This is a genomic window from Kribbella sp. NPDC003557 (assembly GCF_040610805.1).
In the GTDB taxonomy this organism is placed as follows: Bacteria; Actinomycetota; Actinomycetes; order Propionibacteriales; family Kribbellaceae; genus Kribbella.
In genome coordinates, this window is the sequence record NZ_JBEXMY010000012.1 from 165419 (window position 1) to 210843 (window position 45425).

Annotated in this window: 43 protein-coding genes, 1 tRNA gene and 1 pseudogene (1 of these 45 cut by a window edge); 16 read left to right on the forward strand and 29 right to left on the reverse strand. The window is 68.2% G+C overall.

All coding sequences use genetic code 11. The annotated features are described in order from the left end of the window. A protein-coding gene (locus ABZW60_RS38050) for a hypothetical protein (RefSeq protein WP_355485383.1) crosses the window boundary here: on the reverse strand, positions 1-1975 show its 5' portion. The gene continues 155 nt to the left of window position 1, outside the view; 1975 of the gene's 2130 nt are visible here — the first part of the coding sequence; the start codon lies at positions 1973-1975; the stop codon falls past the left edge of the window. A 171-nt stretch (positions 1976-2146) separates the two neighbouring features. On the opposite strand from ABZW60_RS38050, the gene ABZW60_RS38055 reads away from it, so the two are divergent. Next, positions 2147-2857, forward strand: coding sequence for a helix-turn-helix domain-containing protein (locus ABZW60_RS38055; protein WP_355485385.1), 711 nt, complete (start codon positions 2147-2149; stop codon positions 2855-2857). Continuing rightward, complete coding sequence (locus ABZW60_RS38060; protein WP_355485387.1) at positions 2763-3527, forward strand: type II CAAX endopeptidase family protein; 765 nt, start codon at positions 2763-2765, stop codon at positions 3525-3527. Before ABZW60_RS38055 ends, ABZW60_RS38060 begins: the two co-directional genes overlap by 95 nt. On the opposite strand, the gene ABZW60_RS38065 is transcribed toward ABZW60_RS38060, so the two are convergent. Beyond that, positions 3462-4256 carry an SDR family oxidoreductase gene (locus tag ABZW60_RS38065; RefSeq protein WP_355485389.1) on the reverse strand — a complete coding sequence of 265 codons (795 nt, stop codon included), beginning with the start codon at positions 4254-4256 and terminating at the stop codon, positions 3462-3464. The two genes, ABZW60_RS38060 and ABZW60_RS38065, sit on opposite strands and share 66 nt — an antisense overlap. Positions 4257-4356: 100 nt before the next feature. Here ABZW60_RS38065 and ABZW60_RS38070 point away from each other — a divergent pair, with 100 nt between their 5' ends. The 4 genes from ABZW60_RS38070 to ABZW60_RS38085 all read left to right on the forward strand — a co-directional run bounded on the left by ABZW60_RS38070 (position 4357) and on the right by ABZW60_RS38085 (position 8019). Next, complete coding sequence (locus ABZW60_RS38070) at positions 4357-5130, forward strand: hypothetical protein (protein ID WP_355485391.1); 774 nt, start codon at positions 4357-4359, stop codon at positions 5128-5130. Next, the gene (locus tag ABZW60_RS38075; RefSeq protein WP_355485393.1) at positions 5127-5963 is read left to right on the forward strand and encodes a DUF4097 family beta strand repeat-containing protein; all 837 of its coding nucleotides are present in this window, start codon (positions 5127-5129) and stop codon (positions 5961-5963) included. The genes ABZW60_RS38070 and ABZW60_RS38075 overlap by 4 nt, the downstream gene beginning before the upstream one ends. Before the next feature lie 106 nt (positions 5964-6069). After that, a complete protein-coding gene (locus ABZW60_RS38080; protein ID WP_355485395.1) occupies positions 6070-6315 on the forward strand; it encodes a hypothetical protein in 246 nt (81 codons plus the stop codon). 198 nt (positions 6316-6513) lie between these two features. Further along, entirely contained in the window at positions 6514-8019 is a 1506-nt protein-coding gene (locus tag ABZW60_RS38085; protein ID WP_355485397.1) for a hypothetical protein, read from the forward strand. Between the two features lie 48 nt (positions 8020-8067). Here ABZW60_RS38085 and dcd read toward each other — a convergent pair whose 3' ends face one another. After that, a complete protein-coding gene (dcd, locus tag ABZW60_RS38090) occupies positions 8068-8643 on the reverse strand; it encodes a dCTP deaminase (RefSeq protein WP_355485399.1) in 576 nt (191 codons plus the stop codon). A gap of 148 nt (positions 8644-8791) precedes the next feature. Then, complete coding sequence (locus ABZW60_RS38095; protein ID WP_355485401.1) at positions 8792-9232, reverse strand: MarR family transcriptional regulator; 441 nt, start codon at positions 9230-9232, stop codon at positions 8792-8794. A gap of 393 nt (positions 9233-9625) precedes the next feature. Here ABZW60_RS38095 and ABZW60_RS38100 point away from each other — a divergent pair. Next, a tRNA-Gly gene (locus ABZW60_RS38100) sits at positions 9626-9699 on the forward strand. Positions 9700-9778: 79 nt separating this feature from the next. Here ABZW60_RS38100 and ABZW60_RS38105 read toward each other — a convergent pair. The 14 genes and pseudogenes from ABZW60_RS38105 to ABZW60_RS38170 all read right to left on the reverse strand — a co-directional run bounded on the left by ABZW60_RS38105 (position 9779) and on the right by ABZW60_RS38170 (position 19518). Continuing rightward, a complete protein-coding gene (locus ABZW60_RS38105; protein WP_355485403.1) occupies positions 9779-10945 on the reverse strand; it encodes a tyrosine-type recombinase/integrase in 1167 nt (388 codons plus the stop codon). Continuing rightward, positions 10945-11169 carry a helix-turn-helix domain-containing protein gene (locus ABZW60_RS38110; RefSeq protein ID WP_355485405.1) on the reverse strand — a complete coding sequence of 75 codons (225 nt, stop codon included), beginning with the start codon at positions 11167-11169 and terminating at the stop codon, positions 10945-10947. The genes ABZW60_RS38105 and ABZW60_RS38110 overlap by 1 nt, the downstream gene beginning before the upstream one ends. 38 nt (positions 11170-11207) lie before the next feature. Next, positions 11208-12455, reverse strand: coding sequence for a DUF3631 domain-containing protein (locus ABZW60_RS38115; RefSeq protein WP_355485407.1), 1248 nt, complete (start codon positions 12453-12455; stop codon positions 11208-11210). Positions 12456-12559: 104 nt separating this feature from the next. Then, a complete protein-coding gene (locus ABZW60_RS38120; protein WP_355485408.1) occupies positions 12560-13483 on the reverse strand; it encodes a bifunctional DNA primase/polymerase in 924 nt (307 codons plus the stop codon). Then, positions 13480-13725 (reverse strand): hypothetical protein, encoded by a 246-nt coding sequence (locus tag ABZW60_RS38125; protein WP_355485410.1) that lies wholly within the window; start codon positions 13723-13725, stop codon positions 13480-13482. The genes ABZW60_RS38120 and ABZW60_RS38125 overlap by 4 nt, the downstream gene beginning before the upstream one ends. Positions 13726-13750: 25 nt before the next feature. Continuing rightward, a complete protein-coding gene (locus ABZW60_RS38130) occupies positions 13751-14173 on the reverse strand; it encodes an RRQRL motif-containing zinc-binding protein (RefSeq protein WP_355485412.1) in 423 nt (140 codons plus the stop codon). Further along, positions 14170-14478, reverse strand: coding sequence for a DNA cytosine methyltransferase (locus ABZW60_RS38135; protein ID WP_355485466.1), 309 nt, complete (start codon positions 14476-14478; stop codon positions 14170-14172). The genes ABZW60_RS38130 and ABZW60_RS38135 overlap by 4 nt, the downstream gene beginning before the upstream one ends. 195 nt (positions 14479-14673) lie before the next feature. Beyond that, a pseudogene (gene dcm / locus ABZW60_RS38140) lies at positions 14674-15279 on the reverse strand (DNA (cytosine-5-)-methyltransferase); the annotation flags it as partial. Continuing rightward, entirely contained in the window at positions 15171-15530 is a 360-nt protein-coding gene (locus tag ABZW60_RS38145) for a hypothetical protein (protein ID WP_355485414.1), read from the reverse strand. The gene ABZW60_RS38145 and the pseudogene dcm, both read right to left, overlap by 109 nt. 174 nt (positions 15531-15704) lie before the next feature. After that, entirely contained in the window at positions 15705-15950 is a 246-nt protein-coding gene (locus ABZW60_RS38150) for a hypothetical protein (protein ID WP_355485416.1), read from the reverse strand. Continuing rightward, on the reverse strand, positions 15947-18163 hold the full coding sequence (locus ABZW60_RS38155; RefSeq protein WP_355485418.1) for a cell division protein FtsK: 2217 nt from the start codon (positions 18161-18163) through the stop codon (positions 15947-15949). The genes ABZW60_RS38150 and ABZW60_RS38155 overlap by 4 nt, the downstream gene beginning before the upstream one ends. Before the next feature lies 1 nt (position 18164). Beyond that, entirely contained in the window at positions 18165-19052 is an 888-nt protein-coding gene (locus tag ABZW60_RS38160; protein ID WP_355485419.1) for an ABC transporter permease, read from the reverse strand. Then, positions 19049-19273, reverse strand: a complete 225-nt coding sequence (locus ABZW60_RS38165; RefSeq protein ID WP_355485421.1) for a hypothetical protein — start codon at positions 19271-19273, stop codon at positions 19049-19051. Before ABZW60_RS38165 ends, ABZW60_RS38160 begins: the two co-directional genes overlap by 4 nt. Next, on the reverse strand, positions 19270-19518 hold the full coding sequence (locus tag ABZW60_RS38170) for a DUF6284 family protein (protein ID WP_355485423.1): 249 nt from the start codon (positions 19516-19518) through the stop codon (positions 19270-19272). Before ABZW60_RS38170 ends, ABZW60_RS38165 begins: the two co-directional genes overlap by 4 nt. A 552-nt stretch (positions 19519-20070) precedes the next feature. Here ABZW60_RS38170 and ABZW60_RS38175 point away from each other — a divergent pair. From ABZW60_RS38175 to ABZW60_RS38190, 4 genes are all read left to right on the forward strand, one after another. Then, complete coding sequence (locus ABZW60_RS38175; RefSeq protein ID WP_355485425.1) at positions 20071-20952, forward strand: DUF5919 domain-containing protein; 882 nt, start codon at positions 20071-20073, stop codon at positions 20950-20952. Beyond that, positions 20949-21761 carry an inositol monophosphatase family protein gene (locus ABZW60_RS38180; RefSeq protein ID WP_355485427.1) on the forward strand — a complete coding sequence of 271 codons (813 nt, stop codon included), beginning with the start codon at positions 20949-20951 and terminating at the stop codon, positions 21759-21761. The genes ABZW60_RS38175 and ABZW60_RS38180 overlap by 4 nt, the downstream gene beginning before the upstream one ends. Positions 21762-21797: 36 nt before the next feature. Further along, a complete protein-coding gene (locus tag ABZW60_RS38185; RefSeq protein WP_355485428.1) occupies positions 21798-22898 on the forward strand; it encodes a hypothetical protein in 1101 nt (366 codons plus the stop codon). Between the two features lie 263 nt (positions 22899-23161). Next, positions 23162-23704, forward strand: coding sequence for a hypothetical protein (locus tag ABZW60_RS38190; protein ID WP_355485430.1), 543 nt, complete (start codon positions 23162-23164; stop codon positions 23702-23704). Between the two features lie 12 nt (positions 23705-23716). Here ABZW60_RS38190 and ABZW60_RS38195 read toward each other — a convergent pair whose 3' ends face one another. The 4 genes from ABZW60_RS38195 to ABZW60_RS38210 form a co-directional block, all read right to left on the reverse strand. Next, entirely contained in the window at positions 23717-24568 is an 852-nt protein-coding gene (locus ABZW60_RS38195) for a hypothetical protein (protein WP_355485432.1), read from the reverse strand. Next, positions 24565-26136, reverse strand: coding sequence for an alkaline phosphatase D family protein (locus ABZW60_RS38200; RefSeq protein ID WP_355485434.1), 1572 nt, complete (start codon positions 26134-26136; stop codon positions 24565-24567). The genes ABZW60_RS38195 and ABZW60_RS38200 overlap by 4 nt, the downstream gene beginning before the upstream one ends. 97 nt (positions 26137-26233) lie before the next feature. Next, entirely contained in the window at positions 26234-27043 is an 810-nt protein-coding gene (locus tag ABZW60_RS38205; protein WP_355485436.1) for a hypothetical protein, read from the reverse strand. An 87-nt stretch (positions 27044-27130) separates the two neighbouring features. After that, positions 27131-29284, reverse strand: a complete 2154-nt coding sequence (locus tag ABZW60_RS38210) for a (Fe-S)-binding protein (RefSeq protein ID WP_355485438.1) — start codon at positions 29282-29284, stop codon at positions 27131-27133. A 189-nt stretch (positions 29285-29473) separates the two neighbouring features. On the opposite strand from ABZW60_RS38210, the gene ABZW60_RS38215 reads away from it, so the two are divergent. Then, positions 29474-30001 (forward strand): hypothetical protein, encoded by a 528-nt coding sequence (locus ABZW60_RS38215; RefSeq protein ID WP_355485440.1) that lies wholly within the window; start codon positions 29474-29476, stop codon positions 29999-30001. A gap of 3 nt (positions 30002-30004) precedes the next feature. Here ABZW60_RS38215 and ABZW60_RS38220 read toward each other — a convergent pair whose 3' ends face one another. Further along, the gene (locus ABZW60_RS38220; protein WP_355485442.1) at positions 30005-31456 is read right to left on the reverse strand and encodes a GAF domain-containing protein; all 1452 of its coding nucleotides are present in this window, start codon (positions 31454-31456) and stop codon (positions 30005-30007) included. Between the two features lie 81 nt (positions 31457-31537). On the opposite strand from ABZW60_RS38220, the gene adh reads away from it, so the two are divergent. Then, positions 31538-33061 carry an aldehyde dehydrogenase gene (adh, locus tag ABZW60_RS38225; RefSeq protein WP_355485443.1) on the forward strand — a complete coding sequence of 508 codons (1524 nt, stop codon included), beginning with the start codon at positions 31538-31540 and terminating at the stop codon, positions 33059-33061. Continuing rightward, entirely contained in the window at positions 33062-33439 is a 378-nt protein-coding gene (locus ABZW60_RS38230; RefSeq protein ID WP_355485445.1) for a DUF779 domain-containing protein, read from the forward strand. It abuts the gene before it with no gap. A gap of 46 nt (positions 33440-33485) precedes the next feature. On the opposite strand, the gene ABZW60_RS38235 is transcribed toward ABZW60_RS38230, so the two are convergent. The 6 genes from ABZW60_RS38235 to ABZW60_RS38260 are packed head-to-tail and all read right to left on the reverse strand — an operon-like array spanning position 33486 to position 40036. Beyond that, on the reverse strand, positions 33486-33968 hold the full coding sequence (locus ABZW60_RS38235) for a hypothetical protein (protein WP_355485447.1): 483 nt from the start codon (positions 33966-33968) through the stop codon (positions 33486-33488). 16 nt (positions 33969-33984) lie between these two features. Beyond that, positions 33985-36456: a GH116 family glycosyl-hydrolase gene (locus ABZW60_RS38240; protein WP_355485449.1), complete on the reverse strand. Its 2472-nt coding sequence runs from the start codon at positions 36454-36456 to the stop codon at positions 33985-33987. After that, positions 36440-37069, reverse strand: coding sequence for a hypothetical protein (locus ABZW60_RS38245; protein WP_355485451.1), 630 nt, complete (start codon positions 37067-37069; stop codon positions 36440-36442). The genes ABZW60_RS38240 and ABZW60_RS38245 overlap by 17 nt, the downstream gene beginning before the upstream one ends. Then, a complete protein-coding gene (locus ABZW60_RS38250) occupies positions 37066-37878 on the reverse strand; it encodes a carbohydrate ABC transporter permease (protein ID WP_355485453.1) in 813 nt (270 codons plus the stop codon). Before ABZW60_RS38250 ends, ABZW60_RS38245 begins: the two co-directional genes overlap by 4 nt. After that, the gene (locus ABZW60_RS38255; RefSeq protein WP_355485455.1) at positions 37875-38681 is read right to left on the reverse strand and encodes a sugar ABC transporter permease; all 807 of its coding nucleotides are present in this window, start codon (positions 38679-38681) and stop codon (positions 37875-37877) included. The genes ABZW60_RS38250 and ABZW60_RS38255 overlap by 4 nt, the downstream gene beginning before the upstream one ends. A 56-nt stretch (positions 38682-38737) precedes the next feature. Next, positions 38738-40036: an extracellular solute-binding protein gene (locus tag ABZW60_RS38260; protein ID WP_355485457.1), complete on the reverse strand. Its 1299-nt coding sequence runs from the start codon at positions 40034-40036 to the stop codon at positions 38738-38740. A 322-nt stretch (positions 40037-40358) separates the two neighbouring features. Here ABZW60_RS38260 and ABZW60_RS38265 point away from each other — a divergent pair, with 322 nt between their 5' ends. Both ABZW60_RS38265 and ABZW60_RS38270 read left to right on the forward strand, forming a co-directional pair. Further along, on the forward strand, positions 40359-41555 hold the full coding sequence (locus tag ABZW60_RS38265) for a hypothetical protein (protein WP_355485459.1): 1197 nt from the start codon (positions 40359-40361) through the stop codon (positions 41553-41555). A 274-nt stretch (positions 41556-41829) separates the two neighbouring features. Next, positions 41830-44682 (forward strand): M36 family metallopeptidase, encoded by a 2853-nt coding sequence (locus tag ABZW60_RS38270; RefSeq protein WP_355485460.1) that lies wholly within the window; start codon positions 41830-41832, stop codon positions 44680-44682. Positions 44683-45425 lie beyond the last annotated feature (743 nt).

The window sequence follows — 45425 nt, forward strand, 5'->3', positions numbered from 1 at the left end:
CGCCGCTGGTCCAGTACGCGTTCGAGCCCGGCTCGACGCGCTGCAGGTACTGCTCGGTCAGCGACAGGAACACCAGCGCGTCGCCCTCCGCCGTGATGAAGGTCAGCGGCTTGCTCGCGGCGGCGAACGTGTCGGTGACGCTCGCGATGTACGGCTCGGCGGTGTCGGCGGCCTTCGACTTCGCGCGCAGGTCGAGCAGCTGAGTCAGGGCAGGCGACGGCGTGAACAGCTTCGACTGCGGCGCGTTCTTGCCGCCGCTGAGGTACGCCGCAAGGTCCTTCGCGACCGTCTCGGGCTGGCCCTGCAGCTTCTCGAGGTCAGCGGCTCCCGGGGTGCGCATGCCGTCGACGGACGGCAGGTCGACAGCCTTCGGCGGGTAGACCGAGTGCGTCAGCAGCCACGGGCTGCCGGCGCTCTCGCGCTGCCAGACGCCGAGCTGACGGTTGCCGGGCGCGTCCGAGACGCCGGAGCTGACCACGAACCGCATCGGGTACGACGTGAACTGTGGCGCGCCGATCTCCGGGTCGGTGTAGCTGAACGGCTTCGACACATCCTTGCCCGCGGCGTCGAGCTTCCGGCCGATCAGGAAACCGGCCTGGGTCTGCGCGAGCGTCGGGTTGCCCTCGATCGTCGCCGACAGCTTGGCGTCGCGGGTCCGGTTCGCCTGGTTGTTGAGCTGGTTGTACCGCTGGACCACGGCCTGCGCGTCGGCGAGCGTGACGGCCGGGCGGGAGTCCGCCGCGGTCAGCGTGTTCTTCGGCGGGACCAGACCGCAGCTCGTAGCCGTGAGCAACAGCGCCCCGCTCGCGAGCAACGCCGCCGTCCGCCGGACCGCCTCGTCACTCTTCTCGAACTCGGGCGAAACCTCCAGCGGGACAGTCTCAGGCGCGACGTCAGCCCGCGCCTCATCAGCCGGCCGGGCAGCGTCGTCGTACGCCGGCTGTGCGGGCTCGTCGTACCGTTGTGCGGCACCGGCCCCGATCAACACCGGCGCCTTCGCCCGCGCCACCGCCGCCGCCGACATAAACACCGGCGCCACCGGCACAGCCGGCCGAACCTCCGGACCCCGAACGGGTCGTGCGGCCGCGGGTCGGACCGGCTCCTGGGTCGGTCGTAGCTCGGCCGGTGCCGCGACAGCCGGTCGCGCCTCGGGTGCTGCTGTCTCCGGCGTCGCTTCTGCTGCAGTCTCGATGGCTGCCTTGACTGCTGCGGGCTCGGCTGGGGTTGTGGGTGCGAAAGGGCTCACCCGGTCGGGGGCGAAGGGGGAGACGCGGTAGGCGGGTGCGGTCTCCCGCGCGACGGGGGCTGTTGCCGCCAGCGCCGGGATCTGGGCGTTCTTGATGACCGGGATCTCGGTCGTGTCGGCGATGTCCGCCCGGCGGCGGCGCAGCATCAGTGTCAGGCCGAGCGCGAGCACCAGCACGCCCGCGCCGAGCATCAGCAGGCAGATCCCGAACAGCCGGTGGACCTCGATCCCGAACGTGACCTGCCCGCCGACCGCCGGCGTACCGTCCGCGTTCATCACGACGACGTCGTACAGCCCGTCCTGGATCGGCCAGCTGACCGACTGCGACCCGGCCGCGGACTGCGCGACCCACCAGTCGAGCTCGCCGGGCGGCGTCAGCTTCCCGGACGCACCGCGCACCTCCTCCGCACCGAACGTGCCCGGCGGGTCGAAGCGCACCAGTTGCGTGTGCGCGGCCCCGGAGAGGTAGTCGCGGACGTCCAGATCCCGCCCGACACCGACGAACAGCGGCTTGTCGCCCGACGCGCTCACGTGCAGCGTCGGACCGTGCCGGTCGAGGAGCGCCGGGGCGGTGACGACCGCGAGACCCCGGCTGGCGAGTGCACGGCCGGGTGTCGAGATCGTGTTGTCCGGGCCGACCAGCCAGAACGCCGCGAATGCTCCGGCGACGGCGGCCACCAGGCCTGACAGTGACAGCAGTAGACCCAGGGTGATGCGGGCGATGCGCATGAATGAGGCTCCCGTTGGTACGACGAGCCCGGCCACGGACGGATGGGCCGGACGGCGGGATCGCGGGTCCGGACCCCTCGTCCTGCGCCGAAAAGCGGTATCCGGAAGCTCACCCGTTGTCACTGACTAACTGATCCAACAAGGATCTGTTACGATCTCGTGTATTAGTGAATGACGGTTCACAAACTCGGAGGCGGTGACATGGCCCGGCCGCGGCTGGTGAGTGACGACGCGATCCTGGACGCCACCCGCCAGGTCCTGGCCGAGCTCGGGCCGGTGAAACTGACCCTCGCGGCCGTCGGCGCGCGCGTCGGTCTGGCGCCGCCGACGCTGATGCAGCGGTTCGGCTCCAAACGCGGCCTGCTGCTCGCATCCGCCGCCCGGTCCCCGCTGATGGTGAAGCTCGCGGCAGATGAGGCCGCCGCCCGGAACGCGTCACCACTCGCGACACTGCGGGACTTCGCGCTCTCCGCGGTCGCGCACATCAAGCACCGCGAAGAGCTCGGCAACGGTCTCGGCTTCGTCCAGCTCGACGTCGCGGACCCGGAGTTCCGGCAGCACGCGCTGGCGCACTCCGCCGCGATCGTCGACAGCTGCGACACGTTCTACCGGGCCGCGGTGGAGGCCGGTGAGCTCCGCGCCGACACCGACGTACCCGCACTGGCTCGACACACGCTGGTCTGTTTCAACGGCGCGCTCCAGGTCTGGGCGGTGAACGGCTGGGGCTCGCTGACCGAGTTCCTGACCGAGCAGCTCGACCTGATGATCGGCCCCTATCTCAGGAGTGATGGTGTTTCTGCGCGTTCTGGTCTTCTACCTGGTCACGATGGTCTTCAGCGGAATCCTGAACGCGCTGCAGACGGCGGCCGGGCCGAGTCCTGAGCTGATCCAGCTGGTCCAGTTCGCGCCGGCGCTCGGCGTCGGCGTGATGTTCCTGCTGTTCCGCCGTACCACCCGGGTCGCCGCGCGATTCACGCCGGCGCCCGTCGCGGCCGGGCGGAGCGCGCTCGTGGTCGGCATCGTGATCGCGGCGATGCTTGTGTCCGTCCTGGTGCACGTGGTCGCGGGGCGGGCGTGGCGGGCGGACAGCCTGCCGTTCCCGTTCTGGGTGCTGGTGCTCACGATGATCGTCGGCGCGGCCGGTGAGGAGCTGGGGTGGCGGGCGTACCTGCAGCCCTACCTGCAGACCCGGTTCTCGGTCCTGCGTTCCTCGCTCGTCGTCGGCGTGCTGTGGGGCTTCTGGCACATCGGCGGGTTCGCGCACGGCCTCGTGTACATGGGCCTGTTCGTCGTGATGGCGACCGCGCTGTCGGTGGTGATCGGTGCGGTACTGCGGGATGCGCGCCGTACCAATCTCGTCGTCGCCACCGCGGCCCACGCCGCCGTCAACCTGTCGCTGATCCTGTTGTTCAGCGAGGAGGACGGCGACGTGTTCCCGATGGCGGTGCTGGCCGCGGTGTGGACGGTCGCCGCGGTGGTCGTCAGCTCAGTGCAGGTACGACGCGCCGTTGAAGTCGAGGACCGCGCCGCTCGCCCAGTTCGCGTCGGCTGAGGCGAGCCAGTAGATCGCGTTCCCGACCTCGTCGGCGGTCGCGACCCGGTTGAACGGGCTCTGCGCTCGGATCGCGTCCCCGCCGGGACCCGCGAGAAACGTCTCGGTCATGTCGGTCGCGATGAACCCGGGCGCGAGTGACGTCACGATGATGTCGTACGGCGCCAGCGATGCCGCCAACGACTGCCCGAGTGAGTGCAGCCCGGCCTTCGAGGCGCCGTACGCCGGGACGTCGGGCTCGCCGCGGTACGCACCCCGGGAGCCGACGTTGACGATCGCGCCCCGCCGTACGCCGTCGGCGGGGTCTTTGTCGAGCATCTGCCGCGCCACGCACCAGGTCACATGCGCGGCGCCCTCGAGGTTGACGGCGAGGGTCCGCCGCCACGTCGCCACCCACTCGTCGTACGACGTCTCGGCCAGCGGGTGACCGACCCGCCGGGAGCCCGCGACCGGCTCGTCGACGAACATCGCGGCGTTGTTCACCAGGACGTCGACGCGACCGAGCGCGGCGGCCGATTCCGCTACCAGGGCAGGGATCGCGGCCGCGTCGCCGAGGTCCGCGGCGATCACCGTGTGACCCTCGCCGGGCAGCCCGGCGCGAAGCTCCTCGGCGCGGTCGACCGCGCCCCGGCAGTGCAGCACGACCCGGTCGCCGGCCGCCGCGAACGCCCGCGCGGCGGCCGCGCCGACACCCCTGGACGCACCGGTGATCAGTACTCCTCTGGACACGTTTCCTCCTGTCGGTGACTGCACCACATTCTGCCCTTGCCGCCACGGTGACATCAGCAGGGGTTGACAGTGACGTCACCATGACGTCATGCTTGCTGTCATGGAACTTGACCACTACCTCGAGTCGGTCCGGCGGAGCGTCGAGAACGCCACCGCCCTGGCCGACGAGCAAACCCGCTCCGTGGCCCAACGCCTCGGGGCCACGCTGGATGACGCGGGCCGCCTGGCCCTCATCTCAGCCCTGTCCGACGCCGCCGGGGAGATCAGCCGTGAGCTGTCCCCGGGCTCGGTCGAGCTCCGGATGGCCGGCGGCCGCCCGGAGTTCGTGGTCACGCCGGCGCCCAGCCAGCTGACCGGTCCGGACGAGACCGACGAAGACATCGACGACGAGGCGGACGTCGCGGACGGCGAGCAGTTCGTCCTCGACGCCGACGAGCCGACCGCGCGGATCACGCTGCGGCTGCCGATGTCGATCAAGAACAAGGTGGACGAGGCCGCGGCGGCCGAGGGGATCTCCTCGAACGCGTGGCTGATGCGCACCGTGATGACCGAGCTGCACGAGCGTCGTCGCGGCCCGCGCCCGCCGCGGCCGCCGCGCCCGCCGCGTGGACCGGTGTTCGGCCCGGAGGGCCCGCTGGGTCCGAACGGACCGCTCGGCCCCGACGGCGTCTTCGGCCCGAACGGTGTCTTCGGTCCGAACGGCCCGTTCGGCGAGGAAGGCGTCTTCGGCCCGGACCGCGGCCGTTGGGAGCGCGACCGGCGCCGTGACGACCGGGACCGCCGCCGGGAGGACAAGGACCGGCGACGCGAGGACAAGGAACGCCGCCGTGGCGGACACGGGCCGGGCCAGCGACTGACGGGATGGGCGGAATGAACGGCTTCAGCCAGCAACTCACCGACGACGAGAACGACCGGATCGAGCGGATCCGGATCGAGATCGGCTCCGGCCTGGTGGAGATCTCCGGCAACGCCGACACCAAGGGCACCGCGGTGACGGTGGATGTCGACAGCGGGCCGGAGGAGGACGTGACGGTCGAGGTCGTCGACGGCGAGCTGATCGTCGAAGGCCCGCGCAACGTCCGGCGCGGTCCCGAGATCCAGGTCCGGATCGTCACCTCGGCGGTGCTGGACGCCCGGGTCAAGACCGGCTCCGGCGACATCACCGCGGACGCGCCGCTCGGCTCGGCGCGGCTCGCGACCGGCTCCGGCGACGTCCGGATCACCCGGGTCGAGAAGGAGCTCGGCGTCAACACCGGCAGCGGTGACGTCAAGATCGGGACCGCCGTCGGCGCCGTCCGCGCCGGCACCGGCTCCGGCTCGATCGACATCGAGGAGGCCGGCGACGCGCTCGGCCTGAGCACCGGCTCGGGTGACGTCACGATCGGCGACGCCGCCGGTCCCACCTCCGTCAAGGTCGGCTCGGGGGACATCACCATCGAGCGGATCCGCGACCACTCGGTCGCCACCTCCGGTTCCGGCGACGTCAAGGTCGAGATCGCCGACGGACCGAGCGTCCAGGCCGAGACGGCCCGCGGCGACGTCCAGATCGGCGTCCCGGACGGCCTGCCGACGTACCTGGACCTGAAGACCGTCACCGGGCGGATCCGGTGCGACCTCGAGCCCGGCCAGAAGCCGGCCGAGGGGGAGCGCGCCCTGATGCTGCGCGCCCGCACGGTCTCCGGCGACATCACCGTCGTCAAGGTCTGACCCACCACCACACCGCACGAGGTCCCGCCACTGGGGGCGGGACCTGGGCGAAGCATTGCCGAAAACCACCACACAGCACGGGGACCGAGCGAAGGGGAGCACGATCATGTTGAGCGAACAGCAGGAAGTCGCCCGCTACCGCGTCGAGGACCAGATCCGGAAGATCGAAGCGCGGGCGCTGCGGTCCAACGGCCGGCCGCGGGTCAGGACCCGCACGCGGTTCGCGGGCCTGCTGCACAAGGTGGCCGACCGGCTGGAGCCGGCCTCCCGCCGCCTGACCGAGCCGGCCACCCGGCCGCTGACCGAGCCGCAGCCCCGCCACCGCGGGACCGGGCTCTCGATCGTCCGATGAACGGGGTGCCGCTGAGCGGCGCGGCCGCCGCCATCTGCGCCGTCCTCGAACGGCTCGGCCTCGTCAGCGCCGGATCGCCGGTCCGCCGGTAGCGCTTGCAGGTTGGTGCAATGCCTGTGGATAACTGCCCGGGCGGACCCGTGAACACTGCTAGCGTTCAGTCGATCATTCTCGGTCGACCTGGGAGAGATACCAACGATGTTGCGTCCGATGGTGGCGACCACAGCTGTCACCGCTGCCCTGATCCTGCTGGCCGGCTGCGGCGGCGACGACAAGAAGTCCGACGCGGGCTCGGAGAACAGCGGCGGTACCACCTCTTCGCCGACGCCGTCCGCCCCGGCCGCCCCGACCTTCGACCCGCCCAAGGCCTTCACCGCCGCCGCGGCGTATCCGGTGCCCGACTACGACGGCCGGGGGATGTACGACGAGCCCAAGCGCGGCATGGTCGGGCAGGTGGCCCTGGTCGTGAACTACCGGGGGATCACCGGCCGCGACGTCGTCGACCCCAGCAAGGCCTGGGAGATCAAGTCGGCCGCCGCAGAGACCACGAAGGTCAGCGACGCGAGCGATCCGATGGTGGCCAAGGTCGACGGCAAGGACGTCGCGGTGGTCGCCTACGCCGAGTCCGACAAGGGCAACGGCACCCAGAAGCCCTCGGGCCTGGTCGTCGTTCACTGGATCGACGTGACGACCGGCCAGAAGATCGCCGAGGTGTCCGCGAAGGTGAGCACCCTGCAGGGCACCGGTGACCTCGCGAGCGGCACTCCGAGCCTCACCACCGCGGCCGTCGACCCGGAGACCGGCCAGGTCGCCGTCGGCGTGGTCACCGCCGGAAACGCCGGCAGCGACCAGACGGTGTTCGCGGATCCCGCGACGCAGAAGTCCACGGTCGTGCCGGGCCTCAGCCCGGCCGCCGTCCACGCCGGTGTTTTCGCGGGCACGCCGAGCAAGTCGAGCGAGAAGGGCGACGGCTCGGTCAGCCTCGTCGACGGCGCGAGCGGCAAGGTGACGAAGCAGGTCCCGCTGAAGCAGGCCTACCTGGAGCCACTGGCCGGCGGCTCCAAGCACGCGTACTTCTACGGTCACAAGGAGGCGAGCTACTCCGGCGGGACCCAGGGCGAGGCGTTCTTCGTGATCGACCTGGCGACCGGCGCCGTGGCGCAGACCGTGGCGGCGGCCCCCTCCGACTTCGACGTCAAGGTCGCGTGCCTGCCGGACCAGGCGACCGCGGTCGTCTGCTCGAGCACCACGCAGCAGGGTCATCCGCTGGAGCTCCTCGGGTTCGACGACAGCACGGGCAAGAAGACCTGGGGCTTCACGGACAAGTCCGAAGGACGCGTCGTGCCGAGAGTGACCGCGGCGTTCCACGGCGTCGTCTACGCACAGACCGAGGCGCAGCCGGTGCTGCTGGACGCGAAGACCGGCCTGGACCTGCCGAGCGCGGGGTCGAGCGAGAGCCCGTCGGCCGGCGAGACCCCCTCCGCCGGCGAGACTCCCTCGGACAGCACTTCGCCGACCGCCGCCGACACCCCGTCGGACTCCCAGTCGGCCGGTGGCAGTGACATGAGTCTGTACAACGGCAAGCCGGAGTCGCCCGACGCGGTTTCGCCGTTCGGCGGCATCTACGGGCAGCTGCCGCAAGGCAATTCGGTCGGTTCCACCGACCTGCAGTCGGTCACGATCTACCTGAAGCCGACCGCCTAGCCGGCTGAAACGAAAGGGCCCCGGGAATTCCGGGGCCCTTTTCGTTGGTCAGACGTCGGTGCGATGGAAGTTCTTGAACGAGCGCGACGGGGTCGGGCCGCGCTGCCCCTGGTAGCGGGAGCCGTACTTGGCGGAGCCGTACGGGTGCTCGGCGGGGGAGGACAGCCGGAAGAAGCAGAGCTGGCCGATCTTCATCCCGGGCCAGAGCTTGATCGGCAGCGTGGCGACGTTCGAGAGCTCGAGTGTGACGTGGCCGGAGAAGCCGGGGTCGATGAAACCGGCCGTGGAGTGGGTCAGCAGGCCGAGCCGGCCGAGCGACGACTTGCCCTCGAGCCGGGCGGCGACGTCGTCGGGGAGCGTGACGAGCTCGTACGTCGATCCCAGGACGAACTCACCGGGATGCAGGATGAACGGCTCGTCCCCTTCGGGCTCGACGAGCCGGGTCAGGTCGGGCTGTTCCTCGGACGGGTCGATATGCGGGTACTTGTGGTTCTCGAAGACCCGGAAGAACCGGTCCAGCCGTACGTCGACACTCGACGGCTGCACCATCGCAGCTTCGAACGGGTCCAGCTGGACCCGCTTCGCGTCGAGCTCGGCCAAGATGTCACGGTCGGAGAGCAGCACGGGTCGCACGTTAGCAGCGTGCCACTCGTCCGCGCAGCCCCGCGCCCGCGGCCGGAGTGCTTCCCCGTGCCTGGTGGTGAGTCGTCCGGAGCCCTCAGCTCCCCGGCGGGAGCACACCACCAGACCGTGGGCCTGAGGCAACTATTGGCTAGTTGGCCAGCTTGTTGAACTTCGACACCTGGGTGGCGAAGGTCTTCACCTGCGCCGGGGACCAGTCCTTGAGCAGGTCCTCGATCACCTTGTGCCGCTTCTTCCGGGCCGCCGTCAGCTTGCGCTTTCCGGCCGCGGTCAGGGTCAGCAGGGTCGCACGCGCGTCCGACTTGTCGGCGGCCCGCTTCAGCAGACCCTCCTCCTCGAGTCGCGCGCAGGCCCGGCTGACCGGTCCCTTGTCCACCTCGAGGGCTGCCACCAGGTCGGCCATCCGCACCGGCGCCAGCTCCTCCACGTGGTTCAGCAACGCGTACTGCGCCGGCTCCAGGTCCGGATGCGCCTCGTTGGACAGCGTCCGCTGCAGACCGCGCAGCCGCCGCGCCAACGTGACGAGTTCCTTCTCCAGGTTGTCCACCGCGTCAGTAGTGTCTGTTGCCACCGTTCACCCCTTCATCCAGTTGCCCCGCAACCATCTCGCCCGGTCCAGGACCGCATCCTCACGTTGCGTCGAATGTTGCCCCCGGCAACGCGTTCTAATCTGCCAGAAGATGACGACCCTGCCCAGTCCTGAACGTGCCCTTTGTGGAAAACTGCCCAAGAAGCCCCGCTGCAAACCGTCCGTAACCCCCTTTTCGATGCATTCGGCACCAAGTTCGGGGCCGGGCCGCTGACTCCGCAGCAACCACGCCCGCCGGCGGTGGGTGCGGGGGTCGCCGACGGGTGGGCCTCGGGACGTCGGCAGGGGCCGATCTCCGGTCCGGCGCGCGGACCCCACGTGGTTCACGGCCCGCGAATCAGCTATGCTCGTCTCCGCTGCCGGGAGACCGGCCGCGCGGGTGTAGTTCAATGGCAGAACATCAGCTTCCCAAGCTGACAGTGCGGGTTCGATTCCCGTCACCCGCTCCACAACCCAGCCCCAGGTCAGAGGCACTTTTCCGACCTGGGGCTGAGTCATGTCAGCGACCTGAAACCGGCCGCGTGCCCGTTACGTGCCCGATGCGATCGGCAACGCGCCGTCTTCGTCGTCGCCGTCCTGGTCGGCGTCGTCCGCCGTACGCAGTCCGTCGAGATGTTCCGACATGGCTTGCGCTAGGAACCGTTGGCGACTGTCGCGAGTGTGGATGTAGCGGACGGCGGCGCGGGTGCTGGCATGGCCCATTCGCTGCATCAGATCGGCCAGAGTTGCGCCGGACTCGGCGGCCCAGTTGTTGCCGGTGTGACGTAGGTCGTGGAAGTGGATCGCGCCCGTCACCTCAGCGGCCTTCAGCGCCTTCCGCCATGCTCGCTGGAAGTTGGACCGACGCAGCAGCGCGCCCTTCGCGCCGGTAAAGACGTGCGACTCAGCTCCGGGCTTCACATAGATCTCGAAGTGCAATCGAAGGTCTTCGGTCACCAGCTCCGGGAGGTGAATGTCCCGGACGCCGGCGTCGGACTTCGGCGGACCGATCCGGAGTTCTCCGGTCGGGAGTTCGACGGCGGCCCGCCGTACCTTGACCACCCCACGGCTCAGGCTGACGTCCCGCCGTTGAAGTCCAGCGAGCTCGCCCCATCGCAGGCTGCCCATCGCGGCCAACAAAACAAGCGCTCGATAGCGAGGGGCGATTCCGCTGGCGATTCCGTAGACCTCGGCAAGGGTCAGCGTCGGTCGCTCAGGACTCTTCTCCGTTGCCGCACCTTTGATGTAGCAGGGGTTGAACTCGATCATTCGGTCCTCCACGGCAGTTGTCAGAATCGACCGCAGCAGCCGGTACGCCTTTGCAGTGGTGACTGCTCCTAGTCCGCCGTCCAGGAGAGATTTCCTCCATGTGCGGAGCATCGGCGCGGTGAGGGTGTTCAGCGGCTCCTCACCGAGGGTCGGCGCAATGTGATTGCGCAACAGCCCGTTGTAGAGAACTAGCGTCTTCGGCCTGAGACCGGGGCGCTCATCGATCCACTTCCGTGCGTACGTTCCGAGCGGCGTCGCAGCGAGGGCAGGGTCAATCCACTGCTTACTCAGCAGCTCGGCTTCCTTGTTGGTCAGCCAGCGTGCGGCGTCGGTCTTGTTGGCGAACGTGTGCGGCGCGGGGCGGTCAATGCCGTCCGGTCCGGGGTACCGCGCCTGCCACCGGCCGGACGCCAACTTGCGGATACGACCAAATCGACGCTTTGACATCAGGCAGCGGTCCTTTCCAGAGCCGGGCGCATGGGTTCGACGGTGTTCTGTTCGATCAGTTCGCGGATCGCGGACTCAGGGATGCGCACCATCCGGCCGATGCGCACGAACCTGATACGGCGCTCCGAGATCAGTCGGCGCGGAAACCGGACGCCACTGGTGTTGAAGGTGCCGAGCATGACCGCTGCCTCTTCCACGTCGAGCAGTCGGTCACTGTCACTCATCGGGGTCGTCAAGGTCGTCCTTCCTCGGGGCTGTCGGCTCATGCGCAGTCCGTCTGGTTGTTGTCGTCGGCAAGGTCGGGAACGGCTCTGAGTGGCCAAGCCGTCCCAGCCGTCCCAGGCGTCCCTTCGCAGGTCAGGTGCGGGACGGCTTGGGTGGGTGGGACGGCTTGAGCCGTCCCAGGGGTGGAAGCCGTCCCCGGCGTGACCTGCATTGGGACGGCTGGGACGGCTGGGACGGCTTGTGCCGTACCGGCGTCATCGACGGTGTCGGTGGTGGTTTCGGGTTCGGGGCAGTAGCGGTTCCACGCGTCGGTGAAGGCGCTGCGGTGGTAGCCCTTGGCCTGTCCGGCGGGGAACCGGATGTTGCCGCTGCGGATCTCGAAGTCGCGGAGCAGCATGCCGAGCTTCATCGGTGACAGCCCGCCCGATCCGAGAGTCGCCCAGGGCGCTTCGTCGTCGGCCAGGAGTCGTTGCAGCAGGTCGGCGGTGGGCAGTGCGTCGGCGTCGCCGAATGCGGTGCGGCAGTCGGCCAGGAGCCGCACCGACAGCGGCAGTTCGGCGGAGTCTTCCTGCTCGGCCAGCAGGGTCAGCGCGGCCTGCCGGGCGTCGCCGGGCCAGTGACCTCCGGCCAGGTCGGCAACCGCGATGAGGGGTTCCCAGGTGTCGGCGGCGCGGTCTTCTAGTGGCATCGCGGGCATGGCGTCGGCCAGCTCGTCTACGTGGGCGGTGAGCCATTCGTGCAGCCGGTAGCCGATCAGGGCCAGCGCAGGGCCGTCACGTCGTACCCGGTAGGGCTGTACGCTCTCGCCCTTCGCACGGCGGCGCATCCGGATGACGGCGGCGCGGTCCTCGATCGTGTCCGGCATCGCGCCAATCCCTGCCAGGGCAGCCATGGCGAACGTCTCGTGGCTTTCCACGCGGTTCAGTCCGGCGTTGAACCGCTTGGTTGGTCGGCCGCGCTGGTGACCGGCGTTCAGCAGGCCGCGCAGGTCTTCGTGGTCGCCTGCCTTGGGGCCAAAGATCGTGTCGGCCTCATCGAGCAGCAGCGTCGGGGGGTCGTTCGGGGTGAGTCCGATGGACCGGTAGACCGCCGATGGGGAGGCGTTCGCGGACATCAGCGGTTGGTGGCACATCGCTTCGACCATGTCCAGCAGCCGCGACTTCCCGCAGCGTCGCTGCGGTGCCCGGATGACCAGCCGTGCCGCGCAGTTCCATGCCTCCATCGCGTGGGTCGCGGCGATCCACAAAACGACGGCGATCAGCGCGGCCGGGCTGGGCAGGATCACGTACCGGGTGATGGTGGTGGCAACCTCGTCCAGCAGTTCGGCACCGTTCACCCGCTGACGTACAGCGTCGGCTGTCGTCTCGGGAGTGGTGTCGGTTGGGGTGGTCATGCGGCGATCCCTTCGTCATGGAAGCCGCCGGTGATAGCGGCTCGAATGTCGCGGGCGGTCTGGTCAACTTGCTGCCCCACGTCGGTCAGTGCGGCGATCGCGTCGTCACGGCTGATCGCACCGGCCGCAACCATCCGCGCAACCCCGCGAGCGGCGCCGTAGAGCGTGGTTCGGCGCTTGCCCTCGGGTGCGTTGCGGACGGCGTTGAGCGTGGACGTGAGCAGGCTCTGCGGGTTCGAGATGCCCCCCGCTCTGGTGGTCCGGATTGGCCCGGCCGGGTGGGTCGTGGAATCGGCCGGCATGGGCGGTAGGCAGGCGTCGATCAGCGGCGGGGGCATCTCGCTCGGGTCGCTCAGGCCGTCGCCCCACCGGTAGGGCTGGCGGCTGCGGTGGTGGATCGACGGCGGAAGGACGACGTACCCGCCGTCAGCCTTCACGTCGATGCCCGGCCGTCCTGGCATCGGCCGGGACCCGATCTCGCGGCCGGGGTGGCGGTAGTACAAGTGCACCCCGCCCGACCCGGTACGGACCCACAGCGTGCGCGGCACCAGATCGTGCGCCACCAGCTCCGCCAGGCTCACGCCTCCGCCGTGCGCGGGGTCCACGTCGACCACCACCAGGCCGGACACGGCCCCGGTGCGTACGGCGAGTTGTCCGGCCGGGACGGCGGTGACGATCTGCGCGACGCGTTCGGGGTCGGTGGTGGCGGCGTAGAACCCGTGGCAGGTCAGGTGCCCGCACGTCGCCGGATCGTGCGCCGGGTTGTGTGCCTGGTCGCGATCCGGAGACGCTGCCGTCGGTGCCGGGCGGCAGTCGTCGCAGTTGGCTACGGGGCGCTTGGAACGGCCGAGCATGAACACCGGCCAGCCGCGCCCGGCCGCCTCCAGCGCGGCGGTCAGGATCGCTGCGGGGGCGTTCACTGAGCGGCCCATTGGTCGCCGGGGTTGGCGTGCTTCCACTTGGCGCGGGAGGTGCAGGCGGTGTGGGTCTTGCCGTCGGTGTCGCGGAACTTGACCCACCAGCAGGGCCGGGACTGGGCCTTGCCGTTCACAACGGTCTGATCGGTGCGGTAGCCCTTGTCCACCACGGTTCCCGTGGCGCATCCAGTAGCAGTAAGGCAGAGCAGGACGGCCGCGACGACGGCCGGAACGAGTCGCTTCATCGGAGGTTCTCCTCTCGAGTTCGGGTCAGGCGGCGTGCGGGTAGTTGGCGGCGTCGATGCAGTCGAGGCAGCGGCCGTCAGAGGTGGGGATGCAGTAGTCGGTGACGGCCTGGCAGAGTCCGCAGGTACGGCGGGCCTGCATCGCCTTGTCCAGGGCGTTGAGCTGTGCCGGGGACGGCACGCGGGACGGGCGGGCGAGGTCGAGCCGGTACAGCCACGCCCACCGCTTGCCGCCGCGCCACACGAGCAGCGCGTACGGCTCTTGCCCGCCCGGACACATCCGCATCGCCCGGAGCTGACGACGTGTGGCGAGGCCGGCCGGGGCCCACCGGAACCGGAAGACCGGGGTTCCGTGGTGGTCCCAGCCGAGGGCCTGTTGGCCGTTCCACAGCTCGATCCAGCGGGACGCGGCCGGGTGCAACGTGGCGCGGTCCAATGCCGTGCTCATGCCGTCACCCCCGCCTCGTCGTTGGCGTGGTGTACGGCGTCGATGCGGCCGGCGACCCACTCGAACACCGGGACGGCAACGGAGTTGCCGAGTTGCGCGTACCGGTCGCGGTCGGACTGCGGGATGCCGTTGGAGGTGGTGGTCCAGCCGTCCGGGAATCCCTGGAGTCGTTCGGATTCCAGCGGGGTCAGCCGGCGTGGGCCGGTGTGGGACTGAACCACGTAGGTGACCATCGACGGGTCCTGCTTGTCGTTCCCGCCATGACTCACGAGCGAGTGCGCGAAGGCCGGTGCCCAGGCGGTCACGCCGCCTCGCGGCTCTCCGTCGCCGCGACTCGTTCCAACGCCTCCCTCAACAGCGGCGGGAGGTTGCGGCGTCGCCTCGCGGTGCGGGTGAGGATGCCCCGGCAGACGGTCGGGTTCAAGGAGTACGCGGACAGGTGCGGTCCGGTCTCCAGAATGTCCGACAAGGACGAGTCGGCGGCGTCGGTGGGGTACTCCGAAACCGCGACCGTCCAGCACCCGCCAGGCACTGTCCATCCCGAGCTCGGCCAGGTCCGCGAGCACGGTCCCGAAGTCGCGGCCGCCGTTGACGGACAGAAGGCCAGGGACGTTTTCGCCGACGAACCAACGGGGACGAAGCTCACCCAGCAGTCGCGCGACATGCAGCCACAGACCCGAGCGTGGATCTGCCAGGCCGCCACGACGGCCGCGAGATGAGTTTCCTTGGCAGGGCCACCCGGCCGCGAGGACGGTTCGGTCGGGAACAACTCCAACTGCGATGAGGTCATCGGCGGTCACCTTCGTGAGGTCTTCGAACGGGACGGTTTCGGGGAACCGGTCGCCCAGCACACCGCGCGCCCGCGGATCGATCTCGACAGCGGCCACGGCCGGGACGCCGGCGCGGTGGAAGCCGAGGTCGATGCCGCCGATTCCGGCGCACAGCGACACCAGCTGCAGGCCGCCCGTCGCCGGCGCGGTCGGCATCGTCGGGGCGGTCATGAGCGGTCGCCCTTGCTGGTGGAGTTCTGGCCGGCTCCCCGGACGGCGCGCATGTGGTTGATGACGTGGCGGCCGACGCGGACCCGCAGCCCGGAGCCGTCGCATTTCCCGCAGTGCCGGTAGGCCCGGCCGAACGGGGACTTGAACTTGCCGACGCCCTTGCAGCGGCGGCACTTGCCGAACGGCCAGATCAGGCAGGTGAACAGGTAGAACGTGACGGCGATGGTCACGATGAGTGCCACCGTGGCGACCTGTCCAGCGGTGTGGACGGTGGCGGCGAGGGTAGCGGCAGCGTCGGAGCTGTCGCTACCGTGGGTAGCGGCGGTGAGGGTGGCGGTAGCGGCGCGGGACAGCATGGGAAGCCTCCAACGGGCTGTTTTTGGGCGTGAGGTGCCGTGGCCGCTACTCGCTACGCGCGAAAGAACGGCCTGGTCAGGTTTGGGTTGCGGGGTAGCGGGACGGGTAGCGCAGCCGCTACCGGTAGCGTCGGGGCCGCTACTTCAGCCGTCCCGCACCCTCAGTGCATTCAGTTACCGTGTGTAGCGTCTTGGCTGGGTCCGGCGGACGGCACGGGCAGCGCGCCGGAACCGGAAGCGGGCTGCTCGCCACTCCGAGGTTCGCCACACTCGGCCGGTGAGCGGGTCGGGCTGCGACAGCTCGGCCAGCTCGTGGACGGCGGCGGCGTACTCGTCGAGGGCGCGCTGGTGCCGGTCGGCCAAGGCTTGGCGGCGGGCCCGGAGTGCGGTGTTGAGATCCACGCTCAGCAGTCCCTTCATCGGCCGGTGGTGGTGTCTCGGCGGGCCATGGCGGCGCGCAGGTCGTCGGCGCTGACGCCCTTGCGGACCACGCCGTCGCGCTTGACGTTCACCGACGGGACGCCTTGTGCGCGGGCCTGTGCGGAGATTGCCTCCGGGGTGGTGCCGTCGTACTGCTCGGGCATCTGGTTGGCGAGGCGTCCGGCGATGGTGTCCCAGTGCGCCTTGCCGTCCGGGCCCATGACGGTCAGCACGTCGGCCAGCACATCGCGGGTCGCCCGCTCGAGCTCCTCCCCAGCCGCCTGGCCGGTCAGGGTCCCGGCCGCCTCCCGGTACTTCCGTGCGGCGGTGAGGATCTTGTCCGCGTCGGCCGCGTCGGCCAGGAACGACCGCACGGTCGGCGTGTTGTCGGTGACCCCGTACAGGTAGCCGACACCCCGGTACTCATCGCCTACCGGCAGCGTGGAGGCGTCGAAGCCTTCCTGGTAGGCGTCGCCGCCCAGGATCGCCTCCGAGACGGTGCGGTTGCCGCACTTGAGCGCGAACCGTGCCGAGTGGTTGTCCCGGTAGCGGTTGAACAGCCGCGACACGTCACCCGCGCCGACACCAGACGGCTTCTGCGACGACGAGATCAGCACCACGCCGGCCGACGGCCCAACGGCCTGGATGCGGGACAGCTTGGCCGCGATCTCCTTGTTCACGGCCTGGTCCTCGGTCTCGAAGTAGACCTGGAACTCCTCCATCACCATCACCAACACGCGCAGGTCCGGGTAGCGCGGGTCCCGGGCGAGTTCCTTGGTCAGCTTGCCGTCCGGGCACATCGTCACCGGCAGTGTGGTCAGGATCGAGTTCACGCGATCGATGTGCTTGAGCACCTCGTCCAGGATCGCCTGGAGACGCTCGATCGGGTTGTCGTCGTTCGGGTTCGGGTGCGTCCCGAACACGGTCCGGTGCGCGACCTTCTTGAAGCCCAGCCAGTCCGGGGAGTTCTTGCCGTCAGCAACGATGAGCTTCACGTACGGGTCCAGCGACGCCCACAACGCCACCAGCCGGGCGAAGAACGTCTTGCCCTTCCGAGGCTGCGCGCCGACCAGCAGCGAGTTCCACATCAGCAGCAGCGACACCAGCGCGTCCCGCTCGTCCTTGCCCAGCTTGACCGGCTCCCAGATCGAGCGCGGCTTGCAGTCCAGCATCTCCGTGCGGCCCACCGCGACGGCCAGCGGGTCCCGGTCGGACACGAACAGCGTGTGCCGCCGCGAGCTGGACTTGTCCGGGGTCAGGAACACCTGATTCACGTGCACGTCCAGACCCGAAGCGATCTTCTCCCGCGCCCCGGCCACGTCCGACCAGCCCTTGCCGTACGGGAGATCCACGACCACCTGAGAACCGGTGTTCCGTGCGTCGCGGGACATGGGCGACCCGAACCGGACCTCCTGGTCGGCGCGATCAGGCTTGCCGAGACCGGCCGCGTAGTACGCCCGGAGCACGATGTCGGAGTTGAGCTTGCGGAACCGGGGTGCGACGACAGCGGTACCGAGGACGGTCTGACCTGCGGGTCTGCCGTAGTGCGCCAGCCCGGCGACCGCCGCCGCACCCACCGCGGCGAGACCAGCGGCCGGGGCCGCGTTCCACGCGATCGGCAACCCGATCAGCAGACCGAGGTTCTGTGCCGCGAGGACCAGACCGCGCCACATGCGGGTCGCCTTGAGCTGGCGGTGGATCTTCTCCCACTCCTTCAGCTCCCCCGCGTCGGCGGCCTTCTGCTCCAGCAGTACCGAGTTCGGGACCCACCACCAGCGCATCTGCTTGCCGATCAGCCGCGACAGACCCCGGCCGGCGAACCAGGCGAATTTGGTTGCGTACCAGGGCGAGCGCACCGCATGGAAGGCCGTCACGTGCCCGGCCCGGCCGCCAGCGCGGCGCATCGTCGCGGGCAGCGCCTTCGGCCGCAGATGCACCGGCACGATCGGCAGTCGCTGCCCGTCCGCGACCGGGACCGGCGGGCCGGGGGTGTCGACCGGCACCATGACCTTGCCGGTGGCCGGGTCTTCGTCGGTGTCGTCCAACGCGATCTCGTAGGCGGTGTCCATCGACTCCACCTCGCCCGCCGACAGCGGCACCAGCGCGCCGGCCGTCTCCTCCGGGGCCTGCGCAGCCTCGGGTGCGTCGTCGCGGCGGGCGCGGTGCGCGTCCAGGTCGATCGGGTCGGGCAGGTTGTTCACGGGCTCGGTCATGTCACTGCTCCCCGTTCTGGGTGGGGCGGGTGTGGATCAGGTGAGCGAGTGCGGCGCCCATGCCGAGCACGGCAACGGGCAGGCAGGCAACAGCGGTGGTGATCGGCCACGGCGCGGCCGTCACGCCGGCGGCCTCAAGCAAGTGGTAGGCGACCTGTCCCAGCGCGCCCAGCGCGAGCGCGGACAACGCGGAGACCTTGGCGAACCGGCGCGCCTTGGCCGGGACACGGCCGGACAGCCACACCCGCAGCGCGAACGCGGCGTAGGTCTCGACACCGATCGGCAGCGTGATCGCAGAGTTCAAGGTGAACCCGTCCGCGATCCCCGGCAGCGGATGTACGACACCGAATCCGGTCAGCTCACCGAGACCGACCCACCCAGACCAGACCGCGACGAACGCGGGCAGCGCCAGCAGCAGCACCGGCCACGACCGAACCGGGCGCATCTCATCCCTGGACTCGGCACTGCTCTCAGCCTCGCTGTCCGGGGTCGTTTCGGGAGCCGGGGAGATGCCGCCCGCGCTGTCCGGGTATGCAGCCGCGGGAACCAGTTCGGCCGGGAACACCTCAGCATCGGAGACCGGGTTCGTCTGCTGCGTGACCTGCGCAGACTCTTTGGCAGCGTCGTCGGCAGCCGTGTCGGCGGTCGCGGTCTCGGTGGTGGTCTCGTCCGGGTCCGGCACCGAGTGAAGCCGGGTCTCCAGGCGGTCCTCGGTGCGCTCCTCGGTCAGGGCGGCGTGGACAGCCTTGGCCTTGTCCTTGCCAATCCGCAGATGCTTCATCAACCGGTTCTGGGACGGGATCTCGCCCAGCTCGACGGCGAGACGGCGTGCGTCCGGGATCAGGTCCTCAACCGGGACCGGGTACGACGTACGAAGCGGAGTACTCATCGCGCCTGACCTCCCGTCAGGTGGCTAGCGACCCAGCCGCCCGCGTGCGGCAGCGTGTCAGTGGTGTGCAAGACGTGGTCGCCGTGCCAGACGATCCACGCCGTCCCCAGCGCCGTACGCGGCGAGACGACCTGCACCAGGTCGTAGCCCGCGACCTTCCACCAGCCGAAATCGACCCGGACGAGGTCCGACACGGGCAGCTCGGCAACCGGCGCGGTCATGCCACAACCTCCGTCTCCGGGGTGCGGGCGGCCAGCACGCGGGCGGCCTCGATCACGCGGTGGGCAGCGCGGCGAACGCGGCGACTGTCCAGCACCGACGCGTTCGGACCCGCGTTGATGAGGGCGATCTGTGCGTTCAAGAGGTCCAGCTCGGCCTCAATCAGAGGCCACTCGTACTCAATCGCGGCCATGTCAGCGGCGGTCGGTTCCTCACCACTAACGGCGGACAGGTGGATGATGCTCATGGGTTGCGCTCCTCTTAAGACGACTAGTGCGACCTAGACGCCTCGGCGGTGCCAGCCGCCGGGGCGTCGCTTCTCGAAATCGCTTTCGAGCTGCGATTTACCGTAGCGCCTCTTGCCCGTTGATCGCAACAGGGAGGCGATATTCTGTGTGGCGTGACTGACCCACGGAATGCTCTAGAGGCCGCGACCGCCCGATATCGAGAGACCGAGGCGACCCATGAGCAAGCTCGCCAGGAGCTGCTCGACGCCGTCATTGACGCATTGCGCGCAGGCGTTCCGCCGACTGAGGTAGAGCGGCTGTCGCCGTTTACGGCGGCGTACATCCGCAAGACGGCGAGAGAGCGAGGCGTACCGCCAGCAGAGCGCGGCCGGAAACCGTCCAGGCCTGCGCGGTAGCACGTGGTCTTGGGCATGCCAGAAGTCTTGGAGACCGGGAGTCTCGCTCTAACTCCGCGTGTATCTCATCTCGACCGTACGTGAACCATCTGGTCTCATCTCTGTCTCATGAGACTGATAGCTTGACGAGACTCGAACCAGCCCTGGGGAGCAGCGATGCTGGCTGAAACAGCACTGAAGGTCCTACTGCGACAGCGCCACTTGCAGGAACATCGGGCGTTCTGCCGCGAGTACGACAAGGTTGCCCGCGTGGTTGATCGCGAGCTCGTCGGCGGCTATCCGAGCAAGGCCACGTTCTACCGGTGGCTGTCGGGCTCACTCACTGGCCTGCCACACCCAGGACACTGCCGGATCCTGGAACAGATGTTCCCTGGCTGGCGAGCTGAGGCACTGTTTCTGCCGTGGCCGGATGAGCCGCCCGCAGATCCGACCGTCATGCCCGCGCCGTCTGGCTCGTCAGTGCAGCCATATGCGAGACCAGCCGAACCGACGACCCCGGCCGCCTATGCCGGCGTAACGGCGATCTACACGAGCCGTACAGAGTTCTCGCACGAGATCCCGCCGTCGAAACTGTTCGACAGCGCCTCGGATGTGGCGGCGGCGGGACTCTCGCTGAACCTGATCTGCCAGCAGTACCCGGACCTCAAACTACGTGCTCTGCTCCGGCGTGCTTCGGTCCGACTGCTGTTCCTCGATCCGGACGGCGAGTCCGTGAAGCGCCGAAACCGAGAGGAAGGCCACGAGGAAGGGCACCTCTCGGCTTGGTCGCGAGGGAACATCAACATCATGAGCAGGCTCCGAGACGATCTCGGTGATGCGGCGGACAAGCTGGAAATGCGGATGTATGACGAAACGATCCGCTTCAATCTCATGTTCATAGACCAAAAGCTCTGCGTTATGCAGACTTACCTGCCAGCGCTCCGGGGGCTAGATTCACCGACATTCGTCATGGAGCGCTCTGGCAACGAATCTTCGGATCTGTACTCTGTCTATGACCAAATATTCGCCTCACTCTGGGAGTCAGGTAAGACGATATGACGGATCTCTCGAAGCTCCTGAACATTGCAAACGAGGCGGTAGATATCGGTCGCCAGGCGGCCGTCACGCAAGAACTGGGAACACTTACGCCCAAAGGTGATCGCGATATGGCCTCAGAGGTAGATTTCGCGGTCGAGGAGGCGGTTAGGTCGTTTCTCGCGGAGGCTACCCCGACTATCGAATTCCTTGGCGAGGAGGAGGGGCGATCTGGGGACGACTCGGGCGATCTTCTATGGGTTCTCGATCCAATCGACGGAACCGCCAACTTTGTTCACGGAATCCCTCTTGTCGCCATATCGCTCGGACTGGTAGCGGAAGAATCATCCCTCGCGGGCGTGATTGATATGCCCTTCTTGTCACGGCGTTACTCAGGAAGCCTTGGATCTGGCTCCTATTGCAATGGCCAAAGAATTCACGGCAGCAAATGCGACAGGCTAGACGATGCCATTGTCGCAATCGGGGACTATGCGGTCGGTGTTGGAGCAAGGGAGCGGAACCTTCCTCGACTGGCGCTCACATCTCTGCTCGCGGAGAAGGTGCAGAGAGTGCGCATGCTCGGTACGGCCGCGACAGATCTTGCATGGGTCGCTGACGGCAGCCTCGATGCGTCGATCATGTTCAACAACAAGCCATGGGACACGAGCGCAGGTGTCCTTATCGCACGTGAGGCGGGCGTCAAGGTGCTCGATCTGGACGGTATGCACCACACCTTCCATTCGGCAGGCACGATCGCAGTCACCACGGAGCTCGCTTCGGACCTCATGGAGCTCGTTGCCGATGCTCAAAAGAGCTCGACCCTAGCGCCTTAACGGTCCCGGATGGGATGATCGCGGACTGCGCGGTTTGTGACTCAGTTTGAAGTGGGGGAGCATGTGACTCTGTTGGCATCAATCATGCCGGGCTTTCGAGATATTCGCTCACAATTCCTGGTTGGGTCGATCTGGGTAGCCTCCATCGTGCTCGTCGTCATTCCGGGACGAGACCATTTGCGTAAATTGCTGACTTTCAAGCCGCTTATCGATCCCTGGAACGCTCTGCCAGAATCCATCAGATTTGGAATCCTAGCTACGGCTGTCTATCTCCTAGGTATGGCGATCCCATCTTGGATAGCGGCTGGCATGGCGCCAATTCGCAAGAAGTTGGTCAAGGTTCTGATTGATGATCCGAATCCGCTAATGAAGGGTCGACGCAACCAATTCCGGGTCGCCGTCGCGAAGCGTCTCGACGCTATTCGGAACAGATTGTTTGTGCCATCGGGTGGATCGAATGGGTTGATCTCAGCTGCGATCCAGAACTCAATACCGGACGGAGCAGATGACGGTGTAGCTAACGTTCTCGGCGCTCCGGTTGCTCTGGCCGAAATTGAACTTGCGGCCTTGCGGCTGTCGAAAGAGTTGCCCGAACAGTATCAGCAATACGACCGTATAAAGTCGGAAGGAGAGCTTCGGACGTCGATAGCCCCGGCGCTCGCGGCTGTAGGCTTCGGAGTTTCGCTCTATGCGGTCAATGTTCCGATCGGCGTTGCCGTTGCGCTGGTTGGCTTCTGCGTCGCTCTGACGATCTCTAGTCAAGGTCACGCGCTTCGTCTGGAAGCTGAGAGTCTCATCGCGACGGCGATATATCTCAAATGGACCGGGACTCCAACCGTAGATGCGATTTCGGCAGACTTGAAGCAGCTTCAAGTCACAGGAAATTCAAGCGTGGCTGGCCAGCTCGATTGTGTTCTCGGGCATATTACGGCGATGCATAACCCAGAGGTTAACCAGTGGGTCAGTTCGCGAATGCGTCACCCGAGCCGCAGCGGCATTGCCATGGCTCCCGGAGTCGCCGCGATCCTTCGAAAGTATGAACTGCGCGGCATACATCACCCTCTGGCGGCAGAGGCTCCTCCAGCTCGTGGGGGCGACAGCTCGTCATCAGCGGCGACCGGGGCTGTCGAAGGGTAGTCCCGCTCCGTGGGGCGCGTGCCCGATTCGTGCCCGATCGGACGGCACGCAGCACGCAACTGCGGTCAATCACGGTCAATTGGAACCCGCGAACGGGCCCGGCGACACTCAGCGTGAGTAGTCCGACGATGACAATTCTGTTCCCAAGCTGACAGTGCGGGTTCGATTCCCGTCACCCGCTCCGATCAGAAAACCCCGCAGGTCAGAAGATGGATCCGGCCGTGCGGGGTTTGTCATGTCCAGCGGTGCAGGGAGTGTTCGGCGTGACGCAGCCCGGGTTCGCGATCTTTCTGAACGGCGGCTACGGGGTCGGCAAGTCCTCCACCCTCGAGCACCTGGGGGACCTGCTCGCGCAGGCAGGCAGGCCGTTCAGCCTGATGGACGTCGACTGGTTCCACCGGTCCTGGCCGCCGGCCGAGCAGGACAATGCGCTGATCGAGGCGCGCAACATCGCGGCGGTCTGGGAGAGCTACCAGACCGCGGGCCCGCGGCAATTGGTCATGTGCGGCGTGATCACGACCGAAGCCGCTCGGCAGCGGTACGCGACCGCGGTCGGGTGCCAGATCCGCACGATCCGCCTGACTGCCGACGCGGATGTCGTCCGGCAGCGGTTGCGGGGGCGTTACAGCGCCAGTCAGCAACGAGCTCTGGACTGGCACCTCGAGCGGTGTGACGAGATCGCCGCCCGGTTGGAGGCGGCGGATCTCGACGAGCTGGTTGTCGACACCACCGGGCTGGAGCCGCACGAGGTGGCCGAAGCGGTGGTGCGGCACTTCGGGGCGACGGAGTGTGGTTCAAACGGTTGATTCAGGCAACGATCAGCTGCCGTAGACCTCGAGTTCGACGATGCGGGAGTAGGTGTGGTCGTTGCCGTCGAGGCACAGGATGCGGACGGCGTCGGCCTGGACGGGAGTGAAGGTCGACGTGACGTGCCCGACGGTGTTGCCGCGGACCTGGGCGACGGTCTGCCAGGTGCCGGCGACGCGGGCCTGGACGTCCCAGTCGCGCAGACCGTTCAGCCGGGCCGGGTACTTCGTCGAGTCGAGGGTGTACAGCTCCACCCGGTTGACGGTCGCAGGCGCGGACAGCGCGACGTCGTACGTGTCGGGGAAGGCCGCGCGGGTGCCGTCGTTCCAGCCGGTCAGCGTGTCCCAGTGCTCGGAGTCCTCGTCGCCGTCGACGGCGCCGCAGAGGGTGAAGTTGCCGTGTGTGGAGGACGCGGTCGCCTGCTCACCGAGCGCGAGGTTGTCGCCGGGACCCTTCGGCGGCAACGGGTCGACCGTCACCGGAACGGTCACCCGCGACCGGTCGACCTCGACATCGATCGTGTAGCTCCCGGGTGCGGTGTTCCGCGGGACGCGGACCTCGACCGGCGCGGACACCGGCTGGTCGGGGTCGACCGCCGGGAGCCAGGATGAGAAGAGCGTGCGCGACATTTGCAGCGGACCGGTCGGCGCGAGCGTCAGGTCGGCGTACCGGTCCTGGGTCCCGGTGTTGGTCATCGTCAGGTTCAGCAAGCTGGGGAAGCAGGGCAGTCCGACCACGTTCAGCTGCTCCGGCGCGACGCCGATCGCCACGTCGGAAGTTGCCGAAGGCATCGAGCTGGAGCCGAGCAGAGCGGCGGCGACGAGCGTGCCGGCCGCGACGACGGTCTGTCGGGGGATCCTCATTGCTGTACCTCCGCGATACCGGGGCGGCCGTCCTCGACGAGGAGCTTGGCGCGGGTGCTCACGGTGCCGCCCTGGACGGACACCTTGTCGACGACGCGGTAGTCCGAGATCCACCGCTGCGGCGTGACGCTGCAGCTGACGTAGCCGCGCTGGAAGTTGCCGAACTTCATGTGCGGGTTCTCCCGCAGCAACGTCGCGCCGCCGGCGTCGAGGTCCTCACCGTCCATGCCGGACGTGACCGACGTACCGACGAACTCCGCGCCGACCGTCGCCGACGCCGGATCGTCGAAGTCGAGCTTCAGGTCCGACGCGACGCTGCGGTGCAGGTCGCCGGCGATCGAGACCAGGTTGCGGACCTTGCGCTCGACCGCGCCGCCGAGGATCCGGTTCCGGGACGCCTCGTACCCGTCCCAGGTGTCCATCGGGACCAGCACGTCGGGGCCGTCCTTCGTGTCCAGCCGCGCGATCGCGGTCTGGTGCGCCAGCACGTTCCACCGGGTCTGGGACGCCGCCCAGCCGTCGAGCAGCCACTTCTCCTGCGCGTCGCCGGTGATCGTGCGCGCCGGGTCCTTCGTCTCCGGACCGGGCGCCTTCGTGCCGTCGCCGTACGCCTGGTCCGACCGGTACTGGCGGGTGTCGAGCACGTTGAACTCGGCGAGCCGCCCGTACCTGAACCGCCGGTACAGCTGCATGTCCGGACCCTTGGGCAGTTGCGCGAGCCGCAGCGGCATGTGTTCCCAGTACGCGCGGAACGCGTTGGCACGGCGGACCCGGAACTGTGCCGGCGGCGCGCTCGGATGCGCCTCGTCGGCCCAGTTGTCGACCACCTCGTGGTCGTCGAGCGTCACGATCCACGGCGCGTTCGCGTGCGCGCTCTGCAGGTCGGAATCCAGCTTGTACGCCGCGTACCGCTGCCGGTACTCGTCCAGCGTCACGGTCTGCTGGGTGATGTACGGCTCGTTCGAGTGCGGCCGGATGCCGCGGTCGATGCCGAACTCGTAGATGTAGTCGCCGAGGAAGAACACCACGTCGTGCTCGCGCCGGGCCAGGTCGGCGTACGCCGTGTACCAGCCTTCCCACCACGCCTGGCAGGACGCGAAGGCCAGCGACAACTCAGGGACGACGGCGTTGTCCGCCGGCGCGGTCCTGGTCCGGCCGACCGGGCTGAGCTGCCCGTTCACGCGGAAGCGGTACCAGTAGTGGCGCCACGGCTGCAGGCCGCGGACGTCGACGTGCACCGAGTGGCTCGACTCCGGGCCGGTCCGGGCGGTGCCGGAGCGGACGATCCGGTGGAACTGCTCGTCCGCGGCGACCTGCCACTGCACCTCGACCGGCCGCCGGTCCATCCCGCCGAACGGCGCGAGCGGATCGGGGGCCAGCCGGGTCCAGATCACCACCGCGTCCGGCAACGGATCGCCGGACGCGACACCGAGCGTGAACGGATCCCGCCGGTCCGGCCGGCCCGTCCACCCCGCGACAGCCGTCCTGATCTCCGGAAGACTGCCGCCCAGCGCGAGCGCCGCCGCTGCTCCGCTGACAGTGAGGAAGTTGCGTCGTGTAGTCGGCATCGGCACCCACCCACCCGATCATCCCGAGGTGATCACATCCGTAACGGGAGATTACGAGAAGTTCACACAACAGGGTGGGAAAATGACCGATTCCGGCCTATCGCACGATCTTGCTCGCGGGCGGAGCGGTGATGGTGACCGGCTTGTTGTAGTCGCTCATGGTCATCACCATCGAGACGCCGAGCTGGTCGAAGGTCATCCGGCGGACGACGTGCGCGGAGTCCATCCACAGCGAGTAGGTCAGCGTCCTCGGCAGTTGCGCTGGGATCGTCTTGGTACCGACCGCCTTCAGCGCCGTCGCGGTGTCCATGACGAGGTCGTACTGGTCGAGCTTCAGGCCGTCGACCGTCTGCGACCTGACGTACTTGACGTTCCGCATCGCCTTGGCGATCTGCTTGAACACGTTGGTCGGGTCCGCGCTGTTCAGCGTGTTGCCGAGCCCGTTCTTCGGGTCGGCCAGCTCCGCCGCCGTGACCTTGACGTACTTTCCGGCCGGGGTCTTGCCGGGCCAGGACAGGTAGGCGGCCTTGCCGGTGCCGATCATCCGGATGGTGCGGCCGTTGAACGCGAGCCCGGACATCTCGATCGAGACCGCCGGCGGCTTGGCGGACTGAACCCCGCTGATTGTCGCCAGCGTGGTGCCGTTGCCCGTCACGGTGCCGGCGATCCGCCAGGTCTTCTGCTTGGTGAGTGCCGCGTTCATCGCCGGGACGAACGTCACCCGGTTGAGGTGCGCGACCGGCTTGGCGGCTGCGGCCGTGTTGGTGGCGTCCGCCTTCGGCGCGGCCGTCGTGGTGGCCGGGGTCGACGGCTTGTAGCCGGTGGCCTTCGGTTCTCCGCCGCAGGCGGCCAGGCCGAGGGCGAGCGGTACGGCGGCCGCGGTGGCGACGGCGGCGCGGAACTTCATGGTGGTGTTTCCTCCCCAGGTGATGCAGACGGTGGATCTTATGGTCTGGACCGCCTGGGGAGGAAGGGTTTTGCAGCTAGTTGCAGGTCAGCTTTCGCCACGTTTTACAGAAGAGAGCAGCAGCTGCGCGACGTCCTGGACCTCGACCTCCTCGCGGGCCGAGCCGTCGGCCTGCTTGGCGGTGAGGCCGTCGGACAGCATCACCCGGCAGAACGGGCAGCCGGTGGCGATCTTGTCGGCGCCGGTCTCGACCGCCTCGGTCGTGCGGTTCAGGTTGATGCGGGTACCGAGCTTCTCCTCCATCCACATCCGCGCGCCGCCGGCGCCGCAGCAGAACGACTTCGTCCGGTTGCGCGGCATCTCGGCGTACTCGGCGCCGGGGATGATGTCGAGCAGCTCGCGCGGGGCGTCGTACACCTGGTTGTGGCGGCCGAGGTAGCACGGGTCGTGGTACGTGATCTTCTGGCCGTTGAGCGAGCTGTCGGTCGGCGCGACCGGCGTCAGCTTGCCGTCGCGGACCAGTCGGTTCAGCAGCTGCGTGTGGTGGATGACGTCGAGCTCGACGCCGAGCTGTGAGTACTCGTTCTTCAAGGTGTTGAAGCAGTGCGCACAGGTGGAGACGACCTTGCGGACCTTGGTCTCCTTGAAGACCTCGGCGTTCTGCATCGCCAACTGCTGGAAGACGAACTCGTTGCCGGACCGCCGCGCCGGGTCACCGGTGCAGGTCTCGCCGTCACCCAGGACGGCAAAGCTCACCCCAGCGATGTTCAGCAGCTCGGCCACGGCCTGCGTGGTCTTCTTCGCCCGGTCCTCGAAGGCACCCGCGCAGCCGACCCAGAACAGGTAGTCGACCTCGTCCAGCGACTCGACGTCCGCGCCGACCTGCTTGACCTCGAACGGAAGGTCCTTGGCCCAGTCCATCCGGCCGGACGGGTTCATGTTCCACGGGTTGCCCTTGTTCTCCAGGCCCTTGAACAGCCCGTTGAGCTCGGACGGGAATGACGACTCGATCAGCACCTGGTACCGGCGCATGTCCATGATCGCGTCGACGTGCTCGATGTCGACCGGGCACTGCTGGACGCACGCGCCGCACGACGTGCAGGCCCACAGCGCCTCCTCGTCGATGACCGCGACGTCCGCGGGGCCGACCAACGGCTTGTCCTGCTCGGCGAGCACCAGCTCCGGCAGCGACTTGCGCTCCTCGTCCGACGACGCCAGCAGGTACGGCGCCTTGGCGTAGGCGTGCTCGCGCAGGTTCATCATGACGAGCTTCGGCGACAGCGGCTTGTCGGTGTTCCACGCCGGGCACTGCGACTGGCAGCGGCCGCACTCGGTGCAGGTGGTGAAGTCGAGCAGGCCCTTCCAGGTGAAGTCCTCGACCTTGCCGACGCCGAGCGCCGCGTCCTCGTCGAGCTCGTCGATGTTCTCGAAGTCGATCGGGGCGCCGTTGACCGTGATCGGCTGCAGCGCGCCCAGCGCCGTACCGCCGTCGGGCTTGCGCTTGAACCAGATGTTCGGCCAGGCGGTGAACCGGTGCCAGGCGACACCCATCGTGGCGTTCAGCGAGATCGTGATCATCCAGGCGAACGAGATCAGGATCTTGATCATCGCGACCAGGTAGACCGCGTTCTCCAGGCCCTGCTCGCTCAGCCCGCCGAACAGGCCGCTGCCGATGAAGAAGGTCATCGGGAAGTGGAACTTCGACGCCCCGCTCAGCTCGTACTCGAGGCCGCGGAGCAGCAGGATGCAGACGAGGACGCCGAGGATCGTGTACTCGACGTAGTACGCCTGCCAGGCGCGCGAGCCGTAGAACCGGCTGTAGCGTCCCTCGGACCCCTGCGGCAGGTGCCGCAGCCGGATCAGGATCAGCCCGACGATCGACAGCAGCCCGGTCCAGGTGAGCGCCTCGCTGACCCACTCGAACACGAACCAGTGCCCGATGATCGGCAACGCCCAGTGCGGGTCGAAGAGCTGGCCGAACGCCGTCACCAGGGTGAGGAACAGCCCGATGAACCCGAACGCGACGAACCAGTGCATCACCCCGATATGGCTCCACTGCAGCATCCGGGTGTGGCCGAGGGTTTCCTTGGCCAGGGTGACGGTCCGCTTGCCCGGCTCGTCGGTCCGACCGGCCGGCTGACCGAGCTTGATGACGGACACGATGTGCCCGATCGTCTTGCCGAACAGCGCGACGGCGACGAGTGTCACCGCGAGCGAGACGACGATGGCGAGGATCTGCATACCAGCGATGTTATTGGTTGGTTACTCGTCAGTCATGTCTGTGTAGGGCTCGTCACGCCACCAATTGGGCTGTCACCAAACCGACACACAGCGTTACAGAAGACTTCTTGCCCTCAGTATAAGCCAGTTCGTAAGTTTCCAACCACTGCAACCGCAGTACCTGTCAATCGGTTTCGGTGGGAGAGAACGATGCGTCTTCGTCGGGGAATCGCTGCTGGAGTGCTGATCACGTCCGGCCTGATGGTGCCGGCCATGTCGAACGTGGCGAACGCGGCAGCCGCCAAGTGCGACACGAACACGATCAACTGGTACACCCGGGGCGGTCACGAGGTGTACGTCGGCACCAATCTGTACAGCGACTGGATGGAAGGCCCGGGCCGGATCACCTACCAGAAGACCGCGACGTCGGAGTCGAACTCGTCATGGTCCGGGGATCTCGGGGTGAGCATCCCGCTGGTGATCGCGGAGATCCAGAACAAGTACTCCAAGACCGTGGGCAAGTCCCACTCGGTGACCGACAGCTGGTCGTACACGGCGGAGGTGCCGGCCGGGAAGGTACGTCGCTTGCACCAGCTCAAGCAGTCCTGGCGGGTCCAGGTGGTGCGCTGGAAGTACACGACCAGCGACTGCAAGAAGACCAAGGAAGTCAGCAACCGGACCGCCACGTTCCCGACCAAGAACCGCGACTACATGTGGATCCTCGTCGGTCGCGAGTGACCGTCAGTCCAGCAGCCGGGTGAGCCGCGCGGCCGCTGCCGCACGTCGCGGGTCGTCGGGACGCAGAGCGGTGTCGAGGGCCTCGAAAACTTCCAGGTCCTCGGCACCGGTCGGGGTCTGGGCGAAACGCCAGAGCAGTTCGGGATCACCCGTGTCGAGCACGGCACGGCGGAGCGTCGCGTCGAGCTCGTCGCGTTCGGCGCGTAATGCCGGCGCCTCGGAGCGGGTGAGCAGCGGGCCCGCGTACGACACGAGGGCCTTGTCGAGGTCGCCGTTGCGGAGTGCGGTGTGCACCTCGGTGACGTCGCTGCTGACGTCCGCGACGATGCGGTACGGCTTGGTGTCGAGCACCCCGCCGCCGAGGAGGTTCCGCAGCCGGTGCATCTCGGCGCGGACCGTGGTCGGGTTGCCCTCGTCGCCGTAGAGCTGGAGCATCAGCTGCTCGGCCGTCAGCCCGGTCGGCTGCAGCAACAACAGCGCGAGTACTTCGGCCCGCCGCAACGTCAGCGCGATCTCCCGGCCACCGACGATCGCGATCGGCTGACCCGAGCCGAGCAGCTTCAACCGCAAGGACGGTCGCGTACGGCGCACCGACGTGCCGGGCATGCGCAGCAGGTAGCCCTCGTCGAGTCGCTCGACCAGACCCTCACGGCCGTCGCCGAGATCGATGCGGTCGGCGCCTTCCGGGACGACGAGCCGGTCGGGCAGCCATTCGAGCGGCTGGACGGCGAGCACGCGACCGGTCGGCGTCAGCAGCGCGCCGGGTGCGTCGCCGAGCGCCATCAGGTGCCGCATGTTGCGGGCGCGCAGCATCTCGTCGGCCGCGGCCATCCGGACCTTCAGCTGTCCCTCGGCGAGCTGGGCGGCCGCGGTCACCAGCGCGACCATGGCCGGGTGGACCGTGCGCAGCGGACCGGAGACGTCGACCGCGCCGAGCAGTCGGCCGGTGTCGGGGTCGTGGACCGGCGCGGCCGCACACGTCCACTCATGGATCCGGCGGACGAGATGCTCGGCCGAATGGATCTGGACCGGCGTGCCGACGGCGAGCGCCGTACCCATCCCGTTCGTGCCGATCTGGTCCTCGGACCACACCGCGCCCTCCGACAGCGCGATCCGGTCGGCGGTTCGCTTGACGTCGGCGGCGCCCTCGCGCCACAGGATGATTCCCTGGGCGTCGGTGACGATCATGATGTGCGACGCCTCGTCGGCGATCGTCGTCAGCGTCTGCCGCAGCACCGGCAGGACGGCGCGCAGGGGATGGTCGGCGCGCAGCTCCTCGACGGTGCCCTCGTCGAGGATCATCGGCGGGGCGTCGAGCTCGGGGTCGACGGCCGCGGCCAGTGAGCGTTCCCAGGATGCGGCGACCAGCGGGCGCGGGTCGGTCGCGGCCCGGCCGCCGCCGAGCACCTCGTCGTACAGCCCGCTCAGCCGCCGGGCCTGCTCCGGTGCGTCCATCCAGCCTCACTCCGCGGTGCAACGTCGGTGCAACGTGCCGGTGCCTAGGTTCGGTCCACCGTCGGTTCCGAAGGAGGACCCATGACGATCTTCGCAGCTCCCGGGCAGGATGGCAGCCCGGTCACGTACAAAACGCGCTACGAGCACTACATCGGCGGCGAATGGGTGCCGCCGGTCAAGGGCCGGTACTTCGAGAACCCGACGCCGGTCACGGGACAGAACTTCACCGAGATCGCCCGCGGTACGGCGGAGGACGTCGAGGCCGCGCTGGACGCCGCGCACGGCGCCGCGCCGGGCTGGGGACGGACGTCGCCGGCTGAGCGGGCGAACATCCTGAACAAGATCGCCGACCGGATCGAGGCCAACCTCGAACTGCTCGCGGTCGCCGAGAGCTGGGACAACGGCAAGGCCGTCCGCGAGACGCTGGCCGCCGACCTGCCGCTGGCGATCGACCACTTCCGGTACTTCGCCGGCGCGCTGCGGGCCCAGGAGGGCTCGGTGTCGGTGATCGACGACGACACGATCGCCTACCACTTCCACGAGCCGCTCGGCGTGGTCGCGCAGATCATCCCGTGGAACTTCCCGATCCTGATGGCGGTCTGGAAGCTGGCGCCCGCGCTGGCGGCCGGCAACGCCGTCGTCCTCAAGCCGGCCGAGCAGACGCCCGCCTCCATTCACGTCCTGATGGAGCTGATCCACGACCTGCTGCCGCCGGGTGTGGTCAACATCGTCAACGGGTTCGGCGTCGAGGCCGGCAAACCGCTTGCCTCAAGCAACAGAGTCGCCAAGGTCGCGTTCACTGGTGAGACCACGACCGGCCGGCTGATCATGCAGTACGCGTCCGAGAACATCATCCCGGTGACGCTCGAGCTCGGCGGCAAGAGCCCGAACGTGTTCTTCGCCGACGTGGCGTCGTCGCGGGACGACTTCTACGACAAGGCGCTCGAGGGCTTCACGATGTTCGCGCTGAACCAGGGCGAGGTGTGCACGTGCCCGTCGCGGGCGCTGATCCAGTCGTCGATCTACGACGGCTTCCTGGGCGACGCGGTGGCCCGGACGCAGGCCATCAAGCTCGGCAACCCGCTCGACACCGACACGATGATGGGCGCGCAGGCCAGCAACGACCAGTACGAGAAGATCCTCGCCTACATCGAGATCGGTCGCGCCGAGGGCGCTCGGGTGCTCACCGGCGGGGCGCGCGCCGAGCTGGACGGCGACCTGGCCGGCGGGTACTACATCCAGCCGACGGTGTTCGAGGGCGACAACAAGATGCGGATCTTCCAGGAGGAGATCTTCGGCCCGGTGGTCGCGGTGACGAGGTTCGACGACTACGCCGACGCGATGAAGATCGCCAACGACACCCTGTACGGGCTCGGGGCCGGGGTCTGGTCGCGGGACATCAACACGGCGTACCGGGCCGGCCGGGAGATCCAGGCCGGGCGGGTCTGGACGAACAACTATCACGCGTACCCGGCGCACGCGGCGTTCGGCGGGTACAAGAACTCCGGCATCGGCCGCGAGAACCACAAGATGATGCTCGACCACTACCAGCAGACCAAGAACCTGCTGGTCAGCTACAGCCCTTCGAAGCTCGGGTTCTTCTGAGTGGTCGACAAGGTGCTGCTCACCGACGAGGCGGCGGAGTGGTTGCGCAGCCTCACCGAGATGCACGGTCCGCTGATGTTCCACCAGTCCGGTGGCTGCTGCGACGGCAGCGCGCCGATGTGCTACCCGGACGGGGAATTTCGTACGGGGTCGGCGGACGTGCATCTCGGTGACCTGGCCGTCGACGGCGTGGACCGCCCGATCGGCTTCTGGATGTCCGCGAGCCAGTACGAGTACTGGAAGCACACCCAGCTCACCGTCGACGTGGTGAAAGGCCGCGGCAGCGGATTCTCCGTGGAAGCCCCCGAAGGCATCCGCTTCCTGATCCGCTCCCGCCTCTTCACCGACCAAGAGTCCGCAGACCTCGGACTCCTCTGACGGAGTGCCGACCGTCCGGTGGCGTTGCCGGACGGCCGGCACTCTCCTATTCCTTCAGCACGGCGGCGTAGATCGCGGAACTGTCCCGGTCGGAGTTTGCGTCCTTCCGGCGCAGGATCTCGAGCCGTTGCTCGTCTGTTGCGGCCTTGAGTTTCAGCGCATCGGCCACATGCGGGCGGTCGACGACGTGCAGCCAGAAGGTCAGGTCGATCTTCCAGGTGTCGGTGTGCAGCACTGCGTAGAACCGCTCGTCGGTCACAGCCGGAGTAGGGCGCCGGTCGCCCCGCTCGTCCCTGAAGTCCACGCTGCGCAGTTCCACGACTCGCGCCAGGGACATCAGACCGTGCAGGACTGTCGCCGCATTTGCGTCGGGTGCGTCGAACATGACGTCCAGGTCGCGGTCGACCATCAGGCCGGAGAGAGCACTGCCGATCAGGACCGGCTGCCAGGGGAAGGCGGTGCCGAGGTCCAGGTGGTGGTAGAGGTCCTGGGCCTCGGCCTGCAGTGCCTGGGCACGTTCGACCAACATAGGTCGACGGTAGGGGTCAGGTTGTTGCGATCACCACGGGTTTTCCGGGGTGGATCGGGGCGTCGATCGGGTGGGTGGTGCCGTCGACCGTGATTGCTCGTAGGTCGAGGTGTCCTGCGTGGCAGGCGAGGGTGAGGGCGCCTGAGGTGTAAGTGGCGGTGGCCCAGCCGGTGTTGGTGACGAAGGGGGTGCTCCAGGACTCGCTGGTGCGGGCCAGGTCGAGTGGGGCGAAGGTGACCGCTCGGGTGAGTCCGTTGAAGCGGTAGCCGGTGAGGGCTTCCAGGACGGACCAGCCGGCGGCATTGCGGATGTAGTGGTCGCCGCATTCGATGGGGTTGAACGGGTTGCGGCGGGTGCCGTCGTACCTGGCCCAGAGACCCTGCAGGATGGACATGGCCTCATCGGTGAGGCCATCGTAAAGGCAGTGCGCAGCGACCTGGTACTCGGAGCCGGTCCAGACCTCGTCGCAGTAGCGCGTGGGGACGTCGGGGCGGCCGCCGTGTGGCCAGGTGCACATCAGGAGGCCGGTATCGTCGCCGTCGGCGAAGACGCGGTACGGGTGCTCGAAGTCGTGGAAGCCGGTGCGCAGGTTGTGCCGGACGACGTTGCGCAACGCCGTACGGACGTGGTCCTCCGGGAGCAGGTAACCGAGGTCGAGCTGGTGTGCCCACCACTGCCCGATCAGCTGGTCCGCCAGGCAGCCGTCGCCCCACTGGAAGTCGCGGGTCTCGTCCGGATCCAGGATCTGCCGGTAGTACTCGCCGGTGAACAGCAGCTCGTCGTACGCCGTGCTGCCCGCGTCGAACAGACCGCGGTACTCCTTGCCGTCCTCACCGAGCAGCACCGCCATCTCCTCGGCAGCACGCAGCGCGGCCAGCCACAGCGTGCCCATGAACGAGTTGACGCCACACAGGTCGATGTCGTGCGTGCTGGGCTGGATGCCACGCAGTACGCCGTCCTGCAGCCACTTGCCGTGGATGTGGTCGAGCAGGCGTACGACGTTGGGCCAGCGTTCGCCCAGCCAGTCCAGACCGGCGCCTTGCCGGACCTCACGGTAAGTCTTGAGGACCGCGCCGAGCATGCCGTCCAGAGCGGGCTCTTCCGGGCCTCCGATCACCACGTCCCACAGCTGCTTCATATAGAGCGGTGCGCGGACGCGGTGCGGGATGTACCCCGCAGGCGCCTGCATGACGTCGTACTCCGTGTCACGCATGTTCTGCTCGAGCGACGGGAAGAGGCGGGAGAGCGTCTGCTCGTAGTTCCACACGTGCGTGCAGTTGAGCGGACAGGAGCCGCCGTACCGCCCGCCCCACATCGCCGTGGACGCACCGAGCACGCCTTCGAAGCCCAGTACGTCGCCGGCCGCGGTCTGGAACACGGTTGGACTCCGTACGTCGGCCACGAGCGCAGCGAGCCGCGCACCGGCCTCACCCGGCAGGCTGCTCGCCTCGAATGCCTGGGTCCACGCGGTGGTCTGTGCGAGCAGCTCGGCCCAGTCGGCGATGAAGGACTCGGCCGCGGCGACAGCGTCCGGCGTACGGCGGGTGTACGCGTTGCCCAGCCAGAAGCGGCTGTGACCGTACTCCGGGTGCGGGCCGAACTGGTTGAAGTCGACATATCGGTTCGGGAAGTGCCACGCGATCAGGAACCGGACCTGCTTGGTCTCACCCGGCTCCAGATTGAACGGGACAGCAAGCCCGCCGTTCCACGTGCTCCCAGGCGCACTAGCACCGCTCGCCGCGGACACCGGCCCATTGAGAAAGGCGACGAACTCCTCAGGCCGAGCCCACTGCGCACACACCAGGCCGGGGCCGTCAGTCGCAAGCACGAGCTGCCCTGATCCGGGGTGGTCCGCCGGCAGCCCGCCGTTCTCCATCACCACGGACGTCCAGCCGTCGGCCGTCCGCGCGCGGTTGGTGTTGCCGCCGTACAGGCCGCAGGAGACGCCGTCGACGGGCGTGACGCCGTCCCAGCCGACCGAGTTCTGCAGGGCTCCGGCGAGCTTGCCGTGGACCGCGATGTCACCAGGGTTGTGCAGCGTGAACGTGAACCCGACAACGGGCTGCGAACTGGCAGCCGCGTCGGACGGCACCAGCGGGTTGAACACGTCGAGGCTCAGCTGGATCGGCAGGTCTGTCTCGTACTCCACATTGGCCTGCGGATACGTGGCGGTCACCGTGGTCGGGCCGATCGGTGGGACGACGTCACGCAGTCGCCGCTCGGCAGCCGGCACCACGTCGTCGGTGACGAGTGGTGTGTCGGTGGGCTCCGCCGCTGCACCCTGGAGGAGGCGGATCTCGTCCAGCGGCGGCTCCACGCGGGACAGGCGGAGCGCGAAGAAGCTGTCCGGCACGTGGCCTTCGTGGTTGCCGATGTTGTGCAGCTGCCACTGCCGGAGCGCGCCGTTGCCGGCCAGCGCCACAGTGCCGGTGCCGAGACCTCCCAGCGGGAGGGCGAAGTGCCGAAGGTTGTCACCGGTGTAGTGCATGTTTCTCCGTCCATGTACCAGCGGAGGCGAACAACGCCACCGGGCCGGGGGCGAGCAGTAGTAGGGATGCGGTCACGGAGGTGCCGAGGAGCAAGGCGACAAAGGCCAGTGCGAGTACGCCGAGGGGCACCAGCGGGGCCTTTGCCACCAGGTGGAGCGCGGTGACCCAGAGCCTCTTACCGCGCAACCCCGTGGTCACACGCAGGCTGAAGGCATGACAGGAGCCGAGCAGGGCGAGCACACTCGCGCAGCCGCTGACAGCCAGCGGGATCGCGAAGACCGCGCTGGTACTGAGCTGCCAGTTGAGCAGCGCCAGCGCGCCGATGACGGCCGGCACACAGGCGACCTCGAGACCGGCCAGGGCGTGGCGCTTGAGGTTCTGGAGGAGTAGCAGGACACCCCCGCGATCCTCGCGGACGATGGAGTCGGTTGTTGCAGTCACGGCGGCCCACGTCGGTCCGACCAGTACGGCGCCCAGCAAAAGGCTGACAGGAGACAGGCCGGGGCTGACGAGGACGACGAGGCCGGAGGACACGCAGACCAGGACTCCCGCTGCAACCAGGACCGGCAGCTCGTGCCACAAAGCCCTGAAGGCCTGGGGAAGGTAGGTCATGCGCGCAGGCCCGTCGACGCGATCGAGGCGATGAAGGACCGCTGGAAGATCAGGAACAGTACAAGGATCGGCAGCACGACCAGTGTGATGGCGGCGAACAGTACGACGGCCGGCCCGCCGCCGACCGCGCCCTGCAGCGAGACCAGGCCGACCGGCAGCGTCATCTTCTCGGGCGACGACAGGAAGATGTACGGCCAGAAGAAGTTGTTCCACGACGCCTCGAAAACGAAGATGCCGAGGGCCGTCAGGCCGGGCCGCGCCAGCGGCAGGATGACCCGGAACAGGATCCAGAAGTGCCCGGCGCCGTCCATGATCGCCGCCTCGTCCAGCTCGCGCGGGATCGACGCGATGTACTGGCGCAGGAAGAAGATGCCGAACACGTTCACCAGCGCGGGCAACCAGATCGCCACCGTGGTGTCCACCAGGTGCAGCCAGCGCATCATGATGAAGATCGGTACGACGGTCAGCTGCACCGGCACCACCAGCGCCGCGAGCAGCACCGAGAAGATCTGGTCCCGCCCGGGGAACCGCAGCCGGTTGAACGCGTACGCCGCGAGCGCGCTGGTCAGCAGCGCGCCGGCCGTCGTGAGGACTGCGATCTGCAGGCTGTTCCACGCCATCTGCGCGAACGGGATCAGGTCCGGCACCTGCTCGAAGTTCTGCAACGTCGGCGGCCGCGGGATCCACCGCGGCGGCAACTGGAACGCGTCGATCGGCTCGGACAGGGCGTTGACGATCAGCCACACCAGCGGCGCGATCATCAGCATCCCGCCGAGCACCAGCACGAGGTCGAGCAGCTTGCCCCTCACTGGTGCACCCACCGGCGCGACAGGCGGAACTGCAGGCCGGTCACGGCCATGATCACCACGAACAGCACGAGCGACAGTGCCGCGGCGTACCCGACCTCGAAGGACTGGAAGCCCTTCTCGTAGGTGTACTGCACGATGCTGCGGGTCGCGCCGTCCGGACCGCCCTGGGTCATGATCACCATCGGGTCGAAGATCTGGAACGCGCCGATGAACGTGATCACGGTGGCGAAGAAGATCGTCGGCGACATCACCGGCAGTGTCACGCCCCAGAACCGCCACCACGCGTTCGCACCGTCCACCCGGGCCGCCTCGTGCAGTTGCGCCGGCACGGTCTGCAGGCCGGCCAGCAGAATGATGAACGTGTACCCGATCGTGTGCCACCAGTCGACCACGATCAGCGTCGGCAGCGCCCAGGTCGGGGAGGCCAGCCAGTTCGTCGTCGCCGAGAGGTAGTAGTTCGCCGGCCCGAACGCCGGGTCCAGGACGTACTTCCAGATCAGCGCGACCGCGGCCCACGAGACCAGGAACGGGAAGAAGTACGCCGTCCGCACGAAGTACTTCGTCCCCCGCGTCATTGTCCGGTGGACGCCGAGCGCGAGCAGCATACCGAGCCCGATGTGGGTGACCACCGACGCGAGCGCGAAGACGAAGGTGTTGACCACCGCGCGGACGGTCGCCGAGTCGGTCACCAGTTGCCGGAAGTTGTCCAGGCCGGCGAACTCCGGCGTACTCAGCAGGTCCCAGTGGAACAGGCTGAGGCCGAAGGCGGCGACCAGGGGGAGCGCGACGAAGGCCAGGAACAACAGGACTGCCGGGCTGATGAACAGGTAGCCCGGCAGCCAGTCGCGGCGTTGGGGTTTCAGACCAATCCCTCCAGCGTCGTCTGCGCCTTGCCGAGCGCGTCGGCCGGCGCGGCGTTGCCGGTCAGGACCTGCTTCCAGCCGTCCTCGATCGCCTTCTGGACCGCGGCGCCCTTGTCCGGCGACGGGATCGGCGTCGCGTAGCTGAGCGCCTGGTACAGGTACTCGGTGCCCTTCGGCGCGTCGGTGAGGAACGACTGGCTGTTCGCGATCGACTTGCGCGCCGGGACGATGGTGCCGCCGAGCTGGGCGAACGTCGACGAGCCTTCCTTGGAGATCAGGAACTTGATGAACGTCCAGGCGTCGTCCTTCTTCTTCGACGCCTTCAGGATCGGGTACCCGTTCCAGCCGACCGGCGAGCCCTGCGCGACCTTCGCCGGCCACGGCACGATGCCCATCTTCGTGGTCGCCTTCAGGTTCCGGATGCTGATGATCGGCCAGCGGCCGCCGCCGAACATCGCCAGCTTGCCCTGCGCGGCCGCGGTGAACGCGTCGAACGTGCCGCCCGGCGGCGGCGACAGCTTGTCCGCGACCAGCTTCCGGTTGAACTCGGCCGCCTCGATCACCTTCGGGTCGTCGTACGTCGGCGTCGACCAGTCCTCGGAGAAGCTGCTGGTCCCGTTGGTGAGCAGCCACGGCATGATCGCGGCGAAGTAGGCCGAGTCCGCGGCGTACCCGAAGGCGCCGGTCTTGGCCTTGATCTGCTCGCAGGCGTGCCGGAAGTCGTCCCAGGTCCATTTCGCGGTCGGCTCGGGTACGCCGGCCTTCGCGAACAGCTCCTTCGAGTACCACATGCACATCGTGTTGAACTCGCCCGGCAGATAGTACGTCTTGCCGTCGGTGGAGGCGTACTTCTTGTCCCACTCGATCAGGTTCGGGTCCATGTCGGCGTAGTAGTCGTCGATCGTCGACTGGTCCTTCTTGATGTAGTCGTCGAGCGGCGCGAGCAGGCCCTTGGACGCGAACAGCCGCTGGCCCTCGGTGGCGATCTGGATCACGTCCGGCACCTGGCCGCCGGCGATCCGGGTGGAGAGCTTGTTGAAGAAGTCGCCCCAGTTCGACAGCGGGATGCCCTCGGCCTTGAGCTTGATCTCCGGGTGCTGCTCGGTGAACTTCGCGAACAGCTTGTTCCAGGTCGCCTGCTGCTCGGCCGTACCCATGTAGACGAACGACAGCTCCTTGGTGGACGCGCCGCCACCCCCGCTGCCGCCGCCTCCGCACGCGGCCAGCGAGGCGGCGAGCGCCGTACCGCCGGTGGCCTGGAGGAACCTTCGCCGACTGAGCAGGGGGTGATCCATGAGCGGACCTCTCTGGCGGGAAATCGATTTCTCCGGAGCATAGTCCTGCGGGGTGAAACGGTGTCAAGGGTCGGGCGCCGGGAAACTCACGGGGAAACCTTCACCGCCGCGCGAGCGGAGCGGCGGCTGCGATCACGCGGGAAATCGGGGTCCACCGGTGCGGGTGTCACGGATTCGCCCATGACATTTGTCAGCGGTCCGATCGCTGGCCTCCGTGCGCCCGGCGGGCGCACGATGCGATCACCCCCAAATCACGCCGGCCTCCGCCCACCGGCCGAACGGGACCGCGACGCGGAGGCCTGCCGAAACTCGAGGAGTCCAGTTGAGGCAAGGGATTCTCGTGTCCGCCCTGAGCGCCGGCGCACTGGCCGTCGTAGGACTGACCGCATCGGGAGCCGCAGCGGCCCCGACCCCGTACACCGCCGGGAAGCATGCCGCCAAGGTCTGCTCGGCGACGACGGCCGCGCACACCGCGGTCTGCGACGCGATCAAGCTGGTGAACGACAAGGGCGTCGCGCCCGCGTCCACCACGCCGCCGTCGACCGGCCTGACGCCGAGCGGCCTGCGGGACGCATACAAGCTGAACGGCCTGAGCGCCGGCGGCCGGACGGTCGCCATCGTCGACGCGTACGGCTATCCGAACCTGGAGCGCGACCTCGGCGTCTACCGGTCCCAGTTCGGCCTGTCGGCGTGTACGACGGCCAACGGCTGCCTGCGGATCATCAACCAGACCGGCGGGACGTCGCTGCCGCGGTTCAACGCCGGCTGGGCCGGTGAGCAGGCGCTCGACGTGGACGCCGTCTCGGCCGCGGCGCCGGACGCGAAGATCGTCGTCGTCCAGGCCAACTCGGCGAGCTTCGCCGACCTCGGCACCGCGGTCGTGACGGCGTCCAAGCAGCCGGGCGTCGTTGCCATCTCCAACAGCTACGGCGGCGGCGACGCGTCCGACGCGACGTACGGCAGCTACTACAACCACCCGGGCATCGCGGTCACCGCGTCGACCGGCGACAACGGGTACCAGGGCGGCAGCTACCCGGCGTCCTCGTCGTACACCACGGCCGTCGGCGGTACGTCGTTGGTTGCCGCCAGCAACTCCAGGGGCTGGAGCGAGTCCGTGTGGAGCGGCGCCGGGTCGGGCTGCTCGTCGTACAACACGGCGCTGAGCGCCGCGGCGTCGTTCGGCACCGGGTGCTCGAAGCGCGCGATGGCCGACGTGTCCGCGGCCGCCGACCCGTCGAAGGGCGGGATGGCGATCTACTACCCGACCAGCAAGACGGCGTCGACCTGGGCGCAGTTCGGCGGGACGAGTGAGGCCGCGCCGATCATCGCGGCGGTCTACGCGCTGTCCGGCAACACCGCCGGGTACGCGAACGCGTTGCCGTACGCCCACCCGGGCTCGCTGTTCGACGTGACGAGCGGCAGCAACGGCTCGTGCCCGACGACGCAGTGGTGCAACGCCCGCACCGGCTGGGACGGCCCGACCGGCCTCGGTACGCCGAACGGCGCCGGGGCGTTCTGAGGAACACTGCGGGTGATCGGGTCGTGGCTACGTGCAACGGCCCGATCACTAGCGGTACTGTTCCGAGCACGAAGGACAACCCTCGACTCTACGACAATCCGGTGATTTCCCTTCCCCGGAACCCCCCGCGGAATTAAGGTCAGCCCCCGGGACGGGTCGTGGAGGGCGACCCGCAGACACACGAACTCCATGGAGATTTGCTGTGACAACATCACGCAGAGGGCGGGGGCTCCTGGCAGTCTCCGCCGTCTCCGCCGCCGCCACTGTGCTGGCGATGACCGCCGGTGGGGCGGACGCCGCACAGACGGCCGGTGCCGAGGGCAAGAAGCCCGCGCAGACCGAGAAGCAGGACGCCGGGAAGGAGCGGAAGGGCAACTTCGACGCCCGGACGCCGAACGCCCGCACCACCTATGCCCGTTCCGCCAAGGTCGAGGGCAAGGAGACCGCGGCGGCCAAGAAGTTCCGCGACTCGCTCGGCACCCAGGGTGTCGTCGAGGTCGACCCGAACACCGGCACCCCGGCCCAGGTCACCAAGCTGAACGGTTTCCTCACCGGCAAGAGCGCCAAGAAGGCCACGGACGTTGCCCTCGGCTACGTCAAGGCGCACCCGGAGGTCTTCAAGCTCTCCGACGCCGACCTCGGCACGCTGAAGCTGCGCAAGGACTACGTCGACGACCTCGGTACCCACCACATCTTCTGGACCCAGGTGGTCGACGGCGTCGAGGTGTTCGGCAACGGCCTGAAGGCCAACGTCACCAAGAACGGCCAGCTGATCTCCGTGATGGGCTCGCCGGTCGCCGGCCTGACCGCCGCCGCGCAGACCCGCTCCGCCGAGGCCGCGCCGAAGGTCTCCGCCGCCGGCGCCCGCAGCGCCGCGATCAAGGACGCCGGCGGTAGCGCCAAGTCCGCGACCGCGAGCACCTCCGGGGTCAGCACGAAGTTCAGCAACGGCGACACCGCCAAGCAGGTGTGGTTCCACACCGCCGACGGGCTGCGCAAGGGCTGGCTGACCTACACCAACTCCGGCGGCACCAAGATCTACAGCCACGTCGTCGACGCCCAGACCGGTGCCACGCTGTACCGCAAGGACCTGGTCAGCGAGGGCAACGGCGACGCGCTGGTCCAGGACAACTACCCGGGCGCGCCCAAGGGCGGCACCCAGCGGGTCGAGAACCTGATCTACAACAAGTGGCTGCCCAAGAACGCGAAGACCCTCCTCGACGGTACGTCGGTCGCGGCCTGGGCGGACGTCAACGACGACAACCAGCCGAACGGCGGCGAGACGGTCAAGGTGCCCGGCACCAAGACCGGCGCCGAGTACAAGCTGACCACGTTCCCGAGCTCGTCGTCGTTCTGCTCGACCTCGTACGTCTGCACCTGGGACCCGGCGAAGCCGGACTCCTGGAAGACGAACATGAACCAGGACGTCACCAACGCGTTCTACCTGGCCAGCAACTTCCACGACTGGCTGGCGAAGGCGCCGATCAGCTTCACCCCGGCGGCCGGCTCGTTCGACGCCGCGGGCGGCGACCCGGTGCTGCTGAACGCGCTGGACGGCGCGGCCACCGCCGCGAACGGCGGCCCGGACGCCAACCACATCGACAACGCGAACATGTCGACCCCGCCGGACGGCACGCCGCCGACCATGCAGATGTACCTGTGGCACCAGCCGGGCGCGACTGACGAGCAGGACCCGTGGGTCCCGGCCAGCGGCGCCAACGACGCCAGCATCCTGTACCACGAGTACACCCACGGTCTGTCGAACCGCCTGGTCGTCGACCCCACCGGCAACTCGACGCTGAACAGCATCCAGGCCGGCTCGATGGGTGAGGCGTGGAGCGACTTCTACGCCATGGACTACCTGGTCTCGCACGGCCTGGAGAAGGACACCACCGCTCCGGGTGAGGTCCTCGAGGGCAAGTACGTCTCGCACGGCGAGCTGTTCCGCACCCAGGCGATCGACTGCCGGGTGAAGGCGGTCAGCCCGAACTGCGTCCAGCCCGACGGTTCGAAGGGCGGCTACACCTACGCCGACTTCCCGACCATCGGCGGCGCGCCCGAGGTGCACGCCTCCGGAGAGGTCTGGGCACAGACCCTGTGGGACCTGCGCGAGCGCTTCGGCCGTAGCTACGCGGTCAGCATCATCACCCGCGCGATGGAGTTGTCGCCGAACGACCCGACGATGCTCGACATGCGCAACGCGATCGTCCAGGCCGACCTGGTCGCCAGCGGCGGCAAGAACGCCGACGTCATCTGGACCGTGTTCGCCAACCGCGGCATGGGCTGGTACGCCGGTGTCGTGGACGGCGGCGACGCCTTCCCGGCGGAGGACTTCCACAAGCCGCCGACAGGCGCCACCACGACGCTCAGCGGCAAGGTGACCGACAAGGACACCGGCGCTCCGGTGGCCGGCGCGCTCGTCTACGTCGGCGGTCACTCGTCCGGCTACGCCGGCGACTACGCGGGCACCACGGATGCCGCAGGCAACTACAGCATCAGCAACGTGGCACCCGGCACGTACCCGAAGATCGTGGTGTCCGCACCGGGCTACGAGCTGATCGTCCAGTCCGTCAAGGTCTCCGCGGGCAGCAAGGCGAACTTCGCGCCGCGCCGCAACTGGGCGGCCGCCTCCGGTGGCGGTTCGGTCGTCGACTTCAACGGTCCGGACTTCAGCGACTTCAACTGCGGTCCGGGTGGCGCGATCGACAACGCACAGGGCACCGGCTGGGGAAGCACCACCGGTGACGACAACGGCACCCCGACCAACCAGATGGTGCCGAAGTACGTCGACATCAAGCTGCCGGCGTCGGTCACCGTCAGCGCGTTCAACGTCGACCCGTCCAACACCTGTGGCGACCCGGGCAGCGCCTCGACCGGTCAGTACCGGATCCAGACGTCGGCCGACGGCACCACCTGGGCCACCGCGGCCGAGGGCACCTTCGACGCCACCAACCGCGGCAAGTACAACCTGGTCACGCCGACCGGCAACACCACCGGCGTCCAGTACGTCCGCTTCTGGATGCTCAGCCCGCAGGTCCCGGACTTCCAGAACAACTGCCCGGCGGGCGCCTTCGGCGGCTGCCAGTTCACCGACATGACCGAGCTCCAGGTCTTCGGCACGAAGTAACCACAGCACCCCTCCCGAAAGGCCGGCCGAGCACCCGCTCGACCGGCCTTCCGGCTTTCCAGCACCCCACGCGCGCTTCGCAGGCGCCTACTTCGTCGCTGCGCTCCTGAGCGTGTCCGCTGCGCGCGCTCCCACCCACCCTCCGCTTGGCGCGGTGCATCCGTTTCCAGCCATCGCCGGCGCACTTCCGCCTGGCGCCGGGAGCTACGACTGACGCCACGGGTTTCCGGCTGGCGCCAGGGGTGCTGCCGGGTGCCGCCGGCTTGTTGCGAGCTGGCGCTCGCGTGGCTGGGCAAGGGGACGGCCGTCGTCGCGAAGTCGGCGGCGAGAAGGTTGGAGCCGCGGCTAGACGGGCTGTGCGCGGAGCGCTTCGCTGGAGACTGCGTCGACGCGCAGCTCGAGGTCAGGCACGGCGGGCTGGTGTTCCGGCAGGGTGGAGCGGGCTCCTGTGTCGGTCACGGAGACGCCTGAGAGTGGAGTGACCAGAGGGACCGGGACCCCGATTCGCATTTGCACCGCATGTGCCGGTAGAGTTCCTGCTTGTTGGAGCGAGGCGCGGGACGCGGAAGCGGCCGGCCCTCCGACAGACTCCCTGAAGGTCTTGGATGCCGAAGTACGCCTTGGCGGGCTTCGGACACTGGGTCGTGCGGGGGGACTGGGTCGAAAAGAGCCGATTTGACCGGCTGGAATCGGGTCAGTAAAGTTGGGCGAGTTGCCCCGGGGCTTCGAGCGAAAGTGCGAAG

Excerpts from the sequence above, each read along its gene's own strand:
- ABZW60_RS38055 (WP_355485385.1), top strand. The coding sequence starts at position 2,147 with ATGACGGTTCACAAACTCGGAGGCGGTGACATGGCCCGGCCGCGGCTG.
- ABZW60_RS38060 (WP_355485387.1), top strand. The coding sequence starts at position 2,763 with ATGGTGTTTCTGCGCGTTCTGGTCTTCTACCTGGTCACGATGGTCTTC.
- ABZW60_RS38070 (WP_355485391.1), top strand. The coding sequence starts at position 4,357 with ATGGAACTTGACCACTACCTCGAGTCGGTCCGGCGGAGCGTCGAGAAC.
- ABZW60_RS38075 (WP_355485393.1), top strand. The coding sequence starts at position 5,127 with ATGAACGGCTTCAGCCAGCAACTCACCGACGACGAGAACGACCGGATC.
- ABZW60_RS38080 (WP_355485395.1), top strand. The coding sequence starts at position 6,070 with ATGTTGAGCGAACAGCAGGAAGTCGCCCGCTACCGCGTCGAGGACCAG.
- ABZW60_RS38085 (WP_355485397.1), top strand. The coding sequence starts at position 6,514 with ATGTTGCGTCCGATGGTGGCGACCACAGCTGTCACCGCTGCCCTGATC.
- ABZW60_RS38105 (WP_355485403.1), bottom strand. The coding sequence starts at position 10,945 with ATGTCAAAGCGTCGATTTGGTCGTATCCGCAAGTTGGCGTCCGGCCGG.
- ABZW60_RS38110 (WP_355485405.1), bottom strand. The coding sequence starts at position 11,169 with ATGAGTGACAGTGACCGACTGCTCGACGTGGAAGAGGCAGCGGTCATG.
- ABZW60_RS38125 (WP_355485410.1), bottom strand. The coding sequence starts at position 13,725 with ATGAAGCGACTCGTTCCGGCCGTCGTCGCGGCCGTCCTGCTCTGCCTT.
- ABZW60_RS38130 (WP_355485412.1), bottom strand. The coding sequence starts at position 14,173 with ATGAGCACGGCATTGGACCGCGCCACGTTGCACCCGGCCGCGTCCCGC.
- ABZW60_RS38145 (WP_355485414.1), bottom strand. The coding sequence starts at position 15,530 with ATGCTGTCCCGCGCCGCTACCGCCACCCTCACCGCCGCTACCCACGGT.
- ABZW60_RS38150 (WP_355485416.1), bottom strand. The coding sequence starts at position 15,950 with ATGAAGGGACTGCTGAGCGTGGATCTCAACACCGCACTCCGGGCCCGC.
- ABZW60_RS38155 (WP_355485418.1), bottom strand. The coding sequence starts at position 18,163 with ATGACCGAGCCCGTGAACAACCTGCCCGACCCGATCGACCTGGACGCG.
- ABZW60_RS38160 (WP_355485419.1), bottom strand. The coding sequence starts at position 19,052 with ATGAGTACTCCGCTTCGTACGTCGTACCCGGTCCCGGTTGAGGACCTG.
- ABZW60_RS38165 (WP_355485421.1), bottom strand. The coding sequence starts at position 19,273 with ATGACCGCGCCGGTTGCCGAGCTGCCCGTGTCGGACCTCGTCCGGGTC.
- ABZW60_RS38170 (WP_355485423.1), bottom strand. The coding sequence starts at position 19,518 with ATGAGCATCATCCACCTGTCCGCCGTTAGTGGTGAGGAACCGACCGCC.
- ABZW60_RS38175 (WP_355485425.1), top strand. The coding sequence starts at position 20,071 with ATGCTGGCTGAAACAGCACTGAAGGTCCTACTGCGACAGCGCCACTTG.
- ABZW60_RS38180 (WP_355485427.1), top strand. The coding sequence starts at position 20,949 with ATGACGGATCTCTCGAAGCTCCTGAACATTGCAAACGAGGCGGTAGAT.
- ABZW60_RS38195 (WP_355485432.1), bottom strand. The coding sequence starts at position 24,568 with ATGAGGATCCCCCGACAGACCGTCGTCGCGGCCGGCACGCTCGTCGCC.
- ABZW60_RS38200 (WP_355485434.1), bottom strand. The coding sequence starts at position 26,136 with ATGCCGACTACACGACGCAACTTCCTCACTGTCAGCGGAGCAGCGGCG.
- ABZW60_RS38205 (WP_355485436.1), bottom strand. The coding sequence starts at position 27,043 with ATGAAGTTCCGCGCCGCCGTCGCCACCGCGGCCGCCGTACCGCTCGCC.
- ABZW60_RS38210 (WP_355485438.1), bottom strand. The coding sequence starts at position 29,284 with ATGCAGATCCTCGCCATCGTCGTCTCGCTCGCGGTGACACTCGTCGCC.
- ABZW60_RS38215 (WP_355485440.1), top strand. The coding sequence starts at position 29,474 with ATGCGTCTTCGTCGGGGAATCGCTGCTGGAGTGCTGATCACGTCCGGC.
- ABZW60_RS38220 (WP_355485442.1), bottom strand. The coding sequence starts at position 31,456 with ATGGACGCACCGGAGCAGGCCCGGCGGCTGAGCGGGCTGTACGACGAG.
- adh (WP_355485443.1), top strand. The coding sequence starts at position 31,538 with ATGACGATCTTCGCAGCTCCCGGGCAGGATGGCAGCCCGGTCACGTAC.
- ABZW60_RS38235 (WP_355485447.1), bottom strand. The coding sequence starts at position 33,968 with ATGTTGGTCGAACGTGCCCAGGCACTGCAGGCCGAGGCCCAGGACCTC.
- ABZW60_RS38240 (WP_355485449.1), bottom strand. The coding sequence starts at position 36,456 with ATGCACTACACCGGTGACAACCTTCGGCACTTCGCCCTCCCGCTGGGA.
- ABZW60_RS38245 (WP_355485451.1), bottom strand. The coding sequence starts at position 37,069 with ATGACCTACCTTCCCCAGGCCTTCAGGGCTTTGTGGCACGAGCTGCCG.
- ABZW60_RS38260 (WP_355485457.1), bottom strand. The coding sequence starts at position 40,036 with ATGGATCACCCCCTGCTCAGTCGGCGAAGGTTCCTCCAGGCCACCGGC.
- ABZW60_RS38270 (WP_355485460.1), top strand. The coding sequence starts at position 41,830 with ATGACCGCCGGTGGGGCGGACGCCGCACAGACGGCCGGTGCCGAGGGC.